Here is a 57,671-nt window from a genome sequence, read left to right as displayed (position 1 = left end):
CCATGGGCGGCTCGACCAACACGGTCCTTCACCTGTTGGCAGCTGCGCGCGAAGGCGGCGTGGCGTTCAACATGGCCGACATTGACCGGCTGTCTCGCCAAGTCCCGTGGCTGTGCAAAGTCGCGCCCGCCTGCAGCGATGTACACATCGAGAACGTGCATCGCGCCGGTGGCATCATGGCGATCCTTGGCGAGTTGGACCGCGCAGGCTTGATCGACACAAGCCTGCCGACAATCCACGCGCCCACCTTGAAAGATGCGCTGGATCGCTGGGACATCGCCCGTAGCCCAGACCAGCAAGTGCAGACATTTTTCCGCGCAGCGCCAGGCAATGCCCTCACCCAGCGAGCCTTCAGTCAGTCAGCGCGCTGGGATGACCTGGACACAGACCGGTCAACGGGCGCGATCCGATGCGCTGAACAGGCTTTCAGCAAGGACGGCGGCCTCGCGGTGCTGTTTGGCAACTTGGCGCCGGAGGGCTGTATCGTCAAAACAGCCAGCGTCGCCCCCTCCATGTTGGTGTTCGAAGGCAAAGCGGTGGTTTTCGAAAGTCAGGAGGCGGCGGTGGCTGGCATCCTTGGCGACCAGGTGGTGCCTGGCGATGTGGTGGTCATCCGCTACGAAGGCCCCAAGGGCGGCCCTGGCATGCAGGAAATGCTCTACCCCACCAGCTATCTCAAATCCAAAGCGCTGGCCAAGTCCTGCGCGCTTTTGACCGACGGGCGATTTTCGGGCGGCAGCTCGGGCCTGTCCATCGGCCATGTCTCACCGGAAGCGGCGGAAGGTGGACTGATAGGCCTGGTGGAAACAGGGGACGTGATCAAGATCGATATTCCCAACCGTTCCGTTGAACTGAGGGTCGATGAGGCAACGTTGAACCAGCGTTACCACTCGATGGATGCCAAGGAAGGGCAAGCCTGGCAGCCCGCCGCACGGGCGCGAAAAGTGTCGGCGGCACTTCAGGCCTACGCGGCACTGACATCGAACGCGGCTCGTGGTGCGGTCAGGGATGTGACGCAGGTTCAGCATCGAGCTGGCGGCAGGCGAGCATCCCCCCCTGCCCCACCGCGAATCGCAACACTACCGCCAACCGTTTTTCTCGACAGGGACTGAAACAACCGACGGTTCGACCGGGGGACGAATAAGCGTACAGGTGCCCGCTTTCTGGCGGGCGCCTATCGTTAGTCAGCGAGATGTCCGTATCCGGCTGCACGGGTGAAGTCGGCCAAATGCCAGATATCACCGTTCGCCCCCCACGTTCCGTCGACAACCTCCTCGATCTGTATCGAGCTCAGCAACCGGCGCTGATCCCCCGCCGCCAGGTTCGATTGTAGGGCGCCATGCAGTTCACTCACGTAGCGCTGGCGCATCGGTGCATCAAGGACGCCGGCGGGCACCTTGACGATGACCATGCACGGGACAACCTGGGCATGAGGAGCAACGCCTCCGCACAGCCATTGATCGGCCTGCACTTCCTCAATCAACACCCAGCACAACATACGTTGCTGAGGGGCATCGCCCATGTGTTCATTAATCATCGCCACGTCGCTCACGCTTCGAAGCAACTGGTGGCGCTGTGGCAGGTTGAATGCGCCGGTAGGCACCTTGATCAGGATGTTTGGCATGGCGAAACCTCGCGGTTAACTGGAGGCGCCATTGGGCCAGCTATCCCTTCCCTCGATAAGTGACCGATTCGTCTTCTTTCGGGCATAATCGGACAATGTACGATTTCACTGTCCTCGTCTTTCCCGGGGCGTTCGCCTCGAGCGTCGCAGCCACCCTGGACATCCTCGGCACCGCCGCAATACTTGCGCAGCGCCGCGGCCTTGCCGTGCCGCGCTGGCGCGTGTGTGGGCCGCAGCCAGAGTTGATTACGCTGGGCCAAGGCATGCTGCTGCAGGTTGACGCGCTGACCACAGATGTCGAGGACAACTCCTGCTGGGTCATTCCGGGCCTTGGCATCAGCGACTTCGACGTGCTGCGGCAGCGGCTTGAGGAAGACGTGGTCCTTCAGACCCTGCCAGCGCTGAAGGCACATGTGAATCAAGGCAAGGAGATTGCCGCCTCATGCTCGGCGGTCTTTCTCCTGCATGCCGCAGGGTTGCTCACGGGGCGACGGGTGACGACTTCCTGGTGGCTCGCCCCTTGGCTGTCGAGCATGGCGCCTGACTGCATTGTCGACCCCAACGTCATGGTGCTCCGCGATCCGCCGCTGACGACCGCCGGTGCAGCCTTCGCACAAACCGACTTGATGCTGCACCTGCTGCGCAGACGTCTGTCGCCGGAACTCGCCGACGCGGTGGGCAAGGCCCTGCTGCTCGATGGCCGGCAATTGCAGTCCCCCTTCATCAACCCGGCAATCATGGCCCAGGGCAATACGCTGGTCGCCAACCTCACCGCCTACATCGAAGCACGCCTGCCCCATCCGCCCAGTGTGCCGAGCCTTGCGGCATACGTCGGCATGTCTGAGCGAACGCTGTCGCGGCACCTTCGAAAAGCAACCGGTCTTTCAACTCGCAATCTGATCCAACGCGTGCAATTGAACAGAGCCCGCGTGCTGCTGGAAACCAGCAGGTACTCCGTTGAATCTATCGCCGCGCAGGTGGGATACCAAGATGCCACGGCCCTGCGGCGACTCATGCGCCGCCTGTTGAACGCCTCGCCCAAACAACTGCGCCAGCGAGTTCTAACCGCTGGCAGCCCTTGAGTGCCGCACTCCTCCGCTGCACGGCGCCTCACTCAATCCGGTCAGCCATGCACCCAAACCGCTGACGCATGCCCGCGCTGGCCGCGGGTCCGGCCTGCACGCTGCACTGGTCCAGGGGCACAAGACGGCCATCGGCGATATCCGCCATCACCGGCAGCACCGGCCGCCCCGTCTCCCGCTCGACAATCTGCACGCTTTCCCCTTCTGGCGCGTAATGGCGATTGCCCCAGGCCACGAAGGCCATGAGCACCACGCGGAAATCTTCGCCCTTGGCCGTCGGCACGTACTGGTAGCGCAACGGGCGCTGACTGTAAGGCTGACGCTCGAGCAGGCCCGCGACGGTTTCGTCATGGGTGAAGGCGCCGGCCTGTTGGTCATCGAAGAGTTGCAACATGCCTTGGCACGCGGCGCCACACCCATCGCCGAGCTGGTGGGCTATGGCACCAGCGCCGACGCGTACCACATGACCGCCGGGCCCGAAGATGGCGACGGCGCCCGCCGCGCCATGCAACAGGCATTGCGCCAAGCCGGCGTGGACGCATCCCAGGTTCAGCACCTGAATGCCCACGCCACCTCGACCCCGGTGGGCGACAAAGGCGAACTCGCGGCAATCAAAGCCCTGTTCGGCACAGACAGCGGCCTTGCGATCAGTTCGACCAAGTCCGCCACTGGCCACCTGCTGGGCGCTGCGGGGGGGATCGAGGCGATCTTCACCGTACTTGCGCTGCGCGATCAGGTAGTTCCGGCAACACTCAATCTGCAAACTCCGGATGCCGCTGCCGAAGGCCTGAACCTGATTCGCGGCCAGGCCCAGCACCTGCCCATGGAATATGCGCTGTCCAATGGCTTCGGTTTCGGCGGGGTCAACGCCAGCGTGCTGTTCCGACGCTGGATCTAAAACCGGATATTGCGTCCGGCTTCAGTGCGGTTGAGGTCTCGGCACCGAGAGGTCGAGACCTCAACATCGGGTGCCGCCAAGCTCCCCGCTGAGCGCTGGATGGCTATGCCGCAATGGTGAACGAAGCTCAGCTCGTGCGAAACTTCACCGACTCACGAATCACGAACGGTGTTGAAATGGTGCGTTTGCTTGCTGTCTCGGGAAGTCTGCGTCAGGCCTCTTCCAACTCAATTTTGCTACGCGCAGTTGAGCATCTATGCCCCGAAGGGGTACAGGTCGCACATTACGAAGGCATCGCTGAATTGCCTCACTTCAACCCGGACCTGCTCGAGGATCCCCCCGAGTCAGTCTTGGCGTTGCGCGCAATTATCGGGCAGGCGGATGGGCTGTTGGTTTCGTGCCCCGAGTACGCTCGAGGTATTCCCGGCGCATTCAAGAACATGCTCGATTGGCTGGTGAGCAGTGAAGAGTTTCCGGGCAAGCCTGTCGCGCTGTTCAACGCATCGCCCAGAGCCAGCCACGCGCAAGCGGCATTGCGGCTGGTCCTGGAAACGATGTCGGCGAGCATCATCGAGCAAGCTTCAATCACGGTTAACCTCCTGTCCAGCCAGTCGAGCGCCGAGGGCATTGCCGCCGACCCGGTGATGGGCCCGTTGATCAGTACTGCGCTCGGCGCGTTTAAACGGCGTCTCGAAACTCAGGAGCCTTGAGGCTCCAACATCGCTTGTCGAGTGGTTGCCCGCACGCGTTGATTGCCAACGCTGGCCGCCAGTGCATTCACTGGCTGGCTCTGGCGTGAACCCACGCGTTTATCGTTTCAAGGGCGCCTGGTGCGTAGGCATGGCGACTTTCCATGAGGAACCTCATCGTGGTGAACCAGGACCATTCGCTGGTGAGTTGCGTGTTGTAAGCCGCCGCCTTGAGCAGCCCATGGGTTGCATCCGGTATGACTTCAATCCGGTTGGCGGGATGGTTGCCGCCGAGCGCCTTTCGGTAGAGGGCTGCGCTGGCTTCGGGATCGACATTCAGATCGTCCGCGCCCCACAGCGCAAGCAGTGGAATGTCGAGTTTTTCTAAGGCACCGGTTGCATCTTCGTGAAGATTGCGCCGCACAAACGCCCATCGCTCTGCACTCATGCCGTCCAGAAGGGCAACCGGCGGCACCTGCGCGGAGGCGAACAAACGCTCATCGGCGGCGGCGATCCGAGCCATCGTTGCGTCGATGTCGGGCTCGGACATCCCCGTGCGTTGCAACCGTGTCCGCGTGTAATAGTCACCTTGCCGTTGCCAGGATACCGCGCCGCCGACAAGCACCAGAAAGTCCGCATCCCCCGACGCCAGGCGGGGCAGTACCCAGCCGGCTTGTGAAAACCCAAGCGCACCGACAGGGATTGCTGGCAACTTACTGCGCAGGGCAGACAACGCGCTGCGCACGTCCACGTAGCGGTCCGTCATCGACTGGCTGAGCCAATTCCCCGGCGAATCCCCAACGCCCGGTTTATCCCACGAAACAACCGCAATGCCGGCATCGAGAAGCGCGTTGATGAGTGGATCGTAACCCTGCTGCGACGTGCGATCCTGGGGGCCATCCCCGTGAACCAGAACCACTGCCGCTGTTGCTGCGTGGTCGGGCAGCCAGAGCGTGCCGGCCAGGCGCAGCCCATTTGCGTCGAAAGCAAACGGTTCGCTGGCTCTGCGATCCAGACCATAAGTGTCTAGCCGCGCGAGAACAAGCAACGCGATAGCCACGATGAGACAAACGACGGCAATCAACTTTACGCGGTAACGTTTCATCCAGATTTCTTTATGCATAGTCACTCCTTTTTTTCCTTTCAAGAGTCCCGGCTGACAGGCCCGAATCTCAGTGCCAATCCCTGACGCAGTGCATGCATTTCGCAACGCCCCGTAGCGCCCTAGCGGCGCTGCTGGCTTCTCGGACGATTAACTGAACTGGCTCGCAAGCATTTCCCTGACAGCCCCGACCAAGGGCGATTCGCCAGGACGAGGGGGCAACAGGCTGAACTCAACATCCGGCAATCCCGGTAAATGGTGCGCCGACTGGCAGACCTGCGCGCCCATCGGTACTGCGGACGCATTCAGACAAGCGACGCCCAAACCTGCCAATAACGCTGATTGCAGCCCCGCGACGCCGGACGCCGAATGCGCAACCACATAAGGCACCTCGTGAGCCTCCAAGGTCTCTCTGGCGAGGCGCTGCAGGCTGCACCCCTGCGGCAGTACCAAAAGTGGCAACGGGGTGTTTTCCTCCCGCTCAGCCTCGAACCCCGCGACCGACACCCAACGCAACGCCTCCCGTCGCACCGGCAAGCCCTCAGGCAGGCTGCGCCCGTCGAGAATTCGCATGGAAAGGCCGATATCGAATTCATCCGAATCCGCCCCGCTCTCGATTTGCATGCTCTTGCGTACCGACACATGCAGGCGAAGGTGCGGATAGCGCACTCGCAGTTTCTTCAACAGGTCGGCGATCGAGCTGGGCAGAAAGTAGTCGGTGATGGCCAGCCGCAACTCGCCGACAAAGGTCACGCCACGCACGCTTTCAAGGGCACGCTCACTCAAGGCGAGCATGTCGCGTGTGTGGACCAATAAGCGTTCGCCAGCCGGTGTCGGCCTGACGCCTTTTTTACCCCGCTCCAGCAACGTAACCCCAGTGAAGGCCTCGAGCTTGCGCAATTGCTCGCTTAACGCCGACTGCGACCGACACAACTTAGGCGCCGCCTGCGCGAGGCTGCCTGACTCCATCGCAACGGCGAAGGCTCGCAAAAGTTCGAGATCAAAGGGGCGCATGCTCATCCTGCCGTTTTTCCGAAGGATACGATCATATCTTCCGGCTTTTCAGCACTCAAGCCACTCCTTACTCTGAGCCAGACATTTACTTCCGACGAGGACTCCAACATGCCCGGCATCACACTCAAAATCTCTGGCCAACCTGACCTTGCGCGAGTCCAGGGGATCGTTTCCCAGCTCACCGCGCTAACCTGCGATGTGCTGGAGAAACGCCCGGAGCAGACGCTGGTGATGGTGCATTTCGTGCCTCATGAGCAATGGTTCATCAACAGTTGCTCGCTGGCCGAACTGGGTTACAACTCGTTCCGCCTGGAGGTCACCATCACCGATGAGACAAACACCAAAGCGCAGAAGGCGCGCTTTCAGCGTGAGGCGTTCGCGCTATTGGCCGAGGAAATCGGCAACCTGCATCCACACTCCAACATCCACCTCATCGATTGCCGGGCCAGTGCGTATGGATATGGCGGCGTGAGCCAGGAATATAAACATCACCATCCCTGAGCCCCAAACCCGCGACACCGGGAATGACGCGTGACCGAAGACGAGTCTTCCGATCGGTTGAGGCCGTTGAGCATCACGCGGTCTTTCCTCGCACTTCTAGGCAGCCCCGAACGCTCCCGGCGCCTGCCGAACTGACACGACTCAACCTCGTACAGTTCGGCAATCGCTCGTGGATCAGTGCTCAGCAATGGAGGGCGCGTTCATAGGCGGCCAACACGGCCTCATGCATGGCTTCGGACATCGTCGGGTGCGGCAGGATGCTTTCGATCAGTTCGGCCTCGGTGGTCTCCAGGCCTCGCGCGATGGTGTAGCCCTGGATCATTTCGGTGACCTCCTCGCCGACCATATGCGCGCCGAGCAACTCGCCGCTGTCTGCGTCGAACACCACTTTGACGAAGCCCTCCGTGGCGCCCATGGCAATCGCCTTGCCGTTGGCGGCGAAGGGGAACTTGCCGACCTTGAGGGTCTTGCCGGCACTGCGCGCCTGGGCTTCGGTGTAGCCGACACTGGCGACTTGCGGGTGGCTGTAGGTACAGGCCGGCACGCTGCGGGGGTCCAGTGGGTGGGGGTTCTGACCGGCGATCTTCTCGACACAGATCACGGCTTCGTGGCTGGCCTTGTGCGCCAGCCACGGCGCCCCGGCCAGATCACCAATGGCGTAGACACCCGGCTCGCCCGTGCGGCAGAACTCATCCACTAACACATGGGTGTGCTGCACCTTGACCCCTGTGCCCTCCAGCCCCAGCTCCTCGACATTGCCGACAATGCCCGCGGCCACCAACACCACGTCAGCCTGCAGCGTCTCGTTGCTGTTGCCTTCGAGGCGCAACTGCACGGCGCCCTGCTCCACCTTGCTACCTTGCAGCGCACAGCCGGTGTACAGGCGGATACCGTCGCGAACCAGGGCCTGCGCCACATGGGCGCTGACCTCGTGGTCTTCTACCGGGAGGATCCGCTCCGCCATTTCCACCACGCTGACCTGGGCGCCCAGCGCGTGATAGAAACTGGCGAACTCGATCCCGATCGCACCGCCGCCGATGATCACCAGCCGCTTGGGTACGCTGTCCGGCACCAACGCCTGGCGGTAGCTCCAGAAATGCCTGCCATCCGGCTCCATGCCCGGCAGCACTCGGGCCCGGGCCCCGGTGGCAAGAATAATATGCGGCGCATTCAGGCTCAGCTCGCCTTGCTCCCCACTGACTTTCAGGCGCTGCGGCCCATCCAGCCGCGCATGCCCATTGAACACCTGGACGCGGTGCTTTTTCATCAACCCGCTGACCCCACGGTGCAACTGGGCGGCGACATCGCGGGAGCGCTTGACGATGGCCTTCAGGTCCGGCCTGGCCGGCCCGACCTCAATACCAAAACTGCCCGCGCTGCCGATCAGGCGCAACACGTCGGCACTGCGCAACAGGGCCTTCGTCGGAATGCAGCCCCAGTTCAGGCAGACCCCACCCAGTTGCGCCTTTTCCACCAACGCCGTGCGCAGCCCCAACTGGCTGGCGCGAATGGCCGCCACGTAACCGCCGGGGCCGCCACCGACGACGATCAGATCAAATTTCATTTCGCTCATGGGTACTCTCTCAAATCAGCATGCCCAGCGGGTTTTCCATCAGGCCCTTGAACACCGCCAACCATTGCGCAGCGAGTGCGCCATCCACGGCCCGATGATCCACCGACAACGTGCAACGCAGTACCGCACCGACCTTCAGCTCACCGTTTTCAACCACCGGTTTTTGCTGCGTCGCACCCACCGCCAGAATCGCGGCGTGGGGTGGATTGATGATCGCGCTGAACTGCTCGACGCCGAACATCCCCAGGTTGCTGATGGTGAAACTGCCGCCCTGGTATTCCTCGGGGCGCAGACGTCCGTCGCGGGCGCGCCCGGCCAACTCCGCCACCTGCGCGCTGATCTGCGAAAGGGCCTTGCTGTCGGCATTGCGCACCACGGGGGTGATCAGGCCGCTCTCGGTGGACACCGCCACGCAGACATCCGCCTGGTGGTAGCGGCGCAGCGCCGTCTCGGTCCAGGTCACATTCATCGCCGGTACTTGCTGGAGGGCGACAGCCGCCGCCTTGACGATGAAGTCGTTGATCGAAATCTTCCTCGCTGCGGTACGGTTGACCTGCTCGCGCAGGGCCAGCAGAGGTTCCATCCGGCATTCCACATCAAGATAGAAATGCGGGACCGTGGCCTTGCTCTCCACCAGGCGGCGGGCAATGGTCTTGCGCATGCTGCTGTGGGGGATTTCATCAAAGTCGACGGTCGACACGGGCGTCGGTGCGGCCACCGCAGCGGCAACGGCGACCGCCTCGACGTCGCGTTTGACGATGCGCCCGTTCGGCCCGCTGCCCTTGAGGCTCGCCAGGTCAAGCCCCTTGGCCGCTGCCAGGCGGCGGGCCAGAGGGCTGGCGAAGATCCGCCCGCTGTGCGCGTCAATCGCAGGCGCCACCTCGGCCCGAGGCTGGAGCACCGGTGCGTCATCCACCACCGGCTCATTGGCCGCCGCCAGCGCACCGGCCTTGGCCAACAGCGCGGCAATGTCGACATCGGTTTCGCCTCTGGCAAACAGCACCCCGATCGGCGCGCCCACTTCCACTTCGCGCCCCGGTTCGACCAGGATCTTGCCCAGCACCGCATCTTCCTCGGCGGCCAGTTCGACCAAGGCCTTTTCGGTCTCGATCTCGGCAATGCAATCACCGGCGCTGATGGTGTCGCCTTCCTTGAGGGTCCAGTTCTGGATCGCGGCGTGGGTGGCGTTGGCCGACACTTCCGGCATATGTAAGAGCTTGGCCATCAGGCGCTCCTGTCGCTGAACAGATCGGGACGGTAGGCGGCGATATCGGCGTACTCCACCAGTTCCAGCACGTTGCCCTCCGGGTCGCGGCAGAACAGCGCCTTCACATCGGGGCGCAGTTGGATCGGGGCAGCCTCGGCGCAGAAGCTCGCACCGGCATTTTTCAGGTCGTCCACCAGGCTGGCGATGTCTTCGACGATGAACGTCAGGTAACTCGCATTCTGCCGGTCGAGAATCAGCCCCGGTTCAGGCCGGACCGGCGCCCGCTCAGGCGCCAGCAACTTGATCCGTTCACCGTAAGGCGTCTGCAGACGCACCACGCTGTAGCCGCCTTCGCTCAGGCCCACCAACTGCGCGGCGGCGGCCGGCATTTGCACCTGTGCGACAAAGGTGAAACCCAGCACGTCCTGATAGAAACGGCTGAGGGCCGGGAGATCGACGCAGCAAATCCCCACTTCCATTGGAACCAGCATCTTCACGCTCATTGGTGTGCCCCTTTTTCACGGATGACCTGTTGCAGGCCTTCGATCACTTCCTCGGTGCGGGCACAGGCGGCGCGCTCCAGGACTTTGGAAATACTCGGTGAGCCTTCGCCACCGGTCACGCGCTGGATCGGCTGGTCGAGCCAGTCGAAGCAACGGCGCTGCAGTTCGTCGGCCAGCCAACCGCCATAGGACGTCCCTCGGGCGCCCTGCTCGACGATCAGCACATTATTGGTCTTGCGAATACTCGCCTCGACCGTGGCCCAGTCGAAGCTGGCGCGGTCGAGGAAACGCAGGTCAATGACTTCGGCATCGATGCCGGTCTGCTCCACGGCTTCCAGGGAGTGTCCGACCATGCTCAGGTACGTGAGGATGGTCAGGTCACGGCCTTCTCGGCGCACGGCGGCGGTCCCGAATGGAATCTGATAGTCCAAGTCGTCCACCGGCACTTCACCGCTGTGGCTGTACAGATCGACGTGCTCGATCACCAGTACCGGGTCCTTGCAGGCCAACGCGGTGTTCATCAGGCCGATGTAGTCGAACGGCGTGGACGCGGCAACGATGCGCCAGCCCGGGTTGGTGACGTAGATGCCGGCCGGGTCCATGGAATGCTGCGAGCCGTAGCCGGTGCCCATGGCGATCTTGGTGCGCAGCACCAGCGGCACGTCACTCTGCCCGCCGAACATGTGCCGCGCCTTGCCGATCTGGTTGAACACCTGGTCGGCGGCGACCCACATGAAGTCGGGGTACATGAACTCCACCACTGGTTTGAAACGCCCGTCCAGCGCCATGCCGCCACCCAGCCCGCAGAAGGCGTTCTCGCTGATCGGGGTACCGAGGATGCGCTGCGGAAAACGCTCTTTCAGGCCGCGCGTGGCGCCGTTGGTACCGCCCTTGAGACGGTGTACGTCCTCACCCATGACCACGATGCTGTCATCGGTTTCCATGCGCCGGTTCATCACGTCGGCGATGGCATCGATGAACTTGCGTTGCTGCAGGCCGCCGCGATAGGTCGCCAGTTCACAGGTCCGGGCCGTGGCCAGTTCACTGAGGTCGCCACGAATCCCGACATCGCGAAAGTCCGGCGAAGGCCACAACTGGGGACGGATCCGTCGCTTGCCCGGTTTGCCCGCCGGGTCGGCTTCAAGCAATTCAGCCGCCGCCTGGGCCATGGCCAGCTTGATGGTTTCACGCAGATCGGCCAGGCCGGCGTCGTCGATCAGGTCGCGCTTTTTCATCTCGCGGGCCAGGCGTTCCAGCGGATCACGGGCGCGCCAGCTCTGCTCTTCTTCCTTGCTGCGGTAACCGAATGCGCTGCCGGGGAACGGACCGTTCTGATGGAAGAACCGGTACACATCGGCCTCGATGACGGTCGGTCCGTTGCCGGCGCGCATGTGCGCCAGGGCTTGCTGCATGGCCAGGTAAACCGCCAGCGGGTCCATGCCGTCGACCTTCCAGCTCGGAATATTGAAACCCAGCCCGCGTGCCGACAGGCGCGGCTCGGCAGTGGCCTCCTCAACCGTGGTGGACACCGCGTACAGGTTGTTCTCGATGAAGAAACACAGCGGCAGTTTCCAGGCCGCCGCCAGGTTCATGGTCTCCAGCACCGAACCGATGTTCACCGCGCCGTCACCGAAATAGGTGACCGCCACGGTGTCGGTCCCGGCATGCCGGTGTGCCCAGGCGGCACCGGCCGCCAGCGGCACGCCACCGCCCACAATGGCGTTGGTCCCCAGGGCGCCGGCCTCGGCCCACTGCAGGTGCATCGAACCGCCCCGGCCTTTGCAGAACCCTTGGGCCAGGCCGAGAATTTCCGCCAGGGTACGTTGCAGCAGATCCTGGATGGGTGCAGTGACCGGCGCTTTCGGGTCGATACCCTCGGGCATCAGGTAGACCAGCGCCTTGGCCAGGAACTGGTGATGACCACGGTGCGAGCCGTTGACTTCATCCGCCGCGCCCAGCGCAACGATCGAACCTACCGCGCCCCCTTCCTGACCGATGCTCGAATGCGCCGGACCATGCACCAGGCCTTCTCCGGCCAGTTCCAGCACGGTCTCCTCGAAGGCGCGGATCAGGTGCAACTGGCTGAGCATCGTGCCCAGCAACGCAGGGTCGGCCTGCTTCCAGTCGGCATCGGTGGAACTGAGCTCGACCCACGGCGAGGCCGGCGACAAGGCAACACTTTTCGGCATTTCACTTCTCCACAAAGAACTCGAATCGACGGGCCACGGCGGGCCGCCACAACGAAGGCGAACTAGAAACCGTTGGCGGTCCAGCCGCCGTCCGACACGTAGATCTGCCCGGTGATGAACGTCGCGCTGCTGGACGCCAGGAACAGCGCCAGCTCGGCCATCTCGCCCGGCTCACCGAGGCGTTGCAACGGCGTGCGCTTGCGCAGGGCCTCGACGTCCAGGCGTCCGGCCCGTTGCAGTTCTTCCACCAACGGTGTGCGGGTATAGCCAGGGCCGATGGCGTTCATGCGGATGCCATGGCGGGCCCATTCCACTGCCAGGCACTTGGTCATAGAGACCACGGCGGCCTTGGTCGCGCAGTACGCCGTGCGATCGGCGGAGTGGGACACGCCCCACATCGACGAGGTGTTGATGATCACGCCCGCCTGCTGCTCGATCATGTGCCGGGCCGCCGCCTGGGCGCAGAAGAACACGCTGTTGAAGTTGATCTCGACGGCCCGACGCCATTCGGCCGGGCTGATATCGAGCGACGGTTTGTTGATCGATACGCCGGCGTTGTTAAGCAGCACGTCGATACGCCCGAAACAGGCCTTGGCGTGGGCAAAGGCCGCTTCAACCGCATCTTCGTCAGCAACCGAAGCCTGGAAGCATTCGACTCGACTATTGGGGAAGGCTTCCTGCAACTCGCCCTTGGCGTCGGCCATGGCTTGAGCGTTGATGTCGATCAGCAGCAAGTGCGCGCCGTTGCGAGCAAAACCTTTGGCGAGTGCCAAGCCGATACCGCTGCCTCCACCGGTGACCACCACCACCTTGTCGTGGATGCCGGCATAGGCGCTGTGCTGGAAAACAGCCGTTTCAGGCTGTGGTTGTACGGACGCAGGTGCTGAGCTATCTGAGTAGGACATGAGGTTCTCACTTATTTTTGTAGCTGGTCATACATTTAAAACAACTTGTCTGACCAGCTCAGAAAAACTAACCCGCACTGCGGGGTCTGTCAAAGGAAATTGTTACCGGAATAGTCGGCATATCGATCAGAACAGCGCCAGGCTGTAGCTGACGATGAGTCGGTTATCGTCGACTGACGGACCGAAACTGGAACGCACCATGGCGTTTCTCCAGCGCAGGCCCAGGTTCTTCAGCGCGCCGCTCTGGATCACATAGGACACGTCAAAATCGCGCTCCCATTCCTTGCCGTCGTTGCTGCCCGCCACCAGTACGTTGTCGCCACTGACGTAACGCACGAAGGTCGTCAGCCCTGGCACCCCCATGGCGGCAAAGTTGTAGTCGTATCGCAGCTGCCAGGCTTTCTCTTGGGCGGAGGCGAAATTGCGCACCTGGATATCACTGGGCAGCACGGTGGTGGTCGGGCTTAGCCAGATGGTCCCGTCTTCGCCGTACATGCGCTGCCAGGCGGCCATCAGCGTGTGCCCGCCATGTGCCGCGCTGAGGGTGCTGTAGAACGAGCGGTTGTCGATTTTGCCGGCCTTGGCCTGGCCTTGTTCCTCGGAGTCGAGCAGGCCGACGGTGGTCCCAAGCGTCCAGGCACCGACCGGTTGCTTGTGGGCGAACTGGACTAAGCGTTGGCGATAGATATCCTCCAGTTCTGCGCCCCAGAGGCCGAGCATGGTCCGCTCCTGGTTGAAGCGGTACTCGCCACCCAGGTAGTTGTAGCGGTCGGACGTGGCGAACGAGCGGCCATCAATAAACAGGTCTTCGCGGTTACTGGAGTTGCGCTGAGTGAATGAGCGCATCTGCCCGGCATTGAGGGTCAGCCCGGTGATTTCTTTCGAAGTCAGCATCGCCCCCTGAAAGGTTTGCGGCAGCAACCGCGCATCGTTGTACTGGAGGATGGGCAGGCTCGGCAGCAGCTCCCCGACTTTCAGCTCGGTCTTCGACAGTTTCAGTTTGAGCGCAGCGCCCAGGCTGGAAAAATCATCCGCCGAGCCTTTGCCGTCCGCCGGCAACAATAGGCTGCCAGCACGCCCACTGCCGCTGTCGAGTTTGACCCCGAGACGGCCGATCAGATCGACGCCGACACCCACGGTGCCTTGGGTGTAGCCGGACTGTGCGTTAAGCAGAAAGCCCTGCGCCCACTCCTCGCTCTTGGCCTGGGCGGCACCGCTGTCGCGAAAGTCACGGTTGAAGTAGAAGTTGCGCATCAGCACATTGGCCGTTGCGCCTTCGATAAAGCCCTGCTCCTGGGCCAGGACCAGGCCCGGCAAGACGCTGAGCAACAGCAGGGGTTGTACGGTGATGTAGTTAGGCAGGCTCATTTTTATTGTTTTTCCCGGTGGATTTAAAACGCAGAACCCCCTGGCAAGCACACGTGCTGCCACACAATCGGGGGGGAAATTGGCAGGCGAACCTGCCGGGTTGAACACGCTGGCGGTCGGTCTAGACCGCCAACCATTCCTTCATCAAATTCGCATCGTCGGTCAGCGCCTGCGGCGTGCCCTCGAAGACAATCCGCCCATGCCCCATCACGCAGACTCGCGACGAGACCTTAAGCGCGATGGTCAGCTTCTGTTCCACCAGCAGGATCGAAACCCCACGTCGGTGGATCTCGCGAATAGCCTCGGCGACCACCGCCACAATCTTCGGCGCCAGGCCTTCGGTGGGTTCATCGATCAGCAGCACTCTGGGGCAGCCCAGCAACGACCGGCACAGGGTGAGCATCTGCTGTTCGCCCCCCGAAAGGTTGCCCGCGCCAGTGTTACGGCGCTCGCGCAGCCGCGGGAAAAACTCGAACATCTGCTCGACGGTCCACGCAGTGGCGCCGTCGGTGGGCGCTTGCTGGCCCATGCGCAGGTTTTCCTCGACGCTGAGGTTGGCGAAGACCTCACGTTCCTCCGGGACGAACCCGATGCCGGCACGGCTGATGCGATAGGGGCGCAGCCCGGTCAACTCGCGCCCGGCCAACTGCACGCTGCCGGCACTGGGCGGCACCAGGCCCATGACCGCTTTCATGGTGGTCGAGCGCCCGGCGCCGTTGCGCCCGAGCAGGCTCACCACCTCGTTGTGACCGATGTGCAGATCGACCCCATGCAATACATGGCTCTTGCCGTAATGCACATGCAGGTCGCTGATCGACAGCAGGTTTTGCGAAGTAGGGTTCATGCACATTGCTCCTCACCCAGGTAGGCTTCCTGCACCCGACGATCTGCGCGGATCTGGTCCGGTGTACCGGTGGCGATGACTTCGCCGTAGACCAGCACACTGATGCGGTCGCACAGGGAGAACACCACGTCCATGTCATGTTCGACGATCAGCAGCGAACGCCCCTGGGTCACCTCGCGGATCAGGTTCAGGGCGTAGTCGGTTTCTTCATGGGACATGCCCGCCATCGGCTCGTCGAGCAAGATCACCCGAGGGTCACAGGCCAGGGTCATGCCGATCTCCAAGGCGCGCTGTTCGGAGTAAGAGAGTTCGGCCGCGCACACCGTTTGCTTGTCCTGTAGCCGCACCTGTTCGAGCAATTGCTCAGTCTGCTCGCGCACCTCGGGGTAACGCTGGACGGAGCGCCAGAAGTGGTATTGCATCCGGTGCTTGCGCATCACCGCGATGCGCAGGTTTTCGAACACCGAGAGCCCGGGAAAAATGTTGGTGATCTGGAACGAGCGCGACAACCCCAGGTGATTGATGTGCTGTGGCGAGTAGCCCTGGATCGCTTCCGCGCCCAGGAGGATCTGCCCGCTACTGGGCTGCAACTGCCCGGAGATCAGATGGAACAAGGTCGATTTGCCGGCCCCGTTGGGACCGATCACCGCATGACGTTCACCGGCACGCAATTCAAGCTGCGCCCCCCGAATGATGTGAGCCTCGCCAAACGACTTATGCACATCGCGTAACTGCAGGATCGCATCGCTCATGGTTGTTCTCCTTCGACCCGAGGCCTGAGTGCGGCGGCGTTGACCACCGGTTCGTCATCCAGCAGGCGCAGCCATTGGTGCCGGGCCAGTTTCAGGACCAACAGCCCGGCCACCCCCAAGAGCAACGGCGTGGCCCAGGTCAGCAGCGCGCCCGGCAGCCATTCGCGGCCGAACAGACTGATCGCCGGCCAGGCTTGGTCCGTCATCAACAGGGCCTGATAGTCCTGGCTGAATACGCGTTGCAACGTCTCGATCAAAAACACCACCGCCAGGCTCAACACCCCAGCGCCAAGCAGCGCCGAGAACGCCGCCGGGACGATCGCCAGCCAACCGCGCCGACGGATCTGCGCGCTCCAGCACAGCACCAGCCCGGCCAGGCCGCTGGGCATGAACATCATCACCAGTACGAACAACAGGCCCTGATACAGCAACCAGGATTGCGTGAGGTCAGAGGCGGCGTTGCCAAAGAACGTCATCAGGGCAGCGCCGAGCACCGGCCCGAGGAACACGTTGACGCCGCCGATGTAGGTGTTGAGTACCACTTCGGCAGAAAAACGCATGTCGAACAGCACGTAGTTGGCCGACTCCAGGTTCAGTGCTTGCAAGCCACCGGCAATACCGGCAAACATCGCCGACAAGGCAAACACCAGCACTCGCAAGCGGTGAACGTTGTAGCCCAGGAACTGCAGGCGGTGGCCGTTCTCGCGCAAGGCGAACGTCAGGCGCCCCATGGGCGTCAGCGTGAAGGCGTAGAGCAAGGCAATCGACAGCACCACCCAACCCAGCGTCAGGTAATACACTTGGGTCGCGTCACCGAAATCCAGGCCCCAGGCAGGGGCGCGCATGGACGAAATACCCGCCTCGCCGCCAAACAGCGTATTCAGGTGCGGGGCCAGGGAATGCAGCAACTCGGCCAGCGCCAGGGTGATCATGGAGAAGTAGACGCCCGCCCGTTTAGTGGCGAACCAACCGGCGCAGAGGCCGCAGATAAAGCCGCCCATGGCACCGATCAGCGGCAGCAACGGTGTCGGCAGCAGGCCTTGGCCATTGAGCGCACTCATCGCATGCAATGTAGCGAACGACCCCACGCCGAAGTACGCCGCATGACCGAACGAAAGCATGCCGCCCTGCCCGCACAACAGGTTGAAGGCACAGGCAAACAAGGCCGCGATAAGCATCTGGATGGCCGCGTTGACCATCGCCGCCGGCAGGATGGCGGGCAGCACCAGCAGGGCCAGCAACAGCACCGCCAGGAGGATTTTCGTCAGTTTCATGGTTTACCCCTTCTCGCCCATCAACCCGGACGGCCGGATCAGCAAAATCAGCAGCATCAGCGCAAACGGAATGGTTGCCGCCACACTGGATACCTTGAGGGTCATCAACCCGCCCATCTGCTGCGCCCAGTCACCTGCCCCCAGCAAACCCAGGAGTGAAGCCAGGCTGAGGTCCACACCCACCGCGAACGAAGAAATCAGCCCGATCAGCAGCGACGCGATCATGGCCCCGGCCATCGAACCCAGGCCGCCAACCACCACCACGACAAACACGATGACCCCCAGCTCCAGGGCCATGTTCGGGTTGGTGGTGTAGAACGCCCCAGCCAGAGCCCCGGCCAGGCCGGCCAGTGCCGCGCCGATGCCGAACACGGCCATGAACACCAGCGGGACGTTGTGCCCCAGGGCCTCGGCCATTTGTGGACGATGAATCGCCGCCCGCACCACGATGCCGACCCGAGTGCGGGTCAACAGCAGGTAGATCAGGCCGAACACCAGCAGCGAGACCACACCCATCAACAAGCGATAGAACGGATAGTCGGTGCTGAACACCTGGAAGGCGGCAAAGTTGAGGAACTCTGGAACTCGGTATTCGACGGAAAAGTTGCCGTAAAACAACTTGATCAGTTCAGCAATGATGAACGTCAGGCCGAAGGTGAGCAGCAGTTCATGAGCATGGCCATGTTTGTGTACGCGGCGCAGGAAGAAGCGCTCGACGATCACGCCGAGCAGGCCCACGAGCACGGTCGAGAGCACTACCGCAGTCGTGAAGCCGACAACCTTCTGCAGGGTGTAGGCCAGGTAGGCGCCCACCATATAGAAGGAGGCATGGGCGAAATTGAGCACGCCCATCATGCCGAAAATCAGCGTCAGGCCGGCGGAAACCATAAACAGCAGCAGGCCGTAGATCACGCCGTTAAGCAGTGAAACTGTGAGAAATTCCATAGGCGACTCCAGCGTTCGCGATGGGCAGGAAGGCGTGCCGCTCGGCACGCCAGGCGGCGTCACTCGGGTCGTTGCATCCGGCAGGCATCCTGGACAGGCGCTGCGGCTTGATCGGCACTGAACGACTTGATCGGCACAAAGCCCATGTCGGTGCCGTCAACCTTGTAGCGCGCCTCCTTCGACACCACCGACACCACGAACGGCATCAGCAGTTGGTGATCCTCGGCACGCATCCGCACGTCACCCAATGGGTTGCGGTCGCTGGCCTGTTCCAGGGCCAGGGCGAAACTGCGGGTATTGAGACGGCCGTCTTCGGCCGGCAGCTTCTTCAGCACATTGCCGACCATCTGCAAGGCAAATACCGTCTGTGGCTCGATGTAGGCTGGCAGGTGCCCGGTCTTGGCCTGATACTCGCTGGCAAATTTTTCGCCCTGCTCGCCCGCCGCCTCAATGTTGAACGGGTGGGAAACGTAGTGCCCCAGCGCGACATCGCCGGCGTTGGCGAGGTTGCCCGGCTGATCGAGAAAGGCCGTGCCGAAGCGCAGCTTCAGGCCGGCGGCGCGGCTGGCTTTCATCAGCAGCAACAGGTCGTTGCCCCAGTTGCCGGTCAGCACGGTTTCTGCGCCGGAGGCCTGGATGCGAGCGATATAGGGCGAAAAATCCTGCACCTTCTGCGTGTCGTGCAGGCTTTTACCCACCAACTGATAACCGCCAGCCGCGGCGTTTTCAGTGATGGATTTTTCCATGTCCTGGCCCCAGCTGTAGTTCTGGTTCATGGAATAGACTTTGCTGCCCAGGGTGCCCGCCTCTTTCATTGCCGCGACCAGGGTCTTGACCCGGATCGGTGCGTTACCGTTGAAGCGGAAGTGATAGAAGTGGCATTTGCTGCCGGTCAGTTCAAGCGCTTCACCGCCGACGTTGAGGAACACCACCTCCTTGCCCTTATTGCGCAGGTTGTACTTGCGCACGTCTTCGGTGATCTGCCCGGCAGCCACTGACGAAGCCCCTTGGACAATCATTTGCGCGCCGCTGCCAATGGCGGCCTTGAGTTTCTCGGAGGCGCCCGCGGGGGTCCCCTGGCTGTCGAACTCGAGGAGCTGGATCGGTTCGCCGTTCCAACCGCCCTCGGCATTCAGCCGTTCGATCTGAAAACGCGTGGCGGCGCGGAACATTTGCCCGGTGGCGGCCGACGGCCCCGACAGGGTCTCGACCAACGCCACTTTCAAAGGATCAGCGCAGGCGATACCGGCGAACAGGGTCGTGCCGAGGGTGAGCAGACGCAGCGTGGTCTTGGTGTGCATGGAAACCTCGAATTTTTATTGTTATTTGCAATCTGGTAGTACATCAGCAAGTACATGTCTGACCAGTTGGCGAAAATTACGTCAAGCCTGCCGCGAAGTCAAAGCACTCCTACCACGATTTATGCATTTATTTTTTATAAATGCACCTGCGGGCCTTTAAAACAGACAACTCCACCCTGGATTATTTTTTCAAACACTTGTAAGACCACAGCTCAATCCGTCACTATCAACAGCTCATCACATCAATGCCCGCACCCGTGCTGCCCCCTGGCAGAGGACCGAACCATGAAAAGCGACAACGCGCACCCCAACCAGCCCCTGCCCATGGAAATCGTTCACTGGCTCAGTGGCGAGATCCAATCCGGGCGGCTGGCCACTGGCGATCAACTGCCCAGCGAACGGCAACTGTGCGAACAGTTTTCGGTCAGCCGGGCGGTGGTGCGCGAAGCCTTGTCGCAGCTCAAGTTCGAAGAGCTGATCACCACTCAGCAAGGCAAGGGTGCCTTCGTCGCCAAGCGCGGCGAGCGCCATGCGTTTCGCTTGAAAGCAGTCTCGCTGGGTGAAGGGGACGCATTGCTGCATATCCTCGAATTCCTGATCACCATTGAAGTGGGCGCCACGCGCCTGGCAGCCTTGCGCCACACCCCCGAAGACCTGAAGAAGATTCGCCAGGCACTGGTTGGTATGGAATACGCCATGGTCAATGATCAACTGGGGGACGAAGAAGACTATGCCTTCCACCAAGCGATTGTCGCGGCCACGCACAACCCGCATTTCAAATCGCTCAACGAGTACCTCGACCACAGCGTCCGGCGCCTGATTCGCGAAGCTCGCAGCAACACCGCCGAAATCTACAACGAGCTGATCCAGGACGTGCAGGACGAGCACCAGGCCATCTTCCAGGCCATCCAGGCCCGTGATCCGGTGTTGGCCGGCGAAGCCGCCGAGCGCCATCTGCGCAATGCCGCCAAGCGGATGAACATGTACCTGCAGGCCTGATTCCCGGCAGCACCCTTGACACCGAAAAGCGAAGCCTTCTACCATCCTGTCAGACAACAATAAAATATGTCAGACAGGTTACTGCTCATGAGTTCTATCAGCGCACTGTTACAAGCATTGGCTTCATTGATCCGCACCTCCGACACCCCTCCTGCCCTCGGCACGACCGCCCACCCCGCGGTATTCCAGCTTCCACTCGATCCCTTTTTCGGCCCGGCTCTTTATGAGAAGCGCCTCGGCACGACCGCCCGTACCCACTCCTACCGTTGAGGTTTCCCATGCACATCAGTGGCCAGACGCAACTGATCGGCATCGTTGCCGATCCGATCGCCCATGTAAAAACCCCGCAAGTGATCAACCACAGTGCTGCCAACCAGGGCCTCGACCTGGTCTGCGTACCGCTGCACGTGCAAGGGTCGAACCTGCACAAGGTGCTGCTCGGCGTATCCGGCATCGCCAATTTGCACGGCCTGGTAGTGACCATCCCGTACAAGGAAAGCATCGTTGAATACTGCGACGAACTGACCGAGACCGCACGTCAGGTCGGCTCGGTCAATGCGGTGCGGATCGACCCCGAGAGCGGCCGCTTGATCGGTGGCAACTTCGACGGCGAAGGCATGCTCGCCGGGCTGCATCAGCAAGGTCATAGGCTGGAAGGCAAACGCGTGCTGCTGGTGGGCGCCGGTGGCGCCGGCAAGTCGATCGCCGCAGCGATTGCCCGGCAGGAACCGGTACGGCTAGCGATCTACAATCGCTCCCCTGCCCGCGCCGAAGCCCTGTTGGAACGCCTGAAAACGCAGTTCCCCAAGGTCGAGCTAAGCACCAGCGACGGCAATGCGCAGGACTTCGACGTGATCATCAACGCCACCTCCCTGGGCCTCAAGGACGACGATGCCCTGCCGCTGGACCCCAGCACCCTGCGGGCTGATGCCCTGGTCTGCGAAGCCGTGATGCGCGCCGGCGACACCCCCCTGTTGGCCGCGGCTCGACTGCGCGGCTGCCGCGTTCACCATGGACAACACATGATCTATGGCCAGATCGTGCAGATCTGTCGTTTTCTCGGCGTTGACCTGCAACACGAACATCTGGCGCGCATTCTCGGCCCATGAACCCAGGCACTCTTTCGGAGACAACGACCATGTACGATTTCAACAATCGCGTCCTGCTGCTGACGGGTGCCAACGGTGGCATCGGCCGCGAAGTGGCAAGGCTGTTCTATCAGTACGGCGCCTCGATGGTGCTCGCCGACCTGGACGGCGACGGCCTGGCGGATTTCGCCCGGGAAATGGACGCCAGCGGCGAGCGCGTCGCCACCCTGCGGATGAATGCGGCCGACCCTGCCGATTCGGCCAAGGCTGTGCAACTGGCCGTCGAACGCTTCGGCGGCATCGACTTCCTGGTGCCATCGGCCGGTTTGTACCAGTCGCAGCCGATTCGCCAAATGACCGATGAGCAATGGCGCCAAACGCTGGGCATCAACCTCGACGGCGTGTTCTACCTGTGCCAGCGGGCAATCCCGGTACTGCGTGCCAACAGCGCAATCGTCAACCTAACCTCGGTGGCCGCACATCGGGGGGCGTTCTCTAACGCGCACTATGGCGCCTCCAAGGGCGGCCTATTGAGCCTGACCCGCGCCCTGGCGCGGGAGTTGGGGCCGCAGACCCGGGTGAACGCGGTGTCCCCCGGGATCATCGAAACCCCGATGACCCAGCACCTGATCGCGAGCCGCGGCAGCGATTCGGTGGAGCAGACCCCGCTCAAACGCCTGGGTCAACCGAGCGAAATCGCCTCGGTGATCGCCTTTCTATGCAGCAACGGCTCAAGTTTCATGACCGGCGAAGTACTGCACGTGAACGGCGGGCTGTACATCGCCGGATGAGCCTTGCGCGCCTCGTTTTTTTGCCCGTTGAGCGGTCAAGCGAGAAATGAGCGCGCGCCCTTCAGGGGCGCGGGTTCATGGGGCCAGCGGCCGCACTTACGCGCTGGCAACCTGCAAAGAGCTACGCACCTTGCCTGGGCTGCTGCCGGTGATGCGCCGAAACCAATGACCAAAGGAATCCCCCGACGCAAATCCCAGGTGCTGCGCCAGGGTCTCGTTGGAGTGTTCGCCTGCCAGGCCTCGGTATGCCTCCACGAGGAGCAGGCGGTTGTGCCAGTCCGTGTAGCGCAATCCGGTATCCTTGCGAAACAGCCGCGCCAGCGTCCGCTCCGTAGCGCCTACCTCGTGCCCCCATTCGGTCAGGCTCTTGCGCATCCCAGGCCTGGCGATCAGTTGCTCGGCCACACGCTTGAGCCGTGCGTCGCTCGGCAAAGGCAGGACCATGTTGCTGGGCACCCGCTCTTCGATCTCCTCGAACAACAACTGCAACATGCAGGCGCGCCGTTGTTCGCAAAGCGGTCGAGTGCCCTGCTCGGCCAACCGCTCGCACAGGGCGATGATCAGCGGGGATGCATCGATCAGCTTGACGCTCGGGGAGATGTGTTTGCACAGGTCAGGGTCAAGGTACAAGACCGTGAGGTCTACCGGGTTATACGCCTCGCCCGAGTGCAAGGTCTGTGGCGGAATCCAGACGGCCATTCCCGGTTTGAGCAACCAGCGTTGCTCGATGGCGTTGCCATGAAGCACACCGTTTTTGACTAACACAAACTGCCCGAAGGGGTGTTGATGAGCATGACGCTCCGCCTCGGGCAGCTTGGTTAACTGCCGTTCAACAACCAGTGCGGTGTGATCCAGGTCGACGAAACTCATTGCGACTCTGCTTACCCTTTCTGCGGTCCACCGCGCGCAGGCAGCTTGAAGGCAAAGAGTAAACCGAGTGCCATCAAAAGACCAAGCAACAGGAACGTGTCCGGGTAGGACTGGTCTGGCGGCAGGTACAACGCAACAGCCACCAGTGCATTGACGCCAAACGCCGCGCCAAGGTTGCGCAGAAACTGCACCGTGGAGGTATAGGCTCCCAACTGATCAGGCGGGGCGCTGTTCTGTGCGAGTACCAGGGTCGTTGTGGCTGTAAAGCCCATACCCAGCCCGACCAGAATCTGACCGATGCCCATCAGCAGCCACTGCGAGCAGTGCAACCCCGCAGCCACCCCCAGACAACCGAGCATCAGCATGGCCATCCCAACGATAGCCATGGACTTGAACCCGACATTCGCCAGACGCTTGCCACAGACGGTGGCACCGCCTACCCAGCCCAACGCGGCCAGCATGATCAGCCCGCCGGTCGACAATGCGCTGCCCGGCGAATGGCTCAGGGCAATTGGCAACACGCTGACCGTGGCGTACAAGCCGATACTGGAGATCACCACCAACGCCATGACCGCTCCCAGTGCAGGCCGTTCAAAGAAACCAAACGGCACTGGGCTACCGGCAGGTACCTGACGCACGCGAGCTATCAGCGCGACCAGACTGATGAGCACCACAAACGCCAGCGTCGCTATCGGGTATGGGATCATATCCAGACGCTGACTGCTCAACATGAACAGCCCCGCACAAGCAGCAATGGCCAAAAGGCCCTGCGCTATCGGGTCTACCGTCCTGGTCGATTGACCTCGACCGATAGCAGGTGTGAAACACAACACCGCCAATGCCAAACAGCCCAGCGGCAGATTGAGCCAGAATACCCAGCGCCAACTCAGGGTGTTGCCCAGCACCGTACCGGCAACCGGGCCCAACACAGCCGCCAGCCCCCAGACACTGCTGAGCATGCCCTGCATGCTGGCACGCCTGGGCCCGTCGAAGAGCGACGCCAGCATCGAGTAGGAAAGAACGATGATGCCACCCGCCCCGACGCCTTGCAGCGCTCTGCCGGCAATCAGCATGACCATGCTCTGGCTAGCGGCAACCAGCGCCGACGCGGCGATGAAGATCAGCAGGCTGACCTTCATCATCGACGAAACCCCGAACCGATCCGCCAGTGCGCCAGCCAGCGGGGCAATGAGTGCCAGGGGTAGCAGGAAGCCTGAGACCACCCAGGGATAGAGCGTCGCGTCCTGCATTTGCGCATTGATCTGCGCCAGTACCGTGCTGACAGCAGTACTGTCCATCGCCGCGAGAAACAACACGACGAGCACCGCCAGAACGCTCAGCGAGCGTTGGCGCTGCACATGATCATTCTCATCTCGCAAAGAGGCGCGAGTAACACTCTTCATAACCGATCCCTTCACGGCATTTACCTGGGATCAGGTTACGTAACCGCCTGGATGAGCGAAATGTTCCGTCAAGACAACTCATCGACTGAAACGGACGAGAACCATCAGCGGTGCCTCTTCGCGATCCGCACTGCGACGTTGTCAGTTCGCCCTTTGATGCGTGCCGACGCAGAGGACTTCGAGCAATACCTGCTCCAGAATGTCGAAGAAACATCTGATGTGCGCCTGTTTCAACGCCTGAGGCCGGGTTACCAGATAGACCTCCATCTCTGGAAGTTCCAGCTCGGGGAACAACTCCGTCAGGCCCTTCGCCAGAATACGCGGCAGTACAGCCACGCCCATGCCTTGCCGCACCGACTCCAGTTGGACGGCGAACGAGTTCACGCTGATTTGCGCACGGTCCAGGCCCGCAGCCTTTGCGGCACGCATTTGAGGCAACATATCCAGCGGAGGAAGCAAGGCGATGTTGACCGCCGTAGCCAGGGTCACCCCGGGAGATCGCTTCAGGTACCCGGCCTCAGCGAAGACGCCATAGGCGAGCTTGCCGATGGGTCGATAAATCAACGATGGCTCGCCCAGGTGCGCTGTGCGTATGGCGATATCCGCCACCCCGCGGACGATCTTGTGAAAGTCGGTGGCGACCAGTAACTCCACGGAACAGCGCGGATGCAGGGCCGTAAACCGGCTCGCGGCGTCCAACACACAAGAAGAAAACCCCTCGCCGGCACTGACCAGCACGCTGCCACATAGCGCTGTGTGTTCCCCGGACAACTCCGCCGCCGTCTGACGCCTCAAGCCCGCCTCTGCTGCCACCGCGACGTCCACCAGGGCCTGACCCCGCGAGGTCAACCAGCAGCCTTCAACGCCGCGCTCAACGAGCGGCTCACCCAGGGCCGCTTCCAGCTGGGTCAGGCGACGGGACACGGTAGACGCCGCGATCCCCAGCAGTTGGCCGGCTTGAAGAAAACTGCCACGCCGCGAGACCGCCAACAGCAGACGAAGATCGTCCCAATTTGCCTGCAACGCCATACCTCCCATCCTCCAGGGTTTGCATATATGCAAAGCCATTATGCAGTAGTCGCTGTTTTTCAGGCGCAGCCTCAACGGTATATCTACCGGCCTTCGAAACGACTGGAATGAAATGTATGACTATGGACCCCATGCGCAACGCATTCGTCACTGGCGCAACCGGCTTGCTGGGCAACAACCTGGTGCGGGAACTGGTCGCACACGGCTACGCCGTCAAAGCCCTGGTCCGCTCACGGGCCAAGGGTGAGCAGCAGTTCAACGACCTGCCGAGCGTGGAACTGGTCGTTGGCGATATGGCCGACATCGACGCGTTCGCAACATCGTTGCAAGGCTGCGATACGGTGTTTCATACCGCAGCGTTCTTTCGCGATAACTACAAGGGTGGCAGCCACTGGGAAGCGCTCGAAAAGATCAATGTCGCCGGTACGCAAGCCCTGCTTCACCAGGCCTACCGCGCGGGGGTCCGCCGCTTCGTGCATACCTCGTCGATTGCCGTGCTCGACGGAGCCCCCGGCACCTCTATCGACGAGACATGCCTGCGGGCCGAAGCCGATGCGGATGACTACTACCGCAGCAAGATCCTCGCCGAGCGTGTCGTCTTGACGTTCCTTGAAACCCATCCCCAAATGCATGCCTGCATGGTGCTGCCCGGCTGGATGTGGGGCCCGGGCGATATGGGCCCGACTTCCTCCGGACAATTGGTCAAGGACGTGATCAACGGCAAGTTACCCGGGCTGATCCCCGGCACCTTCTCCGTGGTCGATGCCCGCGATGTGGCATGTGCCCAGATCGCCGCAGCCAAACATGGGCGGCGAGGAGAGCGCTACCTCGCGGCCGGTCGCAACTTGACCATGCGCCAGTTGGTACCTGTGCTGGGGCGTATCGCGGGCGTCAAAACCCCTGTTCGGCAACTGCCAGTGCCCGCGCTGTACCTGTTGGCGGCGGTGCAGGAGGTTTACGCGCGCGTTACCGGCAAGCCTATTTTGCTGAGCATGGCGACGTTGCGCCTATTGATACGAGAGGAGCACCGTACCTGTTTTAACCACCACAAGAGCGAACAGGAGCTTGGCCTGAGTTTTCGAGTGCTGGAGCAGACCGTTTCTGACACTGTGGCGTGGTATCGGAAACATGGCGTGGTTAAGCCAAACAAGGACGAAAACACACGATGAGCAAAACCATCATCCTGATGCGTCACGGCCAGCCCAAGATGGCCGCGCGCGAAAGAATCTCAATGTTCGAGATGAAAGACTGGATCGAGCAATACAACCGATCCGAAATCATCCGCCATCCGGCTCCGGACGCCAGCCAGCAACTCGCCGCAGCCGCCACCCTGGTTGTTTCAAGCAGCGCGCCTCGTGCGCTGACCTCGGTCGAGGTGCTCGGGCTGAAGCCTGCTGTCGTCGACGCGCTTTTCTGCGAAGCGCAACTGCCTTATGGCCGTTGGCGATTGCCCCGGCTATCGCCGTTTACCTGGGCATTTATCTTCCGGGTCTTATGGCTGTGCGGTTACTCACGCAATATCGAATCCGCTGGCGCCGCAAGGTTGCGCGCCAACACGGCCGCTCAACGACTGCAGTCCCTCGCCGGTGAAGGGCCGGTTCTGCTGCTCGGTCATGGCGTGATGAATCGAATGATCGCCAAACACCTGCTCGCAGACGGTTGGACCCGCCAACAGCACAATGGCAGCCAATATTGGAGCGCGACGGTGTATCAATACGCTGGTGTATAGACGGTGATCGGCTGAGCGCACGCAACCGTCCAGGTGGCACACCGCCCTGATACAGTGTCTTTGCTACGCGTGTGAAGTGCAGTGCTTCGGCTACGGCCAAAAGGAGCCTCACTCTCAGAAGCGCGGACAACGCTCCCGTTATGCCTGGAACGTGAATAACGCGGCTTCACGCTCTATGGTGGAGTGCGAACAAGGACGTCATCGAGGCGGCCGAGGGACTCAGGCACTCTTTCAAGAGGATCACGCGCATGGCATTCACCACCCTGATACTGGACGCCCCTGGCCCGCCGCTGCTATTTGAGGAAATCGACCGATTCCTTGAACTGGGGCTGGCCGTCACCCTGAACCTTCATTATTTCACCGACCAGGACAGCATCAGGAACCACTACGGCGAGCGCATTCAATACGCCCAGATCAATTGCCACGACAAGTCCGCCTTCATCGCGGCGGTAATCCAGGCCGGGGGCTACAGCGTGTTCAAGACGCGCCTGAACATCCCCCTCGATGGCGAACTGATCAGCGCCGCCGCCTCCCCTGCCTTGGCAACACCGTTGCGCGCCATCGCCCAGGCAGGCGTGGGGCTTAACCACATCGACCGGCAAGAGGCCGAGCGCACTGGCGTGACGATACTGAACACACCAGGTTCCAACGCCACGGCCGTCGCTGAATACGTGGTGGCCCAAGCGGTGTTTTTATCCAGGGACCTCAGCCACTACAACACCGAAACCCATAAAGGCCACTGGTCCAAGGGCAGCCTACCTCCCGGCCAGGAGTTCTCCGAGCTGACGCTGGGGCTGGTGGGCACTGGCGGCATTGCCCAACAGGTCGCTCGCAAGGCGCGGGCACTCGGCATCAAGGTCATCGCCACCGGTTCGGAGCGCTTTACCGATCAGGTCGCACGGGACCTTGGGCTTGATCGAAGACCAACCCTCTCGCAGTTGCTCGGCGAAGCCGATGTCGTCTCGATCCATACACCACTCACGCCGCTCACACGGGGCCTGTTCGGCAGTACAGCGTTCAGCCAGATGCGCCCGGGCTCGATCCTGATCAATACCGCCCGCGGTGGCATCGTCGACGAGGACCAACTGGCAGCGTTCATGACCCGCTTTCCCGGGCATATCAAAGCAGTCGCCATCGATACCTTTGCCCAAGAAAAGGACCGCTTCAACTCACCGCTGGCAGGCATTGCCAACGCACAACTGACGCCGCATATCGCGGGCAATACCGCAACGGCAATCAGGACGGCTTCACGCCAGATCGTCGACAAGATCCACGCGTTCAGCCTGTAGCTGTCGACGCCTACCGCCGCGCCACAAACTCCGCCAGCGCCGCCTCCAGCCACCCGGCCGCGCGCATTTTCAGGGCTGTGCTTCCGCATTTCGGACAGCTCGCGAACCAGTCGCCGGGCATCAGCGCGTCACTGCGCGGCGCAATGGTTTTCTTCCACTTGCAGTCTTCACACACAAAGGTGAAGGGTCTGGGTTTTATCGGCATGAATGGGTTCTCCTGGATGGCGATACTGCGGATTATTCTGTGACCGGGAGCAGCGCTTGCAGCAATTCCAGCTTGCGCTGCAACTGCGCGACGTGTTCTCACTCGGCGCGCAACGCCGACCGCAGCTCGCGGTTTTCCATGTCCAAGATCTGCGCCAAACGCAGATCCTTCTGATAATGGGCAACCATTTTCCAAAGCTCGCTCAACTTCAAACAATGCTGTACCAGCACCAGCAGGATGATCCCCATCACCGCCAATGCCCCCGTCGAAACCACTTCCGACATACTCATGTTCACATCCTTCCATCCCTTCGAGATATTCCGAAGACAGCGACACGATATGTAGTGATTTACGACAGGTCTAGAATGTAGACTTATACAGGTAAAGTATTCACGCACATGGAGCAGGTATGAAACGCAAGCAATCCATCGAACAAGTGCGCTGGGACCTGGCACTTCGCTATCGTTTGATCGAGACCGTCGCCTGGTGGGAAGGCCGCCTGACCACGGGGCACTTGATCCAGAGCTTCGGCATCAGCCGCCAGCAAGCCTCCAAGGACATCAATACCTACATCAATGAACATGCGCCCCGAAACTTGACATATGACAAGCAACGCAAGGGCTATGTACCGAGCAAACACTTCAAGCCGCTGTTCATCGATGACAGCGCCAGTGCCTACCTGCACCTGCTTTACCAGAACAATGAACGGGCGCCGCACATCGAAGGCCTGGCCCTGGCATATGCCCATACCAAGGTGCTCGAAGTGCCGGACCGGCCGATCCGGCCGGAGATCCTGCGCCCCTTGCTCGCGGCATGCCGCGACGGTCTGCGCCTGGAGACCGAGTACGTATCGCTCAATACCCCGAACGTGGAAATCCGCCTGATTGCCCCCCACACCCTGGTGTACACCGGGATGCGCTGGCATGTGCGCGCTTACTGCGAGAAGAATCGGCAGTACCGCGACTTTGTGCTGAGCCGCCTGCGCGGTGAGCCGGACCTGCTCGACGCGTCGCAGAACACACGGGAACTGGACGAAGACTGGAATACCGAAGTGCCGATCATCTTCGCCCCCGATGGCCGCTTGAACGCGGCGCAGCAGGCCATCATCGAAACCGACTTCGGCATGGCCGACGGGCAACTGGTGGTGTCCAGTCGCAAGGCACTGGTGAAGTACGTCTTGCGCCGCTATCAGGTCGACCCGCGCAACCAGGCGACCAACCCCGAGGCCCAGCAGATCGTGGTCACCAATCTCAAAGAGTTGAGACCGTGGTTGATGCATGATTGAGGCGCATGTCCTGCCAGAGGCGCAGCGCACGCAGGCAATTGTCGATCTCGGCCGCGAGTAAGCGCTGTGCCAGTTCATGCTGGCCGTTGAGCAGAGCAATATTGCGCAGCGTATTGCCCTGGTGATTCTTCGCGCCCAGATCAAGACCGAACGTCATGGCGCGGTCGATGAAGTACCGCGCGGCCTTCAAGTGACCATTGAGCAGCAGCCAATGCAGTGGCGTGTTCCCCAGCCCATCGCGGTCATTGAGGCTGGCACCCAGGCGGTAGCGGGCTTGCAGGGTTTTGACATTGCCGTATCGCGCAGGCAGGTGGATGTACTTGTCGTGGGGCATGAAGCTGCCCAGACCGGCCCAGCCGCGAATCTGCGGGTTGCCCTGGGCGCCGAGTGACTCCAGCGTGTCGATCAGGCCGCTGCGGTTCAGCCGGTAAGCCATGTCCAGCGGCGTGTCACCCGCCAGGTCGCGCTGATTCAAGCCGGACGGATCGAGAGGCGGCGCCTCATCGAACAGCACGCAGAGGTGCCAGTCGCTGAGGCCAAGCTCGGCGCGATCATCGATGCGCTCAAACAGAGTGATCGGCCGCCCCCCACACAACGTCGTGAGCGTCACGCCTCGAGCGAACATGCGCCGAAGAAACGCTCGAAGAGCGGCGTAGGCAAATGCTTGTCGTCCAGCAGACCGAAGTGCTTGCCCACGTTGCGCCCCAGGGCCATCAGTGTGTTTGCGCTGTTTTTCGTGCCGGCGTACCCGGCGCTCAAGATCGACTCGACACGCGCGTCACCGGTCGACTCTCGCTGATACGCCCGCCCCGTGATCATGACGTCTACCAGACACACGCTGACGCGCTCATCGCCCAAGGTGAAAGGCTCCAGCACCTCGCTCGCCAAGACGGCACGCAAGCCGTCCTCGCCACCGGCGACAATCCGCTCCAGCGCTTCAAGGGAGCGGTCGAAGAGGTCGAACTCCTGCATCGAAAACGCAAAACAGTAGTCCTGAGCGGTAGCCCGCGAGATCGGACGTGCGTGGTGCGGATGAGTCGACAACCAGTCAACGAACGAGGCTTTATCGCTTTTTCCACCCTGGCGACGGAACAGCAGATAGTCGTTGATGACCTGACTGAAAGGGTTCCCCGTCGGCACCCAGCCCGTGCTGTCACGTTCTTCGGGTTCCGGCAGGTCAACCACCGGCACGGCTGACTTAGGCGTCCACCCAAAGCACCGCAGGTCATAGCCAAGCACAAACAGGCTGGCCTCGAACGCATGGCACCGCGCAGGCAGCGCGCCTTGCTCGGCGAACCAGCCGGTGCGCTCGAGCAGGGCGCGGATAATCCAGCCCAACCGCACTTGCCAGCGGGCCCATGTCTCATAGCTGATCGAAGAGAACTGAGGCGCGGCCAGGCCGTTCAAAAATGCTCCGGGGTTGCGGATCTGGCTGCCACGAGCGGCTCCGGACGGGAAAGCCAGCAAGGGTTTGCCGCTCCCCGTCCATTGCTGGCGAAACAGTGAATACAGCATGCCTATCGCTGCGCCGACGCGGCTGTCATAGATGGGGGAGCCCGACGAATCAAACAACGCATGAATCTTGGTCAGGCCCGCATCGAAACGCTCGACGCTGATCGCATCGAGATCATCCAGGTCATTTTTGCCGTCGAGCGACATCAACCCGGCCATCTTTTGCAGATAGCTCGACAGCTTACCGTTTGCGGCCAGCCGGTGCAAAAACGGAATGGCGCCCCGCACACCGCCCCAACGAAGAATCTGCAGGCAGGCCTGAAGCGCTTGCTGGTCATTCCCCTGTTTGACCGCACTCGTCAGCCATTCGCGAAGTTGCCCGAGAGAGCGTTGGGTTTCAGCCCAGGTGCGTGAATCCACCGAGCATTGGTGAGCATCCTGCCAGCTTGCCTTCCAGCGATAGTGCCCAAGCACCTGCTCGATGCCCTGGACATCAGCCGTCAAACCGCCAGGCACGAATTTGCTCGACTTGAAGCGCAGCTTGAAGGTCAGCGTCGGCAAGTTCGCTGCAAGCCATGCGATGAAGGACTCAACTTCAGGTTGCGCCAGGAACTGTTCGCGCTGCATGCAGACCACCTTGCCAGTAATATCGAATGGCCACACCCTAAGCAAAATCAGCGACCCCGTCCACGATGTTTGTCCGTACAGGTAAACAAATGGAGCAGGTTCTCAGGCCCGGACTAGACGCTTCTCGACCATCGCCAGGGTTCGGCCGAAACAGACATATGAACGGTTCAGACACCCCGCTTCTGTTTACACGCGGCCCATCGACTTATGCAGCGACGTGCCTTTGCAACGCATGCGCGAGATCGATGTGCCCGGCACCCGCAAGGATCATCAGCGGCGGTCATGCCTCGACTCCGACTTGGGCTATATGAATTATCGAATGTTGCAGATCATCTAAAACCTTCGATCTAAATCATTCTCAACAATAACAAACAATAAGTTAGCCAACTAAGCATTTAAAACAACTGTGCGAAAAGACATTCACCTGACTTCATATCGTTTTAACGACAAACCCTAGCATTCTTTTATTTTCACATATATTTTACATCCCCCTACATATGCTAATGTCATTACGACATCAGCGCTGTTCAACCAGGTTTAAGGAGTGTGTATGACCGGTGTACTGGCCTCCGTTAACAGCCGCACACAACTGGTCGGGCAGAACAGGCTTGAACTGTTGCTGTTCCGTTTCAACAACCACCAACTGTACGGGATCAACGTATTCAAAGTTCGTGAAGTTATCCGCTGCCCGAAGTTATCTTCGATACCAAAGTCGAATAGCAACATTTGTGGCGTGGCCAATATCCGAGGTGTCTGCATCCCTATTCTTGACCTGGCCATGGCAACGGGACTGCCCGGAGTCGAGGATCAGGAAAGCGCTTTTATAATACTTACGGAGTACAACAATCGCGTTCAGGGTTTCCTCGTCTACGCGGTCGAACACATCGTCAATCTGAACTGGGAAGACATCCATCCGCCGCCCAAGGGCAGTGGTGAGAACAATTACCTGACGGCCGTCACCCGCACGGACGACCGCCTGGTCGAGATCATCGATGTTGAAAAGGTGCTGACAGAAATATCGCCATCGTCCGAGGAAATATCCAGCGGCGTAATCGATCACGAAGTCACCCAGCAGGCGCGACACCTGCGGGTGTTGACCGTGGACGACTCGATGGTCGCGCGCAAACAGGTGACCCGCTGCCTGGAAACCGTGGGCGTCGAGGTAGTGGCCTTGAACGATGGCCGACAAGCGCTGGACTACTTGCGCGCCATGCTCGACGAAGGGCGCAAGCCGGATGAGGAGTTTCTGATGATGATCTCCGACATCGAGATGCCGGAGATGGACGGCTACACCTTGACCGCCGAGATCCGCAACGACCCGCGCATGGCCAACCTGCACATTGTGCTGCACACCTCGCTCTCGGGGGGCTTCAACCAGGCCATGGTCAAGAAAGTCGGGGCCGACGACTTCCTGGCCAAGTTCCGCCCCGATGACCTGGCCGGCCGCGTCGTCTCACGTATCAAAGCCGTCAACACGAACTGACGCTCCACGACAACAACACTCAAGCCAAGGAGGCTGCAAGGAAACGAATAAGAACAAAATCAACAGAGGGCAAATCATGTTGAAATGTAATGAGCTCTATCATCTGGCGCCAGACAGCGGCGAGGCCAGGCCCTTCTGGCAAGGCCGCGCACGCGACGCGCAGGCGGATATCCAATGCGCCATGGGCTGCGGCGCGCAGCTACCCGAGACACCCCAGTCAGCAGAGCCGCCCCCTGCGCCCGCAGCGGCGACGATCACTCCCACCTGCATGAGCGACGAGCTCGTTGCCGCCCAGGAAATCTGTGCCCGCGCCAAGACCGCCGTGGTCGAGATGTTCAGCCATGTCCGCATGGGCCGCGCCCTGGAGTTGGAGAATATCAGCGTACTGGTCGACGACATTTCCGCTTCGATCGCCCGCCATCCCAACGCCTTTATCAGCCTGGCACGCCTGAAAAGCCTCGACGATTACACCTATATGCATTCGGTCGCCGTGTGTGCACTGATGATTGCCCTGGGCAACCAGTTGAACCTGCCCGCCGTGTTGATTCGCCGGGTCGGGATGGCCGGCCTGCTGCATGACATCGGCAAAATGGCCATACCGGGCGCGATCCTCAACAAGCCCGGGCGCTTGAGCGGTGACGAATTGCAACTGATACGCACCCACCCGCTGGAAGGTGAGAAAACCCTGTTGGCGACTTCGCAGATGTGCGACATGGTCGTGGATGTCTGCCTGCATCACCATGAGCGGGTGGACGGCAGCGGCTACCCCCATCAGTTGGTCGGCGACCAGATCAGTCTTTTTGCGCGAATGGCCGCCGTTTGCGATGTCTACGATGCAATCACCTCGGATCGTTCCTACAACCAAGGCTGGGACCCCGCGGTCGCCATCCAGCAAATGTCGACATGGGACGGGCATTTCGACGACGAGGTGTTCCGCGCGTTTTTGAAGTCCGTGGGTATTTATCCGGTGGGGTCTATCGTTCAGTTGAAAAGTGGCAGTATCGGCGTGGTGATCGAACAACACCCCGACTCTTTATTGACGCCAAAGATTAAGTTGTTCTTCGTGCCGGTGTTGAATATTTATATCACCCCAAAAATAATCGACCTGAGTGATCCCGAACAAACCGATCGCATCATTGCGCGCGTACCGTCACAGCGTTATGGCTTTAAAAACACCGAACGTCTCTGGCTCGACGATGAGGCGTCCGAGCAGAACTAAGCGACGCCCCAGCTGTACTGCATTTATATGCTCAAGCAGCCCATGATCAAGCAGTAAGCCTTGCGAACAAAAAAAACTGAAATGCCGCCATCCAATTATGTCGGCAACTACTAGCGTGGGCAGGAAATACCATGAAATTCAACTCATTACAGACTCGGATTTGCTTCACCGCCGGACTCTGCCTGTTAATCTCTTGCGCGAGCCTGGTGTTATATGGGTTGTACTCCTCAACCGCCAATCAAGCCTACGTGGGCACCGAAGTTTCAACATTGATCGAAAGCGGCACCATTCGCGAAGTACAAAACCTGGCGGAATCCCGTGCCAATGCGATCAGGGCGAAACTGCAAAATGCCTTGGACTCGGCACGCACGCTGGCCAATACGCTGGGCGCGAGTAAAAGTGCGCAAAGCCCGCTGGCACTGGGCCGCGATCAAATCAATACAATGTTGCTCAGCGTGCTCAAGGACAACCCCGACTTCAACGGCACGTATTCGTGCTGGGAGCCGGATGCGGTGGACGGCCAGGACCAAGCGTTTCGTAACAACGAAGGCGGCAACAACCCGTTGACCGGCCGCTTCACGCCCTATTGGACACGCGGCTCGGACGGCCATATCGCCGTGCAACCGCTGGTCGAATACGACTCCGATGCCCGCCACCCCAATGGCGTGCTCAAGGGCGGCTGGTACAGCGGCCCCCGGGACACCCTGAAAGAAAGCGTGCTCGACCCCCTTCCCTACGTGGTGCAAGGCAAAAATGTGTGGCTGACCACGCTCTCGGTGCCGATCACCGCCAATGGCAAGTTTTACGGCGTGGTCGGCGCAGACTTCGACATCTCGTTTATCCAGAAACTCAGCGAGCAAATGTCCGCCGACCTCTACGGCGGCAAAGGTTCGGTGTCGATCCTGAGCAACCAGGGCTTGGTGGTAGCCGACAGTAAACGGCCGGAACTGATCGGCCAGTCATTGAAGGCATTGCTACCCGACACCTGGGACAAGGTGCTGGCCAATGTGCAGAAAGGCCAGGGCGACAGTCGCCTCAACCAGGAGTCCCAGGAAATCGAAGTACAGATGCCGATCATCCTGGGCCGCACCGAAAAACCCTGGGCCATCTTGATCCACCTGCCCAAGGCGGTGGTCATGAGCCAGGCGATTGCCCTGGAGAAGGAACTGCAATCCCGTGGCGTCAGCAGCAGTATCTGGCAGGTCTCGGTCGGCCTGGGTATCTCGGTACTGGCATTGCTGGCGCTGTGGTTCGCCACCGCAAAAATCGTCGGGCCGATTCGTGAAGCCGCCGCCTTGGCTGCCAACATCAGCCTGGGGGATTTCTCGCGTCGCCTGGTGCAAAAATCCGACGATGAAGTCGGCCAGTTGTCCTTGGCCTTGAACGAGATGTCCGAAAGCCTGCAGCGTCAGGTCCGTGTGGCTGAACGTATCTCCGAAGGCGATCTGGACCTGGAAGTGCGTTTGTCCTCCCCCAACGACACGTTAGGCAAGTCCCTGGAAAAAATGGTCGGCAACTTGAACACCTTGATTTCCCAGGTGCAGGCCAGCGCCACGCAAATCACCGGCAGCTCCGCACAGGTCACCGAGTTGAGCCAGTCGTTGTCCGACGGGGCGTCCAACTCGGCGTCGTCCATCACTGAAATCAGTGCCGTCATGACGCAAATGGCCGCGCAGACCACCGACAACGCCGCCAACGCAAAAAAGGCCGACGAACAATCCCAGGCCTCACGCGCCGACGCCGGGGAAAGTGACAAGCTGATGAGCGAACTGATCGCCGCCATGACCGAAATCGACAACTCGGGCAAAGACATCACCGCGATCATCACCACCATCGACAACATCGCCGCCCAGACCAACCTGCTGGCCTTGAACGCGGCGATCGAGGCGGCACGTGCCGGCGAATTGGGCCGTGGCTTTGCCGTCGTCGCCGATGAAGTCAGGAGCCTCGCCGCCCGCAGTGCCGAAGCGGCCCAGCAAACCGCGGCGCTGATCGCCGACTCGTCGACCAAGACACAGCGCGGCATGGTCATCGCCGGTCGCACGGCCGACTCGTTGCGAAACATCGTCACCGGCACCAGCACCGTTTCCAGCCTGGTGTCGTTGATCTACCAAGCCTCGAGTGAACAGGCGTCCGGCTTGCAGCAAGCCAGTATCGGCCTGGAGCAGATCGACGAAGTCACCCAGCAGAATCAGGCCAACTCCCAACAATGCGCGGTGGCTGCCCGCGACCTGTCGGAACGGGCCAGCTCCATGCAACAAGGGTTGAGCCGGTTTAAAGTCAAAGCGACATAACCCCCATCCGCAGTGAAGCCGGGGCGGAAATAAACCACCGCCCCGGTCCCCCTGCACAAACCTCGTACCCATTCATGAAATATTAAGAATCGCCCCCCTATACTCACCGATTGCGAGCCGTTCCCTCGAACGGCCCCCTGCCCCGGTAACCAGCCCCCATGACGCGTCCCGTTCCTCTGCTGCTCCTGCTTGCTGGCCTGTTGTTCTTCTTCGCCCTTGGTAACCATGAACTGCAAGGCTCCACTGAAGCCCGCGTCGGCGGGATCGCCATGGCCATGCACCTGGACAACGACTGGGTGGTGCCACGGCTGTTCCGTGAGCCGTTCCTGGAAAAACCGCCCCTGAGCCTGTGGCTCGACGCCGGCGCGATCCGCCTGTTTGGCGGCACGCCCGGGGCCGTGCGCCTGGCCTCGGCGTTCGCCGGGTTGTTCAGCGTGATGCTGCTTTACGGGATGCTGCGCACGTTCGGGCGGCCAAAGACACTGGCGTTCTGCGCGGCGCTGATCCTGGCGACCATGGCCAGTTACTGGAGCAATGTGCGCGGCGTCGGTGAAGATGCATTGCTCAGCCTGGGTGTGACCACCGCGCTGCTGGCGTTCTACCAGGCCATGCGGCCGGCGGCCGAGCGCCAGGGCTCAACCGCCTGGGCGTGGGCCCTGTTCACGGCCGGGATGGTGATCGCCACCCTGAGCAAAGGCGTGCTGGGCCTGGCGATGCCGGGCATCGTGATCTTTGTGTACCTGGCCTGCACCAGTTGGATGGACAAATGCCTGCGCATCGGCGACTGGCTGCGGCCGGCACTGTTTACCCTGCTGGCCTTGGTGCCACTGCTGATCTGGCTGGGGTTTCTGTTCCAGCGCGGCGGGCTGCAGGCGGTGGGCGAAGTGCTGTGGACCAACAGCGTCGGGCGGTTCAGCGGCTCGTTTGTCGAAGCCGGGCACTACGAACCCTTCTACTACTACATCGCCAAACTGCCCGAAGCCTTTTTGCCGTGGAATATCCTGGTGTACCTGGGGTTGTGGCACTTCCGTAAAAGCCTGGTGCACAACCGCTACCGTCTGTTTTTCTGCGTCTGGCTGGTGGCGCAATTCACCCTGCTGACCCTGGCTTCCAGCAAGCGCACCGTATACCTGATGGCGCTGACGCCAGCCGCCGCCGTACTGGCTGCGGAATATGCGCAGGTGCTGCTGCACTGGCTGAAAGATCACAAACCGGCGCTGTATAAGCGGCATAAAATCGTGATTGGCGGCGTGTTCACCGTGCTCATCGCCTGCTACCTGAGCGCTGCTTTCTGGTTCGCGCCAAAAGCCGACAAAAAACAGTCCTTCGTGCCCGTGATGAGCCAGATCCAGGCGCTACAGGCCGAAGGCAAAAGGGTCGCGTTGTTCCGGCCCAACGAGCGCATCGACGGCGCCAGCGTGTTCTATCTGCAGGCCTACTTGCCGATTCTGCAAACCGAGCCCGAACTGCACAGTTACCTGGCCGCCGCCCCCGGCAACGTCGCGCTGCTGGATAACACGGAGCAACTGACCGGCAAGGTCACGGTGATCAAGGAGATGGCAATCAATCGCCAGCCTTACTACTTCATCGGGCAGTAAGGCCGGCGCGGGGGATCAGTGCTTGGTGAGCTTGTCCAGGTAACCCATGGCGAACGCCGAGACCACAAAGGTCATGTGGATGATCACGTACCACATCAAATGCTGCGGATCGACGTTCTTGGCATCCATGAAGATGCGCAGCAGGTGGATGGAGGAAATCGCCACGATGGAGGCGGCCACTTTCATCTTCAGCGAGGAAGAGTCCATGGTGCCCAGCCAGTTGAGCTTTTCCTTGTTTTCATCGATGTCCAGCTGCGAGACGAAGTTCTCGTAGCCGGAGATCATCACCATCACCAGCAGGCCGCCGACCAGTGCCATGTCGATCAACGACAACAGCAGCAGAATCACTTCCGATTCGAGCATGCTGAAGATATTGGGAACGACGTGAATGATTTCCTGGAAGAATTTCAATGCCAGGATCAACAAGCCCAGGGACAACCCCAGGTAGATCGGCGCCAGCAACCAGCGCGAGGCGTACATCGTATTTTCGATAAAGCGTTCCATTGAATCTCACACAGCGTGGTTAGAAATGACGGTGAGTATACCAGCCGCTACCCAACACCTGTGACCGCGAGAAAACTGACCTGAGTGGCATCTGTAAGAGCGTTTTTCTGCTAGTGTCGAGGCCATCAACTCGGCTCAAAGACGTCGGACAGGAAAACTCAAGATGATGGATGTGCGTTCCCCTTGGGCCAGCATCGGCCTGTGTGCGGCATTGCTGCTGGCCGGTGGCTGTTCTCCCAGCGACGAGCAAAAGCAGACCACCCTTGAAGAGAAAACCAAGCAGTTCGAACAGTCGCTCGACAGTATCCAGGACCCCAAACTGCGCGACGCCATCACCGACCTCGGCGGTTCGTTGTTGTTGCTGGAACGGGCGCGGGTCAAGCTCGCCAGCAAGCCCATCGAAGCCGAATACGGCGAAGACAGCCTGGCCCTGCTCAAGCACTACCCCACGCCCCAGGCCCTGGTCGACACCTACATCAACGGCCTGTTCGTGCTGCGCAAGACCTCCCACTCCGACTACCTGACCGATCTGCAGCCGGTGTTCCCGTTCAACTTCAACACCCCCGACCAGTTCCCGTTCCCCCACGGCCTGGAATGGCAGTCGGTGACCTTGAGCAACAGCAAAGTCATCCCCTTCCAGCCGGAATGGTCGGAAACCGATCCCGGCATCCAGTTGAGCCCCAGCAGTTCCAACCTGACCAACCCCGATGACCTGACGGTGACCTACCCGTTCATCGACGGCATCGAGACCGACAACAAGAGCCAGCCGCAGCCCGTCAGCCTCAAAGGTACGGTCGAAGTGGTCGCGCCGGGCAAGGTGCTGACGTTCGACCTGTCGAAAAAAGACCTCGGCCACCCGCGCACCGAGGGCAATATCACCCTCAACCTGCTGAGCCTGGAAAAAAACTACGCCGAGATCGAACTGACCAACCACGAACCGCTGGCGGCGGAGGTCGGCGACGAATCACCGGACCCGTTGCTGGTGCAGGCCCGCGACAGTACCGGGCAGTTCCTCACGCGCTCGGGCTCGATCAACGAAAATGCCGCGCAGGTGGCGTTCTACGAGAAACAACTGGCGCAGATGCAAAAGCAGAAAGCCTGGTCGGACGCGTTTGAGAAACAACTGACGGACGAGCAGAAAGCCTTCGAACACCAGCAAAGCAGCCATTACGCCAAGGTCTACTTCAATGGCCTGATCGACACGCTGCAGGTCGACGTGCTGGACTTTTCCAAGGCCACGCTGACCCGCAAGGACCTCGACCTGCCCGTATTGCGCTTCGACAAGAACAGCCTGCAGAAAACCGTGCAAGCCTTGCCGATGGCGGTAACGGTGTATGACGACAGCACCGCCAGTTGGCTGAAAACCGCGACGATGACCGAGGACCAACTGAAAAACAGCGTGACCATCAGCCAGTCCGTCGAAGATGCCAGCGCCGCGCATATCGTGTTTGACCACCCCTACACCTTCAACGACGAATTGGCGGGCACCGAACGCAACAGCGACGAAGCCCCGGTGACGTTTTTCACAGCCAATGAAAAAGGCGAGCGCGGCGAGCCCATCGAGTTGCCGAGCGAAGCCTTCGAGCTGAACCCTGCACGCGGCACGCTCACCTACGACCTCAACCTGTTCCCGGAGAACCCGGCGTTTGTGGTGGGCTCGATTCCGCTGTTCCTGGCCAGCATCGACCAAGCCACGATCGACGTGGCCAAGCTGCCCAAGGGCCTGTCGCTCAAGGACAACGCGCTGATCGTCGACCAGGCGCAGTTCCCGTCCGACAGCTGGCGCTTCTATGCCAAGGACGCCAGCGGCAACTACCTCAAGGAAATCCTCGGGGTCAGCCACCACGCCGAGGAATACGGCACGGCGTTGTTTGATGTGCACTACTTCTACGGCCAGCCGACCCAGCTGGAAAGCTACCAGCGTACCAACCTGAGCACCGTGCAATACGGCTTCGAGGTCAAGCTGGACAAGCCCGAAAGCAAATAACCGGGCCTACAGGGCCAGGCATTCCTGCCCGTTATTGAGCTGGCGCAGGTGGGCCTGCAGATGCAGGCACCAGATCTGCGGCTCCTGCGCCAGCTCGTAGCCTTGCTGGGTCAGGTTTTCGACGATCGATTGCAGGAAGGTTTCGGCCACGAACGGCCCGGGAAACGGTCCCTGGGATTTGATGGTCGAAGGCTGCTCACCGGTCATTCCAGCGGCAAACAACAACGTCCACATCCCGTTATCCCCCGCAAGAGGGCGAATGGAACATTCGATGCGAGTGCCCAGGCCCAGACACTGGCGGGTCAGGCAAAGGTTGCGCGGCATGGCGGCGACCCTCGGTAGATCGGCGTTCAGCCTCAAGCACGGCGAGACTGTTTCTATCCTGCGACTCCGGTGGATATCCCTAGTGCTCAGAATAGAAGAAAAACGCGATAAACCAAGGTTGTAGGGACCAACGGGCGTTGGTCCCCAACCTGGAGTCAATTTAGTGGCGGGCTAACCGATCAGCTCGGTTTGGCTTCCGCCTGCGCGTGCAGCGCCAGTTCCTTCTCAGCTTCCTTCAAGTCTTCCTCGCTGATCATCTCGGCAATCGCGCGCAAACGCTCGACCACACGCGCATTCACCGTGCCTTCGGGGAATTGCCCTTCTGCGTCCGGCTCACCGGCCGGCTCGCCGACCAGCAGGCTCAACGCCTCATCCGCCTGGCGCACCGCATAGATATGGAATTGCCCGGCGCGCACGGCCTGCAACACCTTCTCATCGAGCATCAGCGTGGCGACGTTGGCCTGCGGAATGATCGCGCCTTGTTCGCCGGTCAGCCCACGCGCTTCGCAGAGGCGGAAGAAACCTTCGATCTTCTCGTTGACCCCGCCCACCGCCTGCACTTCACCAAACTGGTTGATCGAACCGGTGATGGCAAAACACTGTTTGAGCGGGGTTTTCGACAAGGCCGAAATCAAGGTACAGGCCTCGCCCAGGGACGCGCTGTCGCCGTCCACATAACCGTAGGACTGTTCCAGCGCGATACTCGCCGAGATCGCCAGCGGGAATTCCTGGGCATAACGGCTGCCCAGGTAACCGGTGAGGATCATCACGCCCTTGGAGTGAATCGGCTGGCCGAGGTTGACCTCACGCTCGATGTCGACGATGCCGCTGCCGCCCGGGTACACCGTGGCGGAAATCCGCGCTGGCACGCCGAACGCCGAATCGCCGACTTCCAGCACCGTCAGCCCGTTGCACTTGCCGACCGCCGCGCCGGCGGTGTCGATCAGGATCACCCCGGCGAGCATGTCGTCGAGAATCCGCGCCGACACCCGCCCGGTGCGCGTGGCCTTGGCCTTCAGCGCACGTTCGATGTGGCCGGCGTCGGTCATTTCGTCGCCCGCCAGGTGGCGAATGAAATCCGCCTCGCTGACCAGTTGGAACAAGTCGCCAATGCGCGCCGACAACCGCCCCTGGTGTTCGGCCAGGCGTGCGCTATAAGTGGCCAAGCGCGCCACCGCGTCCGACGTCAGCGGCGCCATGCCCTCTTCCGAGGTGCGGGTTTTCAGCAACTGCGCGAACTGCTCGAGGCTTTCGTCGACCATCGGGATGTCTTCGTCGAAATCCACCAGCACGCGGAACATTTCCTGGAAGTCCGGATCGGCGTCCTGCAACGCGTAGTACAGCTGGCGGGAACCGATGATGATCACCTTGACCTGCAACGCAATCATCTGCGGGTTGAGCGTCACCGTGGCCAGGCGGCCCAGTTCGCCCAGCGGCGACTCCATCTTCAGCTTGCGCGACTGCAGGGAACGCTTGAGGGCGTCCCACACAAACGGCTCGCTGAGCATCTTCTCGGCTTCGAGGATCAGGAACCCGCCGTTGGCCCGGTGCAAGGCGCCCGGACGCAACTGACGATAGGTCGTGTAGAGCGCGCCCTGATCGGTGCTGTATTCGATCCGGCCGAACAGGTTGTCGTAGGTCGGGTGCGGTTCAAACACCACCGGGGCGCCGCCGTTGACCGGATGGCCGACCACCAGGCTCGGGCAGTACTGTTCTTCGAGCAGCTTGCGGGCCTGGGCGTCGGTCTTGGCGTCGTCCACCAATTGCTCGACCACGGTTTTCAGCAAGTACACCTGCATGGCTTGCAGGTAACCGCATACGGCAGCGTTTTCTGCGTACTTTTCCGACAACGGTGACAGCAATGGCTGTAGGGCCAGGGTGATGGTTTCTTCGTTGAACTGACGCAGTTGGTTGTTCGACTCACGCTTCCACTGCGGCAGGCTGGCCAGCTCTTCGTTGAGGCGTTCTTCCAGTTCGGAAATATCGGTGTGGAAGCGCTCGCGATCGACTTCCGGCAGCTGCGAGAACTCGGCCTCGTCCAGCGCCTTGCCGTCGAGCATCGGGGTGAACGCGATGTTGGAACTGTCGCGGTACAGCGCCACGTCCTTTTCCAGGGCCAGGCGTTCGATCACGTCCAATGCCTTGTCGTAACGCTGGTTGAACGCACGGTCGATAGCGCTTTTGCGTTGTTGATACGTCGGGTGTTCGAACACTGCCGGGAAGGTCGCCACCAGGTTGTCGATCAAGCCGTTGATGTCGCTGATGAACGCCGCGGCGCCGCCTGCCGGCAGTTCCAAGGCGCGGGGTTCGCGGGGCTCATCGAAATTATTCACATAGACCCAGTCCGACGGGGTCTGCAGGCGTTTGCCTTCAGCCTTCAGGTAGCGTTTGACGAACGAAAAGCGGCCGGTGCCCGGCTCGCCCATGACAAACACGTTGTAACCGGGGCGTGGCATGGCCACACCGAACTGCAAGGCTTCAACCGCACGTTCCTGGCCAAGCACACCGCGAAAGGGCTCCAAATCATTGGTGGTCGAGAAGCTGAACTGTTCAGCGGAGAAAGGGCGAGTCAGCGCTTCGGGCGCTAGACGCAAGCTGGCAGCAACAGGATCAGGCATCGGGCTTCCTTACATCAGGCGGGGCAGATGGCGGCATTCTGGCTCTCTGTTACGCGCTCTGGCAAGGCGCGCCTGAGGTAAAGCATAGACACGGGCTGCGTCCTACAAAAAAATCGAGATATCTCTGATTGTTTTATTAAAAATCACGGAACCCCTGGAACCTGCCTAAACTCCAAACTGCGCGGGCTGGACTAATAACCGGCCCCTAAGGCACGTTACTGCGCCTGAACCCTTGTCCATTGGTTTGCACACAAAGAGAACAAAGCTATGAAACGGATCCTTCTCGGTACTCTCTTCACCGTCGTTTCCCTCAACGCAATGGCTGAATCACCCGGTGGCCCGAACTGCGGTTGGGGCAACATGCTGTTCGAAGGCCAGCGCGGCACGCCGGCGCACTTCCTGGCGTCCACCACCAACGGCACCTCGGGCAACGCTACCTTCGGCATGACCTCGGGCACCAACGGTTGCAGCACCAACAGCGCCCTGACCTACGGCGGCAAATCGTGGATTGCCATGAATGGCATGATGAACGAGCTGTCCGAAGACATGGCCAAAGGCAATGGCGAAGCGCTGACCACCTACGCCGTGGTACTGGGCGTTGCACCAGAAGATCGCGAGCACTTTGCTGCCGTGACCCACGAGCACTTCCAGCAAATCTTCAGCAAGGCCGACGTGACCGCTGACGATGTCCACAACAACACCCTGGCTGTACTGAAAAGTGATGCCCGCCTGGCGAAATACGCAACCCAGGCTTAAGCTCGAGCCGCCCGCGCCCTCCAAGGCGCGGGTCTTATTTTTGGACCCGCCTCCCCGCTTGGGTCTCACTTTTTCCGACTTAAGTTGCCCCTATGCTCAAACGCCTTGCCTGGATGGCACTCTTCGCCTGCGCCCCGTTGTATGCGGCGCCGTATCTTGATGATCAACGTTTGCAGCAATTGGCCAACGATCCGTTCTGGTTGTCCTTGGGCCATTACGAAGCCGGCAAAGTCAGTGGCTGGCGCAGCTATGTCAGCGACAAAAAATTCTTCCTCGCCGCCGATGGCGCCCATCACCCGGATGCCGAACTCAAGGCCACCGTCGACGCGCTCTACGCGCCGGCCAGCCTGGGTGAAAAACACGCACAATGCGTTTACCCCGCACGTACCCGCTGGCTCAAGGACCGGTTGCAACTGACCGACCTGCCCGCCGTGGGCTGCAACGAATTCAAGCAATGGTTCAAGGACGTCGCGCCTCATAGCGCGGTGATGATCTTCCCGGCGGCCTACCTCAACAGCCCTTCATCGATGTTCGGCCACACCCTGCTGCGCATCGACCAGGCCGACGTGCAGAGCAACAACACCGCGCTGCTCAGCTATGCGATCAACTTCGGCGCGTACATCGAAGGCTCGGACAACAGCATCCTCTACGCCTGGAAAGGCCTGATGGGCGGCTACCCCGGCCTGTTCGCCCTGGTGCCCTACCAGGAAAAACTCTCCGAATACCGCAGCCTGGAGAACCGCGACCTGTGGGAATACCGCCTGAACCTGACCCAGGTCGAGACCGAGCGCATGGTCGAGCACGTGTGGGAACTCAAGCAGATCCAGTTCGACTACTTCTTCTTCGACGAAAACTGCTCCTACCGCCTGTTGGAGTTGCTGCAAGTGGCCCGCCCCGGCCTGCGCCTGACCGAGCAATTCCCGCTCACTGCGATCCCCACCGACACGGTCAAGGCCGTGAAAGACGCCGGCCTGGTCGAGAAGATCGACTATCGCCCGTCCCGTGAGCGCGAGTTGCTGGAACGCGCCAAACCGCTGGACAGCGACGAGCAGCAATGGGTGCTGAAAGTCAGCGACGACCAGAAACAACTGCAGGCGCCTGCGTTTAAAGCGTTGCCGCGCGAGCGCCAGGCGCTGATCATCGACGCCGCCTACCGCCTCGGCCGCTACCGCGCCAATGGCCTGGAGCGCGACACCAAACGCTCCCAACGCAGCTTCGAACTGCTGCGTGCGATCAACCAGAACCCCGCGCCCGACCTGAAGATCACGCCCCCAGGCCTGCCGGAAACCGGCCATGAATCACGCACCTGGCAAGCCGGCATCGGCACGCGTGGCGACAAAGCCTTCGGCGAATACGGCCTGCGCATGGCCTACCACGACCTCAACGACAACGCCGAAGGCTTCCCCCTCGGCGCGCAGATCGAGATCCTGCAAATGAAACTGCGCCAGTACGAAGGCAACCACTGGCAACTGCAGCAACTGGACCTGGCCACCATCCGCTCCCTGACTCCGCGCAACGCGTTGCTGCAACCCTGGTCATGGCAAGTCACCGGTGGCCTGGAACGCGTGCCGGGCAAACACGACGATGAAACCCTGGTCGCCCACGTCAACGGCGGCGCCGGCGGCACCTGGCAACTGCGCGACGACATGCTCGGCTTCGCCCTCGGCACCGTGCGCGTGGAACACAACAACGACTTCAGCGAAGCCATCTCCCCCGCCGCCGGTTTCAACACCGGCGTACTGTGGAAAAACCCGCTGGGCAACCTGAGCCTGGAAGCCAAGGGAGATTTCTTCACCAATGGCGAAGTACGGCGCAGCATCAGCCTGAACCAGCAGTGGGAATTGTCGCGCAACCTCGGCCTGCGCCTGAGCGCCCAACGCGAGTACAGCCACTTGTCGACGCCGGTGAATGAGGTAATGCTTGAGATGAAGTGGTATCACTACTGACCAACGCCCAACCAGAATCAGGAGTTCACTCAACATGGCCGTTACCTGCACCACCCTTGAAGAAGTCCGAAGCAACATCGACCGCCTCGACCAGCAAATTGTCAGCCTGTTGGCCGAACGCGGCCACTACGTTTCCCAGGCGGCACGCTTCAAAAAAGACACCGACGGCGTCAAGGCACCACAGCGCGTCGAACAGGTGATCAGCAAAGTGCGCGACCTATCCCACACGGTCGGCGCCAACCCAGACGTCACAGAACAGGTTTACCGCGCGATGATTGCGGCGTTTATCCAGCAAGAATTGGCTGAGCATGCTGCGCTGGCCAGCCATCAGACGACATAGCACCCAACACCTTTCTCACCCCCCTTTCACATCCCCCCGACGAATCCCCTTCTAAACTTCCCCTATCAGCCGTGAAACGGCCAGGGAGCAAGTAATGTGGCGGTATGCAGTAATGCTGTGTGCGGTGCTGGGGTTGTCGGGTTGCCAATCGACCCATCAGGAGTTGCTGGCCAAGGGCTATCCACCGGCGTTTGCCGACGGTTTCGATGACGGCTGCAGCAGTGGTCGCCAGGCCGCGGGGGTGATCACCGGGGAGTTTCGCAAGAATGTGCCGCGTTATCTGAAAGACCGCGTATACGCCGAAGGCTGGGAAGATGGCTTTCGCCAGTGCAAGGCCATGCGCGAAAACGAGGAGTTACGCGATTACAAAGACCATCACTGGGACGAGCGCGAGCGCGCCTGGCAGCAGGAGAAGGATCGCGACGCAGCCAAGGCTTATCGCTCGCAATAGGTCGCTTTCAGACATTCGTCGAAACTTAAGTGCGGCGAACATGGCCCAAACGCTTATAGAGGGAGCCTGTCATGAGCCGAGCTTTTGTGAATGAAGACAGCGCCGCCGCCCAGGCCGACCCACCGGTCGAGCGTCAGGTCAGCGAGCAACCCAATCGCCTCACCGCGCGCGGGTTGGCGCAGTTGCAGGCCAAGGTCGCGCAGTTGCAGCAGGAATACAGCGTCGAATCCGCCAAGGGCGAACAGGCCGACAAACAGCGCCAGGCCGACCTTGAGCGGGATTTGCGTTACTTCAACCAGCGGCTACAGAGTGCCCAGGTGGTGGCGCCGGCCGTGTCCACCGACAAGGTGCAGATCGGCAGTTGGGTGACCTTTGCCAATGAGCAGGACGAGCAACAGCGCATTCAGTTGGTCGGTGAAGACCAGGCCGATGCCGGTGCGGGCCTGATCAACTGGGGTTCGCCCCTGGGTCGGGCGCTGCTCGGGGCCCGGGTGGGCGACGAGGTGCTGTGGCAGCGCCCCGTCGGCGATCAGTTGATCGAAGTGCTGCGCATCGAGGCCGAGACCTAGACGATGCCTTGGGCCAGCATCGCGTCGGCGACTTTGACGAAGCCGGCGATATTCGCGCCTTTCACGTAGTTGATCCGGCCGTTTTCCTCACCGTAATGCACGCACGCGTGGTGGATCGACTGCATGATGTTGTGCAGTTTGCTGTCCACCTCACCGGCGGTCCACAGCAGGCGCATGGCGTTCTGCGACATTTCCAGGCCACTCACCGCCACGCCGCCAGCGTTGGACGCCTTGCCCGGGGCGAACAGAATGCCCGCGTCGATAAAGATATCCACAGCCTCCAGGGTGGTCGGCATGTTGGCGCCTTCGGCCACGCAGAGGCAGCCGTTGCGCAACAGGGCGCGGGCAGCGTCGGCGTTGAGTTCGTTCTGGGTGGCGCATGGCAGCGCGATGTCGCACGCCAGTTCCCACGGGGTTTTACCGACGCGGAACTCCAGGCCGTAACGGGCCGCCAGTTCGCTGATGCGACCGCGCTGGACGTTTTTCAGCTCCAGCAGCGCCGACCATTGCTCCTCCGTCAACCCGTTTTCGGCGTACAGGGTGCCTTCGGAGTCGGACAACGAAATCACCTTGCCGCCCAGGTCCATGACCTTGCGCGCCGCGTATTGCGCCACGTTGCCGGAGCCGGAGACCGCCACGCGCTTGCCCTCGACCCGCAGGCCATCGCGCTTGAGCATTTCTTCAGCGAAGTACACGCAACCGAAACCGGTGGCTTCGGGGCGGATCAAGCTGCCGCCGTAGGTCATGCCTTTGCCGGTCAGCACGGAGGTGAACTGGTTGCTCAGGCGCTTGTACTGGCCGAACAGGAAACCGATCTCGCGGGCACCCACGCCGATATCGCCGGCCGGGACGTCCACGTCCGCGCCGATATGGCGGTACAACTCGCTCATGAACGCCTGGCAGAAGCGCATCACTTCGGCGTCGCTCTTGCCCTTGGGGTCGAAGTCCGAGCCGCCTTTGCCGCCGCCCATGGGCAACGAGGTCAGGGAGTTTTTGAAGGTCTGTTCGAAGGCGAGGAATTTCAATACGCCCAGGTTGACCGACGGGTGAAAGCGCAGGCCGCCCTTGTACGGGCCGATGGCACTGTTCATCTGGATACGGAAACCGCGGTTGACCTGAACCTTGCCGTGATCATCGACCCACGACACCCGGAAAGTAATCGCACGTTCCGGCTCGCAGATGCGCTCCAGGATGCCCGAGGTCAGGTAGTGAGGATTGGCTTCAAGAAACGGCCACAGGCTGCGTAGGACTTCTTCTACGGCCTGGTGGAATTCCGGCTGGTCGGGGTCGCGTTTCTTCAGGCGGGCAAGGAAGGATTCAACGGATTCGATCATGAAAAGTCTCGGCAAATTTATTGTCGTTAAGGGCGATTGAGCCGGACTTTATCAATTCATGTCGCACCGCGACAGGGCAAAATGTCGCCTTTGTGAATTTAAATGGTGCATTGGATATAAATAAACCTGAAAAACAGGCATTTATCGCACCTAAAAGGGGATTTCAAAACGGCGCCATGCACCAACTGAAAAACCGCTATCGGAGGCAAGCCTCCTCCCACATTTGATCGATGTTCGTCAGGAAGTCATGGGCAAAAAAACGGAGCCCGAAGGCTCCGCTTTTCCAAACCGACCCGAATCAGGCCAGTTTCTTGTGCCGTACACGGTGCGGCTGGGCAGCGGCTTCGCCCAGGCGTTTCTTGCGATCCGCTTCGTACTCGGTGTAGTTACCTTCGAAGAACACCGCCTGCGAGTCATCTTCATACGCGAGGATGTGGGTCGCGACGCGGTCGAGGAACCACCGATCGTGAGAGATCACAATGGCGGCGCCCGGGAAGTCCAACAGGGCTTCTTCCAGGGAACGCAAGGTTTCAACGTCGAGGTCGTTGGACGGTTCGTCGAGCAGCAGGACGTTGCCGCCCTCTTTCAGGGTCAGGGCCAGGTGCAAGCGACCACGCTCACCACCGGACAGGTCCTTGACGAACTTCTGCTGGTCGCCGCCCTTGAAGTTGAAACGGCCGACGTAGGTGCGCGACGGGATTTCATAGTTGCCGATACGGATCTGGTCGGAACCGTCGGAAATCTGCTGAAACACAGTTTTGCTGCCGTCGAGGTCTTCGCGGCTTTGGTCCACGCAGGCCAGTTGCACGGTTTCACCGACTTCGATGGTGCCCGAGTCCGGGGTTTCCTTGCCCATCAGCATGCGGAACAGTGTGGATTTACCCGCACCGTTACCGCCGATAACGCCGACGATCGCGCCTTTTGGCATGGAGAACGACAGGTTGTCGATCAACACGCGGTCGCCATAGCCTTTGGACACGTTCTTGAATTCGATGACCTTGTCACCCAGGCGCGGGCCGGCCGGGATGTAGATCTCGTTGGTTTCGCTGCGCTTCTGGAATTCCTGCGACTGCATTTCTTCAAAGCGTTGCAGACGTGCCTTGGATTTGGATTGGCGGGCCTTGGCGCCTTTGCGCACCCACTCCAGTTCTTCCTTCATGGCTTTTTCGTGGGCCGATTGCTGCTTGGATTCGGCAGCCAGACGGTCGGACTTGGCTTCGAGCCAACCGGAGTAGTTGCCCTCGTAAGGGATGCCGGCGCCACGGTCGAGTTCGAGAATCCAGCCGGCGACGTTGTCCAGGAAGTACCGGTCGTGCGTGATCGCAACCACGGTGCCCGGGAAGTCGTGAAGGAAATGTTCCAGCCAGGCGACGGAATCAGCGTCCAAGTGGTTGGTCGGTTCGTCGAGCAGCAGCATGTCGGGCGCCGACAGCAGCAGGCGGCACAGGGCCACACGGCGCTTCTCACCACCGGACAGGTGTTCGACCTTGGCGTCCCACGCCGGCAGGCGCAGCGCATCGGCGGCGACTTCCAGCTGGCGATCGAGGTTGTGACCGTCGCCAGCCTGCAGGATGGCTTCGAGCTTGGCCTGTTCGGCGGCCAGCTTGTCGAAGTCAGCATCCGGTTCGGCGTAGGCGGCGTAGACTTCGTCCAGGCGGGCCTGGGCGTCCTTGATCACGCTGACGGCTTCTTCGACCACTTCGCGCACGGTCTTGGCCGGGTCCAGGATCGGTTCTTGCGGCAGGTAGCCGATGTTCAGATCGGGCATCGGGCGGGCTTCGCCTTCGAACTCGGTATCGACGCCGGCCATGATTTTCAACAGGGTGGATTTACCCGAACCGTTGAGGCCGAGCACGCCGATCTTGGCGCCGGGGAAAAAAGACAGCGAAATGTTTTTCAGGATTTCCCGCTTCGGCGGAACAACTTTGCCCAGCCGATGCATGGTGAAGACGTATTGAGCCATGGTGAACCTAGCGTCAGTGACTGATGAATTGAGCGGGCGAAGCCCGTGCCAGACCATGCGCCGCGCGGGCCGTTGACCTTGATCAATGCCTGCGAGCGGAAAAAGCCTGATTGTCTGGGGCTGGAACGCCCCCGCGTAACCGGCAAAGCTACCTGAATGCGCCAGGGCAGTCCAGCCAGGCAGGACTGGCACTTTGCCACAAGTCAAGGCATGCTAGCCGCCCTCCGGGCGTCCGGCTTATAGTGCATGTCGCGCGCCAGTCCAGCCAAACCGCAGGATCACAGTTTGTCCAACGTCACGCCGCCTACTCCCCTGCGCGCCGCTCACATAGCGCCGGGAGCGCCCCTGCACGGCACCCTCAAAGGCGCATTGGCGACGCTTGTCCTCATGTTGCTCGCGTTATTGTTCTGGCAACTGCTCGACCAACTGCAGCAGAACCAGAAAAACCAGCAGCAATACACCATCGACTACAGCGCCGACCTGGCGGAACAGATCAGCCTGAACATGGCCCTGAGCGCACAGATCGCGCTGAATCTGCTGCCGATGGTCGAGCCGCCGCGCAACGACGAACAGCAACAGGCGTTGATGCTCAGCTTGCAACGCTCTCTGCCGGAACTGCGCAGCTTCGCGCTGCTCGCCCCCAGCGGCGCGATAATCCGCGACACGGCCAAAGACAGCCAGGACAGCGACTTCCTCGAGGAACTGGTCAAGCGCAGCCATTCCCAGCCCTACTACCTGAGCAACGACAACAACGGCACCATCATTTATCTGCTGCTGCATCAGCCCAGTGGCGATTCGAAAATGTACTGGGCGCTGCGCCTGGCGCCGAACTACCTGGCCAACCTTACCCGCCAGGATGGCCAGGGCCAGCGGCCGATGTGGGCCGTCGAGAATCGCCTGAACCACCACGTGGTCAGCCGTGACAGCGGCATGCCGACACAATTGGCCGCCGCCCTGACCCCGGACGAGTTGAAAAAAAGCGTGCTGGTCACGCCACTGAGCAAAAGCGACTGGCAACTGCGCGGCCTCTTCGACCGTAACGCCGTGCTGGAACAATTGCTGCCGGCGTTTATCGGCAAGTGCCTGCTGGGCCTGGCCTTCTCGTTGGTGCCGGTGATCGTGCTGTTGAATATGCGCCGCCGCCAGCGCCAGGTGAACGAAGGTCGGCGGCGTTATCAGGATATTTTCGAAGGCACCGGCGTGGCCCTGTGCGTGCTTGACCTGTCGGGGCTCAACGCGTTCTTCGACAAGGCCAAGATCCGCACGCGCGAGCAATTGCACGGGTGGCTGCAGGGCAACCCCGAAGCGCGTCGCCAGTTGCTCAAGGAACTGCGCGTCACCGAGGTCAACCAGGTGGCGGTGCGCCTGTTGAACGTCAGCTCGTGCGAGCAAGCCTGGGAACGCCTGATCGATGACTGCCCACGCAACGCCACGGCCATCGGCTATCAGGTGCTCGAGGCGGTGCTGACCCAACAGAACCAGTTGGAACTGGAAATCCAGCTCAACGATGTGCTCGGCAACAACCAATACCTGTGGCTGGTGATGCGCCTGCCGGAACAGCGCGACGACTTCAAGGCGGTGATCCTCAGCATCAGCGACATCACCAGCCGCAAGCTGATCGAACTGTCGCTGGTGGAGCGCGAAAGTTTCTGGTCGGACGTGGTGCGAACCGTGCCCGATCACCTGTATGTGCAGGATGTGATCAGCCAGCGGATGATTTTCAGCAACCACCACCTGGGCCACACCCTCGGCTATAACAAGGCCGAATTGCAGCAAATGGGCGAGTACTTCTGGGAAATCCTGCTGCACCCCGAGGACGCCGAGCATTACCACGACTTGCGCCAGCAGCAGCGCCAGGCCGGTTATTCGAGCCAACTGCAATGCCAGTTGCGCTTTCGCCACCGCAACAATCAATGGCGCCGCTTCGATATCCGCGAGCAAGCCCTGGCCGGGGACAAGACCGCGCAGGTCACGCGCATCATCGGCGTGGCCAAGGACATTACCGATCAGATCGAGGCCAGCGAATCCCTGCGTGACAGCGAACAGCGCTACCGCATGCTGGCCGAAAGCATCAGCGACGTGATCTGCTCCACCGACAGCCGCCTCGCCCTCAACTACATCAGCCCCTCGGTCAACGCCGTGCTGGGCTATGACGTGGACTGGGTGTTCAAGAATGGCTGGCAGTCGATCATCGCCAACCCGCAGCAATTGGCCGGCATCTACAGCCTGGTCGAGCAAGTCAGCCGGGCCTTGGGCGACGCCGAGGCGCTGGCCAAGCTGCGCGATGACATCCACACCCAACTGTACCTGTTCGACTGCCTGCGCGCCGACGGACGTAAAGTTCCGATCGAGCTGCGCCTGGTGCTGGTGTGGGACGAGCACGGCGCCTTCGAGGGCATCCTCGGCGTCGGCCGCGATATCAGCCAGCAGCGCCGCGCCGAGAAAGACCTGCGCATGGCCGCCACGGTATTCGAGCACTCCACGTCGGCGATCCTGATCACCGACCCGGCCGGCTATATCGTGCAGGCCAACGAGGCGTTCAGCCGCGTCAGTGGCTACGCCGTGGCGGACGTGCTCGACCAGTTGCCGAACATGCTCACCGTCGACGAGCAGCAGGAAGCCCACCTGCGCTACGTGCTCAAGCAGTTGCACCAGCACAGCACCTGGGAAGGCGAAGTGTGGCTCAGGCGCCGCAACGGCGAGCATTACCCGGCCTGGGTCGGCATTACCGCCGTGTTCGACGATGAAGGCGACCTGGCCAGCTACGTCTGCTTCTTCAGCGATATCAGCGAGCGCAAGGCCAGCGAACAGCGCATCCACCGCCTGGCCTATTACGACGCCCTGACCCACCTGCCCAACCGCACGCTGTTCCAGGACCGCCTGCACACCGCGCTGCAGTCGGCCGAACGGCAGAAGTCGTGGGTGGTGCTGATGTTCCTCGACCTCGACCGCTTCAAACCGATCAACGACTCCCTGGGCCACGCCGCCGGCGACCGCATGCTCAAGGAGATGGCTACCCGCCTGCTCGGTTGCGTGGCCGAAGACGACACCGTGGCGCGCATGGGCGGTGACGAGTTCACCCTGCTCCTGCAGCCGCGGATCAGCCGCGAAATGGCGCTGAACCGCGCGATTCACGTGGCCGAGCAAATCCTCGCCAGCCTGGTCAGACCGTTCGTGCTGGAAGGCCGCGAGTTTTTCGTCACCGCAAGTATCGGCATCGCCCTCAGCCCGCAGGACGGCAACGAGCTGAGCCAGTTGATGAAAAACGCCGACACTGCGATGTATCACGCCAAGGAGCGTGGCAAGAACAACTTCCAGTTCTACCAGGCCGACATGAACGCCAGCGCCCTGGAGCGCCTGGAGTTGGAAAGCGACCTGCGCCACGCCCTCGACCAGAACGAATTCGTGCTCTATTACCAGCCGCAATTCAGCGGCGACGGCAAACGCCTGACCGGCGCCGAAGCCTTGCTGCGCTGGCGTCACCCGCGCCGTGGCCTGGTGCCGCCAGGGGACTTCATTCCAGTGCTGGAAGAGTTGGGCCTGGTGGTGGATGTGGGCGACTGGGTGATCAGCGAAGCCTGCCGCCAGCTCAAGAGCTGGCACCAGAACAAGGTGCGGGTGCCGAAAGTCTCGGTGAACATCTCGGCGCGGCAATTCTCCGATGGTCAGTTGGGTGAGCGTATCGCCAGCATCCTTGAGGACACCGGCCTGCCGCCGGCGTGCCTGGAGCTGGAGCTGACCGAAAGTATCCTGATGCGCGAAGTCAACGAAGCCATGCAGATCCTCGCCAGCCTGAAAAACCTCGGCCTGAGCATTGCGGTGGACGACTTCGGCACCGGCTATTCGTCGCTCAACTACCTCAAGCAATTCCCCATCGACGTGCTCAAGATCGACCGTACCTTCGTCGACGGCCTGCCGTCCGGCGAGCAGGATGCGCAAATCGCCCGCGCGATCATCGCCATGGCCCACAGCCTCAACCTGGCGGTGATCGCCGAGGGCGTGGAGACCCATGAGCAACTGGACTTCCTGCGCGAGCATGGCTGCGATGAGGTGCAAGGTTATCTGTTCGGGCGGCCGATGCCGCCGAATCGGTTCGCGGCGCAGTTCAGCAATGATGCGCTGTTCATGTTCGACTGAGAGTTTGTGGTGAAGCCGGCGGCCCCATCGGGAGCACGTCGAATCGTCGCACCGCCCCTCCCACACTTCGATTTGCGAATACATTCAAATGTGGGAGGGCGCTTGCTCCCGATAGCGGCGGTACAGTCACCCCCCGACGCCAGATGAACACCACTTGTCCGCGACATGACGTCCTTTCATATGCCATCTAAAACCCATTAGGTTAGAATGCCTTCCTTTTCTGCCCCCCGATCCTTGAGGACCGCCATGTTCAGCCGTGATTTGACCATTGCCAAGTACGACGCCGATCTCTTCGCCGCCATGGAGCAAGAAGCCGTGCGCCAGGAAGAGCACATTGAGCTGATCGCTTCGGAAAACTACACCAGCCCTGCGGTAATGGAGGCTCAAGGTTCGGTTCTGACCAACAAATACGCCGAAGGCTACCCAGGCAAGCGCTACTACGGCGGCTGCGAATACGTCGACGTGGTTGAGCAACTGGCCATCGACCGCGCCAAGCAACTGTTCGGCGCCGATTACGCCAACGTCCAGCCACACGCCGGCTCCCAAGCCAACAGCGCCGTGTACCTGGCCCTGCTGCAAGGCGGCGACACCATCCTGGGCATGAGCCTGGCCCACGGCGGTCACCTGACCCACGGCGCCAGCGTTTCGTCCTCCGGCAAGCTGTACAACGCCGTTCAATACGGTATCGATGCCAACGGCCTGATCGACTACGACGAAGTCGAGCGCCTGGCGGTCGAGCACAAGCCAAAAATGATCGTGGCCGGTTTCTCTGCCTACTCGCAGATCCTCGACTTCCCACGTTTCCGCGCCATCGCCGACAAAGTGGGCGCGTACCTGTTCGTCGACATGGCCCACGTGGCCGGTCTGGTCGCCGCTGGCGTCTACCCGAACCCGGTGCCGTTCGCTGACGTGGTCACCACCACCACCCACAAGACCCTGCGCGGTCCGCGTGGCGGCCTGATCCTGGCGCGCGCCAACGCCGAGATCGAGAAGAAGCTCAACTCTGCGGTATTCCCAGGCTCCCAAGGCGGCCCGCTGGAACACGTGATCGCCGCCAAAGCGGTCTGCTTCAAAGAAGCCCTGCAGCCTGAGTTCAAGACTTACCAGCAACAAGTGGTGAAAAACGCCAAGGCCATGGCCGAAGTGTTTATCGCACGCGGTTTTGACGTGGTGTCCGGCGGGACTGAAAACCACCTGTTCCTGCTGTCGCTGATCAAGCAGGACATCTCCGGTAAAGATGCTGACGCCGCCCTGGGCAAAGCCTTCATCACCGTGAACAAAAACTCCGTGCCGAACGACCCACGTTCGCCGTTCGTCACCTCGGGCCTGCGTTTCGGCACCCCGGCCGTGACCACTCGTGGCTTCAAGGAAGCAGAGTGCAAGGAACTGGCCGGCTGGATCTGCGACATCCTGGCTGACCTGAACAACGACGCCGTGATCGACGCGGTCCGTGAGAAGGTCAAGGCCATCTGCAAAAAGCTGCCGGTGTACGGCGCTTGATTGCAGTTGCTTGAATAAAAAGCCCGGCTCTTGAGCCGGGCTTTTTTATGCAGATTGTCCCGTCCTGAATAAGGTTTACGCCTTCTGACCTATCTTCAGGAGGACTCAAT

Annotated in this window: 50 protein-coding genes and 2 pseudogenes (1 of these 52 running past the window's edge); 25 read left to right on the top strand and 27 right to left on the bottom strand. The window is 61.1% G+C overall.

Annotated features, from left to right (window positions below; genetic code table 11):
* Positions 1-1,112 carry the 3' portion of a dihydroxy-acid dehydratase gene (gene ilvD, locus NR164_RS16620; RefSeq protein ID WP_046382018.1) on the top strand. It extends 820 nt beyond the left edge of the window, so 1,112 of the gene's 1,932 nt are visible here — the last part of the coding sequence; its start codon lies beyond the left edge, outside the window; the stop codon is at positions 1,110-1,112.
* Between the two features lie 68 nt (positions 1,113-1,180).
* Here the strand turns inward: ilvD and NR164_RS16615 are convergent, their stop codons facing one another.
* Positions 1,181-1,624, bottom strand: a complete 444-nt coding sequence (locus NR164_RS16615; RefSeq protein WP_126588643.1) for a tautomerase family protein — start codon at positions 1,622-1,624, stop codon at positions 1,181-1,183.
* Positions 1,625-1,719: 95 nt separating this feature from the next.
* Here NR164_RS16615 and NR164_RS16610 point away from each other — a divergent pair, with 95 nt between their 5' ends.
* Complete coding sequence (locus tag NR164_RS16610; protein WP_256822991.1) at positions 1,720-2,706, top strand: GlxA family transcriptional regulator; 987 nt, start codon at positions 1,720-1,722, stop codon at positions 2,704-2,706.
* A 28-nt stretch (positions 2,707-2,734) separates the two neighbouring features.
* Here NR164_RS16610 and NR164_RS16605 read toward each other — a convergent pair.
* A pseudogene (locus tag NR164_RS16605) lies at positions 2,735-3,043 on the bottom strand (winged helix-turn-helix transcriptional regulator); the annotation flags it as partial.
* Between NR164_RS16605 and NR164_RS16600 the strand changes: the two are divergent.
* Positions 2,927-3,604, top strand: coding sequence for a hypothetical protein (locus tag NR164_RS16600; RefSeq protein ID WP_256823023.1), 678 nt, complete (start codon positions 2,927-2,929; stop codon positions 3,602-3,604). The pseudogene NR164_RS16605 and the gene NR164_RS16600 sit on opposite strands and share 117 nt — an antisense overlap.
* 113 nt (positions 3,605-3,717) lie before the next feature.
* Positions 3,718-4,314 (top strand): NADPH-dependent FMN reductase, encoded by a 597-nt coding sequence (locus NR164_RS16595; RefSeq protein WP_256822990.1) that lies wholly within the window; start codon positions 3,718-3,720, stop codon positions 4,312-4,314.
* Positions 4,315-4,381: 67 nt separating this feature from the next.
* On the opposite strand, the gene NR164_RS16590 is transcribed toward NR164_RS16595, so the two are convergent.
* Positions 4,382-5,416: a S9 family peptidase gene (locus tag NR164_RS16590; protein WP_256822989.1), complete on the bottom strand. Its 1,035-nt coding sequence runs from the start codon at positions 5,414-5,416 to the stop codon at positions 4,382-4,384.
* A gap of 129 nt (positions 5,417-5,545) precedes the next feature.
* Positions 5,546-6,409, bottom strand: a complete 864-nt coding sequence (locus tag NR164_RS16585) for a LysR family transcriptional regulator (protein WP_079444741.1) — start codon at positions 6,407-6,409, stop codon at positions 5,546-5,548.
* A gap of 108 nt (positions 6,410-6,517) precedes the next feature.
* Between NR164_RS16585 and NR164_RS16580 the strand changes: the two genes are divergently transcribed.
* Positions 6,518-6,910, top strand: coding sequence for a 4-oxalocrotonate tautomerase (locus NR164_RS16580; RefSeq protein WP_017847336.1), 393 nt, complete (start codon positions 6,518-6,520; stop codon positions 6,908-6,910).
* A 181-nt stretch (positions 6,911-7,091) separates the two neighbouring features.
* Here NR164_RS16580 and lpdA read toward each other — a convergent pair whose 3' ends face one another.
* The 11 genes from lpdA to NR164_RS16525 all read right to left on the bottom strand — a co-directional run bounded on the left by lpdA (position 7,092) and on the right by NR164_RS16525 (position 19,771).
* Positions 7,092-8,483: a dihydrolipoyl dehydrogenase gene (gene lpdA / locus NR164_RS16575; protein ID WP_256822988.1), complete on the bottom strand. Its 1,392-nt coding sequence runs from the start codon at positions 8,481-8,483 to the stop codon at positions 7,092-7,094.
* 10 nt (positions 8,484-8,493) lie between these two features.
* Complete coding sequence (locus tag NR164_RS16570) at positions 8,494-9,708, bottom strand: pyruvate dehydrogenase complex dihydrolipoamide acetyltransferase (protein WP_079444743.1); 1,215 nt, start codon at positions 9,706-9,708, stop codon at positions 8,494-8,496.
* Positions 9,708-10,193, bottom strand: a complete 486-nt coding sequence (locus NR164_RS16565; RefSeq protein WP_046382011.1) for a VOC family protein — start codon at positions 10,191-10,193, stop codon at positions 9,708-9,710. Before NR164_RS16565 ends, NR164_RS16570 begins: the two co-directional genes overlap by 1 nt.
* A complete protein-coding gene (locus NR164_RS16560; RefSeq protein WP_057005097.1) occupies positions 10,190-12,382 on the bottom strand; it encodes a thiamine pyrophosphate-dependent enzyme in 2,193 nt (730 codons plus the stop codon). Before NR164_RS16560 ends, NR164_RS16565 begins: the two co-directional genes overlap by 4 nt.
* 62 nt (positions 12,383-12,444) lie before the next feature.
* Positions 12,445-13,287 carry an SDR family NAD(P)-dependent oxidoreductase gene (locus NR164_RS16555; RefSeq protein ID WP_079444744.1) on the bottom strand — a complete coding sequence of 281 codons (843 nt, stop codon included), beginning with the start codon at positions 13,285-13,287 and terminating at the stop codon, positions 12,445-12,447.
* Positions 13,288-13,413: 126 nt separating this feature from the next.
* Complete coding sequence (locus NR164_RS16550; protein ID WP_371928143.1) at positions 13,414-14,661, bottom strand: OprD family porin; 1,248 nt, start codon at positions 14,659-14,661, stop codon at positions 13,414-13,416.
* A 115-nt stretch (positions 14,662-14,776) separates the two neighbouring features.
* Complete coding sequence (locus tag NR164_RS16545; protein WP_046382008.1) at positions 14,777-15,499, bottom strand: ABC transporter ATP-binding protein; 723 nt, start codon at positions 15,497-15,499, stop codon at positions 14,777-14,779.
* Complete coding sequence (locus tag NR164_RS16540) at positions 15,496-16,251, bottom strand: ABC transporter ATP-binding protein (protein WP_046382007.1); 756 nt, start codon at positions 16,249-16,251, stop codon at positions 15,496-15,498. Before NR164_RS16540 ends, NR164_RS16545 begins: the two co-directional genes overlap by 4 nt.
* Entirely contained in the window at positions 16,248-17,525 is a 1,278-nt protein-coding gene (locus tag NR164_RS16535; RefSeq protein ID WP_046382006.1) for a branched-chain amino acid ABC transporter permease, read from the bottom strand. The genes NR164_RS16540 and NR164_RS16535 overlap by 4 nt, the downstream gene beginning before the upstream one ends.
* 3 nt (positions 17,526-17,528) lie before the next feature.
* Positions 17,529-18,470 carry a branched-chain amino acid ABC transporter permease gene (locus NR164_RS16530; protein ID WP_046382005.1) on the bottom strand — a complete coding sequence of 314 codons (942 nt, stop codon included), beginning with the start codon at positions 18,468-18,470 and terminating at the stop codon, positions 17,529-17,531.
* A 59-nt stretch (positions 18,471-18,529) separates the two neighbouring features.
* Positions 18,530-19,771, bottom strand: coding sequence for a branched-chain amino acid ABC transporter substrate-binding protein (locus NR164_RS16525; protein ID WP_079444747.1), 1,242 nt, complete (start codon positions 19,769-19,771; stop codon positions 18,530-18,532).
* Positions 19,772-20,056: 285 nt separating this feature from the next.
* Here NR164_RS16525 and NR164_RS16520 point away from each other — a divergent pair, with 285 nt between their 5' ends.
* The 4 genes from NR164_RS16520 (at position 20,057) to NR164_RS16505 (ending at position 22,649) form a co-directional block, all read left to right on the top strand.
* Positions 20,057-20,770 (top strand): FadR/GntR family transcriptional regulator, encoded by a 714-nt coding sequence (locus tag NR164_RS16520; protein ID WP_046382004.1) that lies wholly within the window; start codon positions 20,057-20,059, stop codon positions 20,768-20,770.
* Between the two features lie 87 nt (positions 20,771-20,857).
* Positions 20,858-21,040 (top strand): hypothetical protein, encoded by a 183-nt coding sequence (locus tag NR164_RS16515; protein WP_126587246.1) that lies wholly within the window; start codon positions 20,858-20,860, stop codon positions 21,038-21,040.
* 8 nt (positions 21,041-21,048) lie between these two features.
* A complete protein-coding gene (locus tag NR164_RS16510; RefSeq protein ID WP_126587247.1) occupies positions 21,049-21,879 on the top strand; it encodes a shikimate dehydrogenase in 831 nt (276 codons plus the stop codon).
* Between the two features lie 29 nt (positions 21,880-21,908).
* Positions 21,909-22,649: an SDR family NAD(P)-dependent oxidoreductase gene (locus NR164_RS16505; RefSeq protein ID WP_126587248.1), complete on the top strand. Its 741-nt coding sequence runs from the start codon at positions 21,909-21,911 to the stop codon at positions 22,647-22,649.
* A gap of 96 nt (positions 22,650-22,745) precedes the next feature.
* Here the strand turns inward: NR164_RS16505 and NR164_RS16500 are convergent, their stop codons facing one another.
* From NR164_RS16500 to NR164_RS16490, 3 genes are all read right to left on the bottom strand, one after another.
* Positions 22,746-23,519 (bottom strand): AraC family transcriptional regulator, encoded by a 774-nt coding sequence (locus tag NR164_RS16500; protein ID WP_046382001.1) that lies wholly within the window; start codon positions 23,517-23,519, stop codon positions 22,746-22,748.
* A gap of 11 nt (positions 23,520-23,530) precedes the next feature.
* Positions 23,531-24,937: an MFS transporter gene (locus NR164_RS16495; protein WP_256822987.1), complete on the bottom strand. Its 1,407-nt coding sequence runs from the start codon at positions 24,935-24,937 to the stop codon at positions 23,531-23,533.
* 126 nt (positions 24,938-25,063) lie between these two features.
* Positions 25,064-25,951: a LysR family transcriptional regulator gene (locus NR164_RS16490; RefSeq protein ID WP_256822986.1), complete on the bottom strand. Its 888-nt coding sequence runs from the start codon at positions 25,949-25,951 to the stop codon at positions 25,064-25,066.
* A gap of 131 nt (positions 25,952-26,082) precedes the next feature.
* Between NR164_RS16490 and NR164_RS16485 the strand changes: the two genes are divergently transcribed.
* From NR164_RS16485 to NR164_RS16475, 3 genes are all read left to right on the top strand, one after another.
* Positions 26,083-27,120 (top strand): SDR family oxidoreductase, encoded by a 1,038-nt coding sequence (locus NR164_RS16485; RefSeq protein ID WP_046385166.1) that lies wholly within the window; start codon positions 26,083-26,085, stop codon positions 27,118-27,120.
* Positions 27,117-27,680, top strand: a complete 564-nt coding sequence (locus NR164_RS16480; RefSeq protein ID WP_017847333.1) for a histidine phosphatase family protein — start codon at positions 27,117-27,119, stop codon at positions 27,678-27,680. The genes NR164_RS16485 and NR164_RS16480 overlap by 4 nt, the downstream gene beginning before the upstream one ends.
* A gap of 248 nt (positions 27,681-27,928) precedes the next feature.
* Positions 27,929-28,969: a D-isomer specific 2-hydroxyacid dehydrogenase family protein gene (locus NR164_RS16475; protein WP_108525491.1), complete on the top strand. Its 1,041-nt coding sequence runs from the start codon at positions 27,929-27,931 to the stop codon at positions 28,967-28,969.
* Between the two features lie 10 nt (positions 28,970-28,979).
* On the opposite strand, the gene NR164_RS16470 is transcribed toward NR164_RS16475, so the two are convergent.
* Positions 28,980-29,174 carry a hypothetical protein gene (locus NR164_RS16470; protein ID WP_108525493.1) on the bottom strand — a complete coding sequence of 65 codons (195 nt, stop codon included), beginning with the start codon at positions 29,172-29,174 and terminating at the stop codon, positions 28,980-28,982.
* 101 nt (positions 29,175-29,275) lie between these two features.
* A pseudogene (locus NR164_RS16465) lies at positions 29,276-29,464 on the bottom strand (hypothetical protein); the annotation flags it as partial.
* Between the two features lie 119 nt (positions 29,465-29,583).
* Between NR164_RS16465 and NR164_RS16460 the strand changes: the two are divergent.
* A complete protein-coding gene (locus NR164_RS16460) occupies positions 29,584-30,459 on the top strand; it encodes a WYL domain-containing protein (protein ID WP_104904410.1) in 876 nt (291 codons plus the stop codon).
* Here the strand turns inward: NR164_RS16460 and NR164_RS16455 are convergent.
* Positions 30,425-31,084, bottom strand: a complete 660-nt coding sequence (locus NR164_RS16455; RefSeq protein WP_256822985.1) for an ankyrin repeat domain-containing protein — start codon at positions 31,082-31,084, stop codon at positions 30,425-30,427. The genes NR164_RS16460 and NR164_RS16455 overlap by 35 nt on opposite strands.
* Positions 31,066-32,538, bottom strand: coding sequence for a hypothetical protein (locus NR164_RS16450; protein ID WP_256822984.1), 1,473 nt, complete (start codon positions 32,536-32,538; stop codon positions 31,066-31,068). Before NR164_RS16450 ends, NR164_RS16455 begins: the two co-directional genes overlap by 19 nt.
* 550 nt (positions 32,539-33,088) lie before the next feature.
* Between NR164_RS16450 and NR164_RS16445 the strand changes: the two genes are divergently transcribed.
* The 4 genes from NR164_RS16445 (at position 33,089) to NR164_RS16430 (ending at position 39,132) form a co-directional block, all read left to right on the top strand.
* Positions 33,089-34,021, top strand: coding sequence for a chemotaxis protein CheV (locus NR164_RS16445; RefSeq protein ID WP_017847327.1), 933 nt, complete (start codon positions 33,089-33,091; stop codon positions 34,019-34,021).
* 76 nt (positions 34,022-34,097) lie between these two features.
* Positions 34,098-35,240, top strand: a complete 1,143-nt coding sequence (locus NR164_RS16440; RefSeq protein ID WP_256822983.1) for an HD-GYP domain-containing protein — start codon at positions 34,098-34,100, stop codon at positions 35,238-35,240.
* 131 nt (positions 35,241-35,371) lie between these two features.
* Complete coding sequence (locus NR164_RS16435) at positions 35,372-37,534, top strand: methyl-accepting chemotaxis protein (RefSeq protein WP_079444755.1); 2,163 nt, start codon at positions 35,372-35,374, stop codon at positions 37,532-37,534.
* Between the two features lie 158 nt (positions 37,535-37,692).
* Entirely contained in the window at positions 37,693-39,132 is a 1,440-nt protein-coding gene (locus NR164_RS16430) for a glycosyltransferase family 39 protein (RefSeq protein ID WP_256822982.1), read from the top strand.
* 15 nt (positions 39,133-39,147) lie between these two features.
* Here NR164_RS16430 and NR164_RS16425 read toward each other — a convergent pair whose 3' ends face one another.
* Positions 39,148-39,636 (bottom strand): TIGR00645 family protein, encoded by a 489-nt coding sequence (locus tag NR164_RS16425; RefSeq protein ID WP_017847323.1) that lies wholly within the window; start codon positions 39,634-39,636, stop codon positions 39,148-39,150.
* Positions 39,637-39,799: 163 nt separating this feature from the next.
* On the opposite strand from NR164_RS16425, the gene NR164_RS16420 reads away from it, so the two are divergent.
* Complete coding sequence (locus tag NR164_RS16420; protein ID WP_082118835.1) at positions 39,800-41,623, top strand: hypothetical protein; 1,824 nt, start codon at positions 39,800-39,802, stop codon at positions 41,621-41,623.
* A gap of 6 nt (positions 41,624-41,629) precedes the next feature.
* Here the strand turns inward: NR164_RS16420 and NR164_RS16415 are convergent, their stop codons facing one another.
* Both NR164_RS16415 and NR164_RS16410 read right to left on the bottom strand, forming a co-directional pair.
* Entirely contained in the window at positions 41,630-41,947 is a 318-nt protein-coding gene (locus NR164_RS16415; RefSeq protein WP_017847321.1) for a hypothetical protein, read from the bottom strand.
* A gap of 179 nt (positions 41,948-42,126) precedes the next feature.
* On the bottom strand, positions 42,127-44,565 hold the full coding sequence (locus NR164_RS16410) for a Lon protease family protein (RefSeq protein WP_017847320.1): 2,439 nt from the start codon (positions 44,563-44,565) through the stop codon (positions 42,127-42,129).
* A gap of 267 nt (positions 44,566-44,832) precedes the next feature.
* Here NR164_RS16410 and NR164_RS16405 point away from each other — a divergent pair, with 267 nt between their 5' ends.
* The 5 genes from NR164_RS16405 to NR164_RS16385 all read left to right on the top strand — a co-directional run bounded on the left by NR164_RS16405 (position 44,833) and on the right by NR164_RS16385 (position 48,627).
* Entirely contained in the window at positions 44,833-45,321 is a 489-nt protein-coding gene (locus tag NR164_RS16405) for a DUF3015 domain-containing protein (protein ID WP_046381990.1), read from the top strand.
* Positions 45,322-45,413: 92 nt separating this feature from the next.
* Positions 45,414-47,267 (top strand): DUF4105 domain-containing protein, encoded by a 1,854-nt coding sequence (locus NR164_RS16400; protein WP_256822981.1) that lies wholly within the window; start codon positions 45,414-45,416, stop codon positions 47,265-47,267.
* 34 nt (positions 47,268-47,301) lie between these two features.
* The gene (locus NR164_RS16395; RefSeq protein ID WP_046487702.1) at positions 47,302-47,607 is read left to right on the top strand and encodes a chorismate mutase; all 306 of its coding nucleotides are present in this window, start codon (positions 47,302-47,304) and stop codon (positions 47,605-47,607) included.
* Between the two features lie 94 nt (positions 47,608-47,701).
* Positions 47,702-48,058, top strand: coding sequence for a hypothetical protein (locus NR164_RS16390; protein WP_046381987.1), 357 nt, complete (start codon positions 47,702-47,704; stop codon positions 48,056-48,058).
* A gap of 71 nt (positions 48,059-48,129) precedes the next feature.
* Positions 48,130-48,627, top strand: coding sequence for a GreA/GreB family elongation factor (locus NR164_RS16385; protein WP_017848264.1), 498 nt, complete (start codon positions 48,130-48,132; stop codon positions 48,625-48,627).
* Here the strand turns inward: NR164_RS16385 and gdhA are convergent.
* Positions 48,624-49,961, bottom strand: coding sequence for an NADP-specific glutamate dehydrogenase (gene gdhA / locus NR164_RS16380; protein WP_046381986.1), 1,338 nt, complete (start codon positions 49,959-49,961; stop codon positions 48,624-48,626). The two genes, NR164_RS16385 and gdhA, sit on opposite strands and share 4 nt — an antisense overlap.
* Before the next feature lie 298 nt (positions 49,962-50,259).
* Positions 50,260-51,924, bottom strand: coding sequence for an energy-dependent translational throttle protein EttA (gene ettA / locus NR164_RS16375; protein WP_017848266.1), 1,665 nt, complete (start codon positions 51,922-51,924; stop codon positions 50,260-50,262).
* A 285-nt stretch (positions 51,925-52,209) separates the two neighbouring features.
* Between ettA and NR164_RS16370 the strand changes: the two genes are divergently transcribed.
* Positions 52,210-56,061, top strand: a complete 3,852-nt coding sequence (locus NR164_RS16370; RefSeq protein ID WP_256823022.1) for a bifunctional diguanylate cyclase/phosphodiesterase — start codon at positions 52,210-52,212, stop codon at positions 56,059-56,061.
* 246 nt (positions 56,062-56,307) lie between these two features.
* Complete coding sequence (gene glyA / locus NR164_RS16365; RefSeq protein ID WP_017848268.1) at positions 56,308-57,561, top strand: serine hydroxymethyltransferase; 1,254 nt, start codon at positions 56,308-56,310, stop codon at positions 57,559-57,561.
* Positions 57,562-57,671 lie beyond the last annotated feature (110 nt).

The organism is Pseudomonas sp. Pse79 (genome assembly GCF_024519615.1).
Classification (GTDB): domain Bacteria; phylum Pseudomonadota; class Gammaproteobacteria; order Pseudomonadales; family Pseudomonadaceae; genus Aquipseudomonas; species Aquipseudomonas veronii.
The sequence above is the reverse complement of the archived record's forward strand: the minus strand, read 5'-3'. Positions and strand labels throughout refer to the sequence as shown.

Excerpts from the sequence above, each read along its gene's own strand:
- NR164_RS16615 (WP_126588643.1), bottom strand. The coding sequence starts at position 1,624 with ATGCCAAACATCCTGATCAAGGTGCCTACCGGCGCATTCAACCTGCCA.
- NR164_RS16610 (WP_256822991.1), top strand. The coding sequence starts at position 1,720 with ATGTACGATTTCACTGTCCTCGTCTTTCCCGGGGCGTTCGCCTCGAGC.
- NR164_RS16595 (WP_256822990.1), top strand. The coding sequence starts at position 3,718 with ATGGTGAACGAAGCTCAGCTCGTGCGAAACTTCACCGACTCACGAATC.
- NR164_RS16590 (WP_256822989.1), bottom strand. The coding sequence starts at position 5,416 with ATGCATAAAGAAATCTGGATGAAACGTTACCGCGTAAAGTTGATTGCC.
- NR164_RS16585 (WP_079444741.1), bottom strand. The coding sequence starts at position 6,409 with ATGCGCCCCTTTGATCTCGAACTTTTGCGAGCCTTCGCCGTTGCGATG.
- NR164_RS16580 (WP_017847336.1), top strand. The coding sequence starts at position 6,518 with ATGCCCGGCATCACACTCAAAATCTCTGGCCAACCTGACCTTGCGCGA.
- lpdA (WP_256822988.1), bottom strand. The coding sequence starts at position 8,483 with ATGAGCGAAATGAAATTTGATCTGATCGTCGTCGGTGGCGGCCCCGGC.
- NR164_RS16570 (WP_079444743.1), bottom strand. The coding sequence starts at position 9,708 with ATGGCCAAGCTCTTACATATGCCGGAAGTGTCGGCCAACGCCACCCAC.
- NR164_RS16565 (WP_046382011.1), bottom strand. The coding sequence starts at position 10,193 with ATGAGCGTGAAGATGCTGGTTCCAATGGAAGTGGGGATTTGCTGCGTC.
- NR164_RS16560 (WP_057005097.1), bottom strand. The coding sequence starts at position 12,382 with ATGCCGAAAAGTGTTGCCTTGTCGCCGGCCTCGCCGTGGGTCGAGCTC.
- NR164_RS16555 (WP_079444744.1), bottom strand. The coding sequence starts at position 13,287 with ATGTCCTACTCAGATAGCTCAGCACCTGCGTCCGTACAACCACAGCCT.
- NR164_RS16545 (WP_046382008.1), bottom strand. The coding sequence starts at position 15,499 with ATGAACCCTACTTCGCAAAACCTGCTGTCGATCAGCGACCTGCATGTG.
- NR164_RS16540 (WP_046382007.1), bottom strand. The coding sequence starts at position 16,251 with ATGAGCGATGCGATCCTGCAGTTACGCGATGTGCATAAGTCGTTTGGC.
- NR164_RS16535 (WP_046382006.1), bottom strand. The coding sequence starts at position 17,525 with ATGAAACTGACGAAAATCCTCCTGGCGGTGCTGTTGCTGGCCCTGCTG.
- NR164_RS16530 (WP_046382005.1), bottom strand. The coding sequence starts at position 18,470 with ATGGAATTTCTCACAGTTTCACTGCTTAACGGCGTGATCTACGGCCTG.
- NR164_RS16525 (WP_079444747.1), bottom strand. The coding sequence starts at position 19,771 with ATGCACACCAAGACCACGCTGCGTCTGCTCACCCTCGGCACGACCCTG.
- NR164_RS16520 (WP_046382004.1), top strand. The coding sequence starts at position 20,057 with ATGAAAAGCGACAACGCGCACCCCAACCAGCCCCTGCCCATGGAAATC.
- NR164_RS16515 (WP_126587246.1), top strand. The coding sequence starts at position 20,858 with ATGAGTTCTATCAGCGCACTGTTACAAGCATTGGCTTCATTGATCCGC.
- NR164_RS16510 (WP_126587247.1), top strand. The coding sequence starts at position 21,049 with ATGCACATCAGTGGCCAGACGCAACTGATCGGCATCGTTGCCGATCCG.
- NR164_RS16505 (WP_126587248.1), top strand. The coding sequence starts at position 21,909 with ATGTACGATTTCAACAATCGCGTCCTGCTGCTGACGGGTGCCAACGGT.
- NR164_RS16500 (WP_046382001.1), bottom strand. The coding sequence starts at position 23,519 with ATGAGTTTCGTCGACCTGGATCACACCGCACTGGTTGTTGAACGGCAG.
- NR164_RS16490 (WP_256822986.1), bottom strand. The coding sequence starts at position 25,951 with ATGGCGTTGCAGGCAAATTGGGACGATCTTCGTCTGCTGTTGGCGGTC.
- NR164_RS16485 (WP_046385166.1), top strand. The coding sequence starts at position 26,083 with ATGCGCAACGCATTCGTCACTGGCGCAACCGGCTTGCTGGGCAACAAC.
- NR164_RS16480 (WP_017847333.1), top strand. The coding sequence starts at position 27,117 with ATGAGCAAAACCATCATCCTGATGCGTCACGGCCAGCCCAAGATGGCC.
- NR164_RS16475 (WP_108525491.1), top strand. The coding sequence starts at position 27,929 with ATGGCATTCACCACCCTGATACTGGACGCCCCTGGCCCGCCGCTGCTA.
- NR164_RS16470 (WP_108525493.1), bottom strand. The coding sequence starts at position 29,174 with ATGCCGATAAAACCCAGACCCTTCACCTTTGTGTGTGAAGACTGCAAG.
- NR164_RS16460 (WP_104904410.1), top strand. The coding sequence starts at position 29,584 with ATGAAACGCAAGCAATCCATCGAACAAGTGCGCTGGGACCTGGCACTT.
- NR164_RS16455 (WP_256822985.1), bottom strand. The coding sequence starts at position 31,084 with ATGTTCGCTCGAGGCGTGACGCTCACGACGTTGTGTGGGGGGCGGCCG.
- NR164_RS16450 (WP_256822984.1), bottom strand. The coding sequence starts at position 32,538 with ATGCAGCGCGAACAGTTCCTGGCGCAACCTGAAGTTGAGTCCTTCATC.
- NR164_RS16445 (WP_017847327.1), top strand. The coding sequence starts at position 33,089 with ATGACCGGTGTACTGGCCTCCGTTAACAGCCGCACACAACTGGTCGGG.
- NR164_RS16440 (WP_256822983.1), top strand. The coding sequence starts at position 34,098 with ATGTTGAAATGTAATGAGCTCTATCATCTGGCGCCAGACAGCGGCGAG.
- NR164_RS16435 (WP_079444755.1), top strand. The coding sequence starts at position 35,372 with ATGAAATTCAACTCATTACAGACTCGGATTTGCTTCACCGCCGGACTC.
- NR164_RS16430 (WP_256822982.1), top strand. The coding sequence starts at position 37,693 with ATGACGCGTCCCGTTCCTCTGCTGCTCCTGCTTGCTGGCCTGTTGTTC.
- NR164_RS16425 (WP_017847323.1), bottom strand. The coding sequence starts at position 39,636 with ATGGAACGCTTTATCGAAAATACGATGTACGCCTCGCGCTGGTTGCTG.
- NR164_RS16420 (WP_082118835.1), top strand. The coding sequence starts at position 39,800 with ATGATGGATGTGCGTTCCCCTTGGGCCAGCATCGGCCTGTGTGCGGCA.
- NR164_RS16415 (WP_017847321.1), bottom strand. The coding sequence starts at position 41,947 with ATGCCGCGCAACCTTTGCCTGACCCGCCAGTGTCTGGGCCTGGGCACT.
- NR164_RS16410 (WP_017847320.1), bottom strand. The coding sequence starts at position 44,565 with ATGCCTGATCCTGTTGCTGCCAGCTTGCGTCTAGCGCCCGAAGCGCTG.
- NR164_RS16405 (WP_046381990.1), top strand. The coding sequence starts at position 44,833 with ATGAAACGGATCCTTCTCGGTACTCTCTTCACCGTCGTTTCCCTCAAC.
- NR164_RS16400 (WP_256822981.1), top strand. The coding sequence starts at position 45,414 with ATGCTCAAACGCCTTGCCTGGATGGCACTCTTCGCCTGCGCCCCGTTG.
- NR164_RS16395 (WP_046487702.1), top strand. The coding sequence starts at position 47,302 with ATGGCCGTTACCTGCACCACCCTTGAAGAAGTCCGAAGCAACATCGAC.
- NR164_RS16390 (WP_046381987.1), top strand. The coding sequence starts at position 47,702 with ATGTGGCGGTATGCAGTAATGCTGTGTGCGGTGCTGGGGTTGTCGGGT.
- NR164_RS16385 (WP_017848264.1), top strand. The coding sequence starts at position 48,130 with ATGAGCCGAGCTTTTGTGAATGAAGACAGCGCCGCCGCCCAGGCCGAC.
- gdhA (WP_046381986.1), bottom strand. The coding sequence starts at position 49,961 with ATGATCGAATCCGTTGAATCCTTCCTTGCCCGCCTGAAGAAACGCGAC.
- ettA (WP_017848266.1), bottom strand. The coding sequence starts at position 51,924 with ATGGCTCAATACGTCTTCACCATGCATCGGCTGGGCAAAGTTGTTCCG.
- glyA (WP_017848268.1), top strand. The coding sequence starts at position 56,308 with ATGTTCAGCCGTGATTTGACCATTGCCAAGTACGACGCCGATCTCTTC.